49 protein-coding genes, 1 tRNA gene and 1 pseudogene (2 of these 51 cut by a window edge) are annotated in these 56,861 nt (G+C 62.6%); 16 read left to right on the top strand and 35 right to left on the bottom strand.

Annotated features, from left to right (window positions below):
* The 7 genes from pseC to AC1IN8_RS03455 form a co-directional block, all read right to left on the bottom strand.
* A protein-coding gene (gene pseC / locus AC1IN8_RS03485) for a UDP-4-amino-4,6-dideoxy-N-acetyl-beta-L-altrosamine transaminase (protein ID WP_479758076.1) crosses the window boundary here: on the bottom strand, window positions 1-629 show its 5' portion. Its footprint begins 514 nt before the window's first position; only the first 629 of its 1,143 coding nucleotides appear in the window; its start codon is at window positions 627-629; its stop codon lies beyond the left edge, outside the window.
* Window positions 626-1,630 (bottom strand): UDP-N-acetylglucosamine 4,6-dehydratase (inverting), encoded by a 1,005-nt coding sequence (pseB, locus tag AC1IN8_RS03480; protein WP_479758075.1) that lies wholly within the window; start codon window positions 1,628-1,630, stop codon window positions 626-628. The genes pseC and pseB overlap by 4 nt, the downstream gene beginning before the upstream one ends.
* A 105-nt stretch (window positions 1,631-1,735) precedes the next feature.
* Window positions 1,736-2,575, bottom strand: coding sequence for a cobalamin-binding protein (locus tag AC1IN8_RS03475; RefSeq protein ID WP_479758074.1), 840 nt, complete (start codon window positions 2,573-2,575; stop codon window positions 1,736-1,738).
* Window positions 2,568-3,500, bottom strand: coding sequence for a cobalamin biosynthesis protein CobD/CbiB (locus AC1IN8_RS03470; RefSeq protein ID WP_479758073.1), 933 nt, complete (start codon window positions 3,498-3,500; stop codon window positions 2,568-2,570). The genes AC1IN8_RS03475 and AC1IN8_RS03470 overlap by 8 nt, the downstream gene beginning before the upstream one ends.
* Window positions 3,501-3,526: 26 nt before the next feature.
* The gene (gene mtnN, locus AC1IN8_RS03465; protein WP_043129316.1) at window positions 3,527-4,219 is read right to left on the bottom strand and encodes a 5'-methylthioadenosine/S-adenosylhomocysteine nucleosidase; all 693 of its coding nucleotides are present in this window, start codon (window positions 4,217-4,219) and stop codon (window positions 3,527-3,529) included.
* 109 nt (window positions 4,220-4,328) lie between these two features.
* Complete coding sequence (locus tag AC1IN8_RS03460; protein WP_479758072.1) at window positions 4,329-5,087, bottom strand: substrate-binding periplasmic protein; 759 nt, start codon at window positions 5,085-5,087, stop codon at window positions 4,329-4,331.
* 367 nt (window positions 5,088-5,454) lie between these two features.
* Complete coding sequence (locus tag AC1IN8_RS03455; RefSeq protein ID WP_265435951.1) at window positions 5,455-6,384, bottom strand: ZIP family metal transporter; 930 nt, start codon at window positions 6,382-6,384, stop codon at window positions 5,455-5,457.
* 336 nt (window positions 6,385-6,720) lie between these two features.
* On the opposite strand from AC1IN8_RS03455, the gene AC1IN8_RS03450 reads away from it, so the two are divergent.
* Window positions 6,721-8,352: a methyl-accepting chemotaxis protein gene (locus AC1IN8_RS03450; RefSeq protein WP_247626744.1), complete on the top strand. Its 1,632-nt coding sequence runs from the start codon at window positions 6,721-6,723 to the stop codon at window positions 8,350-8,352.
* An 81-nt stretch (window positions 8,353-8,433) separates the two neighbouring features.
* Here the strand turns inward: AC1IN8_RS03450 and gloA are convergent, their stop codons facing one another.
* The 8 genes from gloA to rsxA form a co-directional block, all read right to left on the bottom strand.
* The gene (gene gloA, locus AC1IN8_RS03445) at window positions 8,434-8,841 is read right to left on the bottom strand and encodes a lactoylglutathione lyase (RefSeq protein ID WP_025326535.1); all 408 of its coding nucleotides are present in this window, start codon (window positions 8,839-8,841) and stop codon (window positions 8,434-8,436) included.
* A gap of 193 nt (window positions 8,842-9,034) precedes the next feature.
* Window positions 9,035-9,676: an endonuclease III gene (nth, locus tag AC1IN8_RS03440; protein ID WP_139434134.1), complete on the bottom strand. Its 642-nt coding sequence runs from the start codon at window positions 9,674-9,676 to the stop codon at window positions 9,035-9,037.
* 30 nt (window positions 9,677-9,706) lie between these two features.
* Window positions 9,707-10,465 (bottom strand): electron transport complex subunit E, encoded by a 759-nt coding sequence (locus AC1IN8_RS03435; RefSeq protein WP_162519109.1) that lies wholly within the window; start codon window positions 10,463-10,465, stop codon window positions 9,707-9,709.
* Window positions 10,466-10,503: 38 nt separating this feature from the next.
* A complete protein-coding gene (rsxG, locus tag AC1IN8_RS03430; RefSeq protein ID WP_041205416.1) occupies window positions 10,504-11,136 on the bottom strand; it encodes an electron transport complex subunit RsxG in 633 nt (210 codons plus the stop codon).
* 43 nt (window positions 11,137-11,179) lie between these two features.
* Entirely contained in the window at window positions 11,180-12,232 is a 1,053-nt protein-coding gene (rsxD, locus tag AC1IN8_RS03425; protein ID WP_042648615.1) for an electron transport complex subunit RsxD, read from the bottom strand.
* A gap of 3 nt (window positions 12,233-12,235) precedes the next feature.
* Complete coding sequence (gene rsxC, locus AC1IN8_RS03420; protein WP_479758071.1) at window positions 12,236-14,743, bottom strand: electron transport complex subunit RsxC; 2,508 nt, start codon at window positions 14,741-14,743, stop codon at window positions 12,236-12,238.
* Window positions 14,744-14,757: 14 nt separating this feature from the next.
* Window positions 14,758-15,324: an electron transport complex subunit RsxB gene (rsxB, locus tag AC1IN8_RS03415; RefSeq protein WP_247626740.1), complete on the bottom strand. Its 567-nt coding sequence runs from the start codon at window positions 15,322-15,324 to the stop codon at window positions 14,758-14,760.
* Between the two features lie 4 nt (window positions 15,325-15,328).
* Complete coding sequence (gene rsxA, locus AC1IN8_RS03410; protein ID WP_005326871.1) at window positions 15,329-15,910, bottom strand: electron transport complex subunit RsxA; 582 nt, start codon at window positions 15,908-15,910, stop codon at window positions 15,329-15,331.
* A 111-nt stretch (window positions 15,911-16,021) separates the two neighbouring features.
* On the opposite strand from rsxA, the gene AC1IN8_RS03405 reads away from it, so the two are divergent.
* Both AC1IN8_RS03405 and AC1IN8_RS03400 read left to right on the top strand, forming a co-directional pair.
* Window positions 16,022-16,918: a DMT family transporter gene (locus AC1IN8_RS03405; protein ID WP_479758070.1), complete on the top strand. Its 897-nt coding sequence runs from the start codon at window positions 16,022-16,024 to the stop codon at window positions 16,916-16,918.
* Between the two features lie 61 nt (window positions 16,919-16,979).
* On the top strand, window positions 16,980-17,177 hold the full coding sequence (locus tag AC1IN8_RS03400) for a hypothetical protein (protein ID WP_139434130.1): 198 nt from the start codon (window positions 16,980-16,982) through the stop codon (window positions 17,175-17,177).
* Window positions 17,178-17,257: 80 nt separating this feature from the next.
* Here the strand turns inward: AC1IN8_RS03400 and AC1IN8_RS03395 are convergent, their stop codons facing one another.
* From AC1IN8_RS03395 to AC1IN8_RS03385, 3 genes and pseudogenes are all read right to left on the bottom strand, one after another.
* Window positions 17,258-17,647: a methyl-accepting chemotaxis protein gene (locus tag AC1IN8_RS03395; RefSeq protein ID WP_479758456.1), complete on the bottom strand. Its 390-nt coding sequence runs from the start codon at window positions 17,645-17,647 to the stop codon at window positions 17,258-17,260.
* A gap of 150 nt (window positions 17,648-17,797) precedes the next feature.
* Window positions 17,798-18,505: pseudogene (locus tag AC1IN8_RS03390) on the bottom strand (PAS domain-containing protein); the annotation flags it as partial.
* 370 nt (window positions 18,506-18,875) lie between these two features.
* Window positions 18,876-19,322, bottom strand: coding sequence for a DUF4124 domain-containing protein (locus AC1IN8_RS03385; protein ID WP_479758069.1), 447 nt, complete (start codon window positions 19,320-19,322; stop codon window positions 18,876-18,878).
* 260 nt (window positions 19,323-19,582) lie between these two features.
* Between AC1IN8_RS03385 and fabV the strand changes: the two genes are divergently transcribed.
* Window positions 19,583-20,776 carry an enoyl-ACP reductase FabV gene (gene fabV / locus AC1IN8_RS03380; RefSeq protein WP_202045139.1) on the top strand — a complete coding sequence of 398 codons (1,194 nt, stop codon included), beginning with the start codon at window positions 19,583-19,585 and terminating at the stop codon, window positions 20,774-20,776.
* Between the two features lie 162 nt (window positions 20,777-20,938).
* A complete protein-coding gene (locus AC1IN8_RS03375; RefSeq protein WP_479758068.1) occupies window positions 20,939-22,414 on the top strand; it encodes a YfcC family protein in 1,476 nt (491 codons plus the stop codon).
* 64 nt (window positions 22,415-22,478) lie between these two features.
* On the opposite strand, the gene AC1IN8_RS03370 is transcribed toward AC1IN8_RS03375, so the two are convergent.
* Complete coding sequence (locus tag AC1IN8_RS03370; protein ID WP_029300366.1) at window positions 22,479-23,693, bottom strand: pyridoxal phosphate-dependent aminotransferase; 1,215 nt, start codon at window positions 23,691-23,693, stop codon at window positions 22,479-22,481.
* Between the two features lie 359 nt (window positions 23,694-24,052).
* Here AC1IN8_RS03370 and AC1IN8_RS03365 point away from each other — a divergent pair, with 359 nt between their 5' ends.
* A complete protein-coding gene (locus AC1IN8_RS03365; protein ID WP_005326862.1) occupies window positions 24,053-24,262 on the top strand; it encodes a DUF1653 domain-containing protein in 210 nt (69 codons plus the stop codon).
* Between the two features lie 59 nt (window positions 24,263-24,321).
* On the opposite strand, the gene AC1IN8_RS03360 is transcribed toward AC1IN8_RS03365, so the two are convergent.
* The 5 genes from AC1IN8_RS03360 to AC1IN8_RS03340 all read right to left on the bottom strand — a co-directional run bounded on the left by AC1IN8_RS03360 (window position 24,322) and on the right by AC1IN8_RS03340 (window position 29,547).
* Complete coding sequence (locus tag AC1IN8_RS03360) at window positions 24,322-24,579, bottom strand: GrxA family glutaredoxin (RefSeq protein WP_010674029.1); 258 nt, start codon at window positions 24,577-24,579, stop codon at window positions 24,322-24,324.
* Between the two features lie 187 nt (window positions 24,580-24,766).
* The gene (gene dacB, locus AC1IN8_RS03355; protein ID WP_479758067.1) at window positions 24,767-26,200 is read right to left on the bottom strand and encodes a D-alanyl-D-alanine carboxypeptidase/D-alanyl-D-alanine endopeptidase; all 1,434 of its coding nucleotides are present in this window, start codon (window positions 26,198-26,200) and stop codon (window positions 24,767-24,769) included.
* A 92-nt stretch (window positions 26,201-26,292) separates the two neighbouring features.
* Window positions 26,293-28,053: a DNA repair helicase RadD gene (gene radD / locus AC1IN8_RS03350; RefSeq protein WP_479758065.1), complete on the bottom strand. Its 1,761-nt coding sequence runs from the start codon at window positions 28,051-28,053 to the stop codon at window positions 26,293-26,295.
* Between the two features lie 113 nt (window positions 28,054-28,166).
* Window positions 28,167-29,204 carry an HlyD family secretion protein gene (locus tag AC1IN8_RS03345; protein ID WP_479758064.1) on the bottom strand — a complete coding sequence of 346 codons (1,038 nt, stop codon included), beginning with the start codon at window positions 29,202-29,204 and terminating at the stop codon, window positions 28,167-28,169.
* Between the two features lie 10 nt (window positions 29,205-29,214).
* The gene (locus AC1IN8_RS03340) at window positions 29,215-29,547 is read right to left on the bottom strand and encodes a DUF3302 domain-containing protein (protein WP_202045145.1); all 333 of its coding nucleotides are present in this window, start codon (window positions 29,545-29,547) and stop codon (window positions 29,215-29,217) included.
* A gap of 224 nt (window positions 29,548-29,771) precedes the next feature.
* On the opposite strand from AC1IN8_RS03340, the gene AC1IN8_RS03335 reads away from it, so the two are divergent.
* A complete protein-coding gene (locus AC1IN8_RS03335; protein WP_479758063.1) occupies window positions 29,772-31,400 on the top strand; it encodes a mechanosensitive ion channel family protein in 1,629 nt (542 codons plus the stop codon).
* Window positions 31,401-31,471: 71 nt separating this feature from the next.
* Here the strand turns inward: AC1IN8_RS03335 and AC1IN8_RS03330 are convergent, their stop codons facing one another.
* The 5 genes from AC1IN8_RS03330 to adhE form a co-directional block, all read right to left on the bottom strand.
* Complete coding sequence (locus AC1IN8_RS03330; RefSeq protein ID WP_139434120.1) at window positions 31,472-32,893, bottom strand: carbon starvation CstA family protein; 1,422 nt, start codon at window positions 32,891-32,893, stop codon at window positions 31,472-31,474.
* Between the two features lie 142 nt (window positions 32,894-33,035).
* Window positions 33,036-33,740 (bottom strand): two-component system response regulator BtsR, encoded by a 705-nt coding sequence (gene btsR, locus AC1IN8_RS03325; protein WP_265435931.1) that lies wholly within the window; start codon window positions 33,738-33,740, stop codon window positions 33,036-33,038.
* The gene (locus AC1IN8_RS03320; RefSeq protein WP_479758062.1) at window positions 33,737-35,428 is read right to left on the bottom strand and encodes a LytS/YhcK type 5TM receptor domain-containing protein; all 1,692 of its coding nucleotides are present in this window, start codon (window positions 35,426-35,428) and stop codon (window positions 33,737-33,739) included. Before AC1IN8_RS03320 ends, btsR begins: the two co-directional genes overlap by 4 nt.
* A 352-nt stretch (window positions 35,429-35,780) precedes the next feature.
* Window positions 35,781-37,016, bottom strand: a complete 1,236-nt coding sequence (locus AC1IN8_RS03315; protein ID WP_479758061.1) for an HD-GYP domain-containing protein — start codon at window positions 37,014-37,016, stop codon at window positions 35,781-35,783.
* 110 nt (window positions 37,017-37,126) lie between these two features.
* Complete coding sequence (adhE, locus tag AC1IN8_RS03310; protein WP_307764914.1) at window positions 37,127-39,802, bottom strand: bifunctional acetaldehyde-CoA/alcohol dehydrogenase; 2,676 nt, start codon at window positions 39,800-39,802, stop codon at window positions 37,127-37,129.
* A gap of 895 nt (window positions 39,803-40,697) precedes the next feature.
* Between adhE and AC1IN8_RS03305 the strand changes: the two genes are divergently transcribed.
* The 7 genes from AC1IN8_RS03305 (at window position 40,698) to AC1IN8_RS03275 (ending at window position 48,467) form a co-directional block, all read left to right on the top strand.
* Complete coding sequence (locus AC1IN8_RS03305; protein ID WP_162519108.1) at window positions 40,698-41,333, top strand: YchE family NAAT transporter; 636 nt, start codon at window positions 40,698-40,700, stop codon at window positions 41,331-41,333.
* A gap of 280 nt (window positions 41,334-41,613) precedes the next feature.
* On the top strand, window positions 41,614-43,233 hold the full coding sequence (locus AC1IN8_RS03300) for an ABC transporter substrate-binding protein (protein ID WP_139434114.1): 1,620 nt from the start codon (window positions 41,614-41,616) through the stop codon (window positions 43,231-43,233).
* Between the two features lie 96 nt (window positions 43,234-43,329).
* Entirely contained in the window at window positions 43,330-44,250 is a 921-nt protein-coding gene (gene oppB, locus AC1IN8_RS03295) for an oligopeptide ABC transporter permease OppB (protein WP_041205427.1), read from the top strand.
* A 14-nt stretch (window positions 44,251-44,264) separates the two neighbouring features.
* Window positions 44,265-45,176, top strand: coding sequence for an oligopeptide ABC transporter permease OppC (oppC, locus tag AC1IN8_RS03290; RefSeq protein WP_139434113.1), 912 nt, complete (start codon window positions 44,265-44,267; stop codon window positions 45,174-45,176).
* A 54-nt stretch (window positions 45,177-45,230) separates the two neighbouring features.
* Window positions 45,231-46,226 (top strand): oligopeptide ABC transporter ATP-binding protein OppD, encoded by a 996-nt coding sequence (gene oppD / locus AC1IN8_RS03285; RefSeq protein ID WP_479758060.1) that lies wholly within the window; start codon window positions 45,231-45,233, stop codon window positions 46,224-46,226.
* On the top strand, window positions 46,227-47,222 hold the full coding sequence (gene oppF / locus AC1IN8_RS03280; protein WP_479758059.1) for a murein tripeptide/oligopeptide ABC transporter ATP binding protein OppF: 996 nt from the start codon (window positions 46,227-46,229) through the stop codon (window positions 47,220-47,222). It abuts the gene before it with no gap.
* A 288-nt stretch (window positions 47,223-47,510) separates the two neighbouring features.
* Window positions 47,511-48,467 (top strand): TerC family protein, encoded by a 957-nt coding sequence (locus AC1IN8_RS03275; RefSeq protein WP_479758058.1) that lies wholly within the window; start codon window positions 47,511-47,513, stop codon window positions 48,465-48,467.
* 57 nt (window positions 48,468-48,524) lie between these two features.
* Here the strand turns inward: AC1IN8_RS03275 and alr are convergent, their stop codons facing one another.
* Window positions 48,525-49,751: an alanine racemase gene (alr, locus tag AC1IN8_RS03270; protein WP_479758056.1), complete on the bottom strand. Its 1,227-nt coding sequence runs from the start codon at window positions 49,749-49,751 to the stop codon at window positions 48,525-48,527.
* A gap of 174 nt (window positions 49,752-49,925) precedes the next feature.
* Here alr and AC1IN8_RS03265 point away from each other — a divergent pair, with 174 nt between their 5' ends.
* Complete coding sequence (locus tag AC1IN8_RS03265) at window positions 49,926-50,372, top strand: methyltransferase family protein (protein WP_479758055.1); 447 nt, start codon at window positions 49,926-49,928, stop codon at window positions 50,370-50,372.
* 54 nt (window positions 50,373-50,426) lie between these two features.
* On the opposite strand, the gene AC1IN8_RS03260 is transcribed toward AC1IN8_RS03265, so the two are convergent.
* From AC1IN8_RS03260 to AC1IN8_RS03245, 4 genes are all read right to left on the bottom strand, one after another.
* The gene (locus AC1IN8_RS03260; RefSeq protein ID WP_162519107.1) at window positions 50,427-51,680 is read right to left on the bottom strand and encodes a dicarboxylate/amino acid:cation symporter; all 1,254 of its coding nucleotides are present in this window, start codon (window positions 51,678-51,680) and stop codon (window positions 50,427-50,429) included.
* A gap of 202 nt (window positions 51,681-51,882) precedes the next feature.
* Complete coding sequence (locus tag AC1IN8_RS03255) at window positions 51,883-52,353, bottom strand: CC0125/CC1285 family lipoprotein (RefSeq protein ID WP_404838195.1); 471 nt, start codon at window positions 52,351-52,353, stop codon at window positions 51,883-51,885.
* Between the two features lie 133 nt (window positions 52,354-52,486).
* A tRNA-Pro gene (locus AC1IN8_RS03250) sits at window positions 52,487-52,563 on the bottom strand.
* 211 nt (window positions 52,564-52,774) lie between these two features.
* Complete coding sequence (locus tag AC1IN8_RS03245) at window positions 52,775-54,118, bottom strand: dihydroorotase (RefSeq protein WP_042649277.1); 1,344 nt, start codon at window positions 54,116-54,118, stop codon at window positions 52,775-52,777.
* A gap of 79 nt (window positions 54,119-54,197) precedes the next feature.
* Between AC1IN8_RS03245 and AC1IN8_RS03240 the strand changes: the two genes are divergently transcribed.
* The gene (locus AC1IN8_RS03240) at window positions 54,198-55,073 is read left to right on the top strand and encodes a 6-carboxytetrahydropterin synthase (RefSeq protein ID WP_479758053.1); all 876 of its coding nucleotides are present in this window, start codon (window positions 54,198-54,200) and stop codon (window positions 55,071-55,073) included.
* Between the two features lie 72 nt (window positions 55,074-55,145).
* On the opposite strand, the gene AC1IN8_RS03235 is transcribed toward AC1IN8_RS03240, so the two are convergent.
* Window positions 55,146-56,861, bottom strand: partial view of a methyl-accepting chemotaxis protein gene (locus tag AC1IN8_RS03235; protein WP_479758052.1) — the 3' portion only. 297 nt of this gene lie beyond the right edge of the window; only the last 1,716 of its 2,013 coding nucleotides appear in the window; its start codon lies beyond the right edge, outside the window — the gene reads right to left on this strand; the stop codon is at window positions 55,146-55,148.

The following is a 56,861-nucleotide window of genomic DNA, read 5'->3' as shown; positions in this document are numbered from 1 at the left end:
CGAAGCCTGGCGGCCAGCTCGGCACTGCGGGTGGTTACCGCGCCCCCTTCCCCCGTGGTGATGGGTTTCACGGGGTGGAAGCTGAAGACGGTCATGTCGCTGTGGGCACAGCTTCCGATGGGGTCCCCCTGATAGCTGGCCCCCAGGGCATGGCAGGCATCCTCGATGAGGTGAACGCCATATTGCCGGCACAGGGCGCCAATCTCGGCAAGATCGCAGGGCTGGCCTGCCAGGTGCACGGCGACCAGGACCCTGGGCTGACGAGCGCTGCCCTGAACGCCTTGCAGCTTCTCGCGCAGCGCCGCCACGCAGAGGTTGCCGGTATCGGGTTCCACATCGACGAAGTCCACCTGGGCGCCGCAATAGCGGGCACAGTTGGCGGAGGCGACGAAACTGATGGCCGAGACCCAGACCCAGTCATCCGCTCCCAGTTCCAGCGCGGCGCAGGCGAGATGCAGGGCCGTGGTGCCGTTGCTGCAGGCGATCACATGGGGGGCATGGCAGTAGTCGGCCAGCCCCTGTTCAAAGGCGGGGACCGCCTCGCCCTGTGTCAGATAGTCCGACTTCAGGACGGCAACGACGGCGTCGATATCTTCATCTGTGATGGATTGGCGTCCATAGGGGATCATTCGGCTAGCACCTGCTGGTTCATCGTTTTCAATTCCTCTATCGACAGGAAATGGCGATTATTGAGGGAATTGTATTCGAAGCCGGGCTCGACCAGGGTCGCCTGCTCCTTCAGGGCATTGATCGCGAAGTCATTGTTGCGACTCGTGAAGGTGATGCTGGGGGCGATGACGTAGTAGTCCTTGAACTCATAGGTATGGTAGGAGTCATCGGCCGGGCACATCACCTCGTGCAGCTTCTCGCCCGGGCGTATGCCGATGATCTCCTGGGGCAGCTCGGGGGCCATGGCGCTGGCGAGATCCGTGATGCGCACGGACGGGATCTTGGGAACGAACACTTCCCCCCCCTTCATGCGGACAAAGTTGGTCAGCACGAACTCCACTCCCTGTTGCAGGGTGAGCCAGAAGCGGGTCATCTCGGCATGGGTGATGGGCAGGCGGCTGGCGCCTTCCTTGATCAACCGGTCGAAGAAGGGCACCACAGAGCCGCGGGATCCCACCACGTTGCCGTAGCGCACTACGGAGAAGATGGTCGGGTGCCTGCCCGCCATATTATTGGCGGCGACGAACAGCTTGTCGGAGCAGAGCTTGGTGGCGCCATAGAGGTTGACCGGGTTGGCAGCCTTGTCGGTGGAGAGGGCGATTACCTTCTCGACCCCGTTGTTGAGGGCCGCCTTGATGACATTTTCCGCCCCATAGATATTGGTCTTGATGCACTCCATGGGGTTGTACTCGGCGGCCGGCACCTGCTTGAGGGCGGCGGCATGAACCACGAAGTCCACGCCGTGCATGGCCATGTTGAGTCGCTCGGCATCGCGCACATCGCCGATGAAGTAACGCATGCAGGGGTTGTTGAAGCGCTGCTGCATCTCGAATTGCTTGAGTTCATCACGGGAATAGACGATCAAACGGCTCGGCGTGTACAGGGAGAGGACCGTCTCGATGAATTTCTTGCCAAAGGAGCCGGTACCCCCGGTGATCAGGATCGTTTTGCCGTTGAACATGTCATAGTCCCGTTATGGAGTGAGTATCTGTCAGAGTGGAAAGCATATTCTATGCCATATCTTGTCGCGAGCCATCGGAGGGCCAACCCGCTGCGACGCCCGGGATCAGGCCGATGGCGGGCTACTGCCGGCGATCGCCTCGCATACCTGCTCCACCGCGTTGAGGGCCCGCGGGGTGAAGCGGTGCAGTTCATCCGGGTTGATGAGAACGAGCCGCTGCTGCTTGACGGCATCCAGCATGGACCACTGGCGCCAGTGGGCCAGCACGGCGGGATCCCGGCTGCCGGCCAGGATGAGCCCGGGGTTGGCCTTGATCACCTGCTCCAGCCCGACCTGGGGGTAGGGGGAGCTGGCATCCGCCATGATATTGCGGCCACCGCAGAGCCTGATGGCGTGGCCCGGCCAGGTCGAGTCGTTGACGCTGGTGAGCGGCGGATACCAGAGCTGATAGAAGACCGAGACTGGCTTGGGCTTGCCGTAGCGCTGTTTCAGGGCATCGAGTCTGGCCAGATAGGCGTCGGCCTGCTGGTCGGCCTTCTGCCGGGTGCCGAGCAGGCGCCCCAGGCTGCGCATCTCGTCGGCCAGGGAGGCAAAGTCGGTGGGCTCCGAGTAGAAGACGGGGATGCCGAGCTTCTCGACGGGGGCCAGCATGCGGGACTGGGCCGAGCGCCAGGCCACCACCAGATCCGGCTTCTGGGCCAGCAGGGCCTCCAGGTTGATGCTGCGGTAGTTGGCGACCCGTGGCAGGGGCGCCACCTCGGGGGGGAAATCGGAGGCATCGTCGGTGGCCACTATGCGATCCCCGGCCCCTATGTCGTACAACAGCTCGGTCAGGTGGGGGGTGAGGCTGATGATGCGCTGCGGGGGGGCCGCCGCGCCTGACAGGGGCAAGCCGAGCAGGCACAGCAGCAGGCAGAGGGTGCGAAGGGGGAAGCGGTCAGCCATGAGTCAGTGCCATCAGGGTCAGGATCAGCGAGAGCCCGAGCCAGCCCCAGCCGATCAGCAGCAGGCGATGGAGCAGGCGCCGGGGCAGGGTGGCGTCGGGCTCGCTCCCATCGCCCAACACCGGGAGGCGCACCAGCTGGCCCTGATAGTAGCGGGGGCCCCCGAGGCGGCTGCCCGTGCTCTGTGCCAGCAGGCCGAGCAGGGCGCCCATGGCCGGATAGGGCCAGCGCAGGGCAAGGCGCAGCTTGCCCCCAAGCTGGCGTAATCGGGTCAGCGCGAGGGGGAGCGCCAGCAGCAATATGGCGGGGGCGCAGAGCCCCTGATAGAGCGCACTGGCGGCGCGGCCGAAGTGGACGAACTCCGCCTGTTTCGGGCTCCAGGCCTGATTCATCAGCTGGGCGAGGCGCCAGAGCAGGGCTCCCTGCACCCCGGCCAGGGCAAAGCCCAGCAGGGGGCCGGCCCACTGCCCAACGAGGCGCAGCACGCAGGTCTCGCTCACCGCCTTGTTCAATCCCATCACCGACAGGGCGCCCGTCTCTCGTCTGAGCCAGCTTGCTGCCTGCAACCTCGCCACCACCAGCGTCTCCTGGGCCGCCAGGGCGCGACTCCCCTGGGCGAGCTCCCGCAGGGGGCGCGACTCCAGCATCAGCAGCAGGAACAGCAGGTCGAACAAAGGCTCGGAGAGGGAGAGGTTGCGTACCGCCCAGAGGCCGGCGGCGCAGGGCACCCAGACCACCAGCAGGGCCAGCAGCCCCGCCTGGCGTTGCTGACCGGGCGAACCGTCCGGGCGATACACCTTGTGGCCGAGGCGGGCCAGCAGCGGCACAGTGGCGCCGGGCCTGAAACGCGCGGGCCAGGGCAGCAGGGCCTCCAGCAGGGCGGCACCCACCATGATGGCCGCCGTCGTCGAGGCGAGGGCAGTCATCAGGTCGTCCCAGGGAAGGGTGTCGATCACAGCTTGCCGAGCAGCGCCATGATCACCTCGGCGGAGTGTTGACCCGCCACCTCGATGAAGGCATCGAAGGATTCCACCTGCTCCTTGCCGGCGATGTCGGACATGGCGCGCACCACCAGATAGGGCACCTTGAACATGTGGCATACCTGGCCGATGGCGGCCCCTTCCATCTCGACTGCCAGCATCTGCGGGAAGTCGGCGCGGGCCTTGGCGATGGCGTCCGGCTTGCACATGAATTGATCACCGGTGCAGATGAGGCCGACCTTGGTCTGGTGCTTGCCTTGCTCGGCGATGCAGGCCTGGGCCAGGGCGATGAGCTTGTCATCGCAGGGGAAGGCGGCGGGCTGCTGGGCCATCTGACCCATCTCGTAGCCGAAGGCGGTCACGTCCACGTCGTGGAAACGCATCTCGCTGGCGATGACCACGTCCCCGATGTGCAGGTCCTGTGCGAAGCCGCCGGCGGAGCCGGTGTTGATGACGCAGTCGGGGGCAAATTTTTCCAGCAGGAGGCTGGTGGCGACGCTGGCGGCAACCTTGCCGATGCCGGAGCGGGTCAGGATCACCTCTTTACCGGCCAGACGGCCCTGATAGAACTCGCAGCCGCCCAGTTGCAGGGTGGTGGGTTCACTGAGCTGGCTGCGCAGCAGGGCCACTTCCTGCTCCATGGCGCCGATAATACCTACTTTCATCATCTACCTCGTCTCTGTGGCCGCTGGGCCGGAAAAGTTGGCGGGGATGATAACAAAACTTGGCGGTGACGCCGAGCATTCCTGTGGGGCTGCCGGGGCATCTCCTGCGTCAGCGGTAGCGCTCGACCAGGGCGGCCAGTTCGCCACTTGTCGCGAGCCGTTGCAGGGTGTTGGCAAACAGGGTCAGTCGCTCGGGGGCACTGTGGCGGTGGAACAGTATGTAGAAGGGGGTCTCTTCCATCACTGTGGGGAGAATGCGGATCCGCTCCCCCAGCCCATGCTCGCGCAGATCGGATTCAAACCCCGGGGAGCGGTAGTAGACGAAGCGCGCCCGCTTCATCAACAGCTTGTCGTAGTTGGCCTTGCTGCCTATTCCGCCGCTGTCGATGAGGAGGCCGCCGATGGCCTGGAGCCGCGCGATGGCGCCGCTGCCGTGATTGATGAGGATGATCCCCTGCTGACCGAGTGCCCTGACGTCCTCCCAGCCCCGGATCTCGACCGGATCGTCGCTGCGCACCGCCAGGTGGTAGCGCACCGTGAAGATGGCGGGTTGCAGGTAGACGAACTGGCTGCGGCGCTCCGGGCTGTCTCCCACGCCGCAGATGAAATCCAGCTGGCCGTGCCGCACCTTCTTCTCCAGGCGCTTGAGGGGCAGGGAGGCCTGATCTCCCGCGATGCGCAGGGTCGGCTCCCGTGCCTCCATGCGCCGAAACAGATCGACGCAGATCCCGCCGATCTTCCCTCCCGCCAGGGTCAGGTATTTGGGGGCCGAATCGGCTTGTGCCGCCGTGTGGTAAACCTCGGTGGCACCGACGGCCCCACTGGCTGGGGCAAGCAGGCAAAGCAGCAGAGCCATCCGGAAGATCATCTCATGCAGGGTCTCGATAGGGGCGACGCTAACCCATCATCAGCCGGATCAGGAACGCAAGGAACTAGACATTAGGCTATTTATCAGCGTGTTATCAACCCAAGGCCGTATCTTGCGTCATCATCAAAGCAAAGCCGGCCATCGGCCCCGGGAGGTGATGGGTCTGGTGACCGTGGTGATGGGATTGGAGTCCACTGCGTGGAAGCCCCGAGGTTGCATCCTCCATATCAACCCAAGGCCGTATCTTGCGTCATCATCAGGGCAAGCCGGCCATCAGCCCCGGGTGGAGATGGGTCTGATGGCCGTTGCGGTGGGTCTCGGGGGTCACCAGAAGGCTTGCATCCTGCCCCGGCCTCTTGCACCCATATCAACCCAAGGCCGTATCCAGCGTCATCATCAGGGCAAAGCCGGCCATCAGGCCAAGGGTGGCGTGGGTCTGGTGGCCGTTGCGGTGGGTCTCGGGGATCACCTCGTGGGAGACCACGAACAACATGGCGCCTGCCGCGAGCCCGAGACCTATGGGGTAGGCGATGGCCATGCCGCTGGCGAGCCCGACCCCGAGCAGGGCGCCGAGCGGTTCCAGCAGGCCGCTGCCGATGGCCACCATGACGGCGACCGAGGGGCGAAAGCCGGCGGCGCACATGGCGAGCGCCACCGCCAGCCCCTCGGGGATGTCCTGCAGGGCGATGGCGGTAGTGAGCGGCAGCCCCACCGCCATGTCCCCCTGGGAGAAGCTGACCCCGATGGCCATGCCTTCCGGCAGGTTGTGCAGGGCGATGGCAAACACGAACAGCCAGACCCGGGAGCAGCTCTCGTGGCCGGGGCCGCAGGGGCCTGTCTTGTCGTGCTCGTGGGGGGTGAACTGATCCAGCCCCAGCATCAGCAAGACCCCGAGGGTCATGCCGGCCACCACCACGGCGGCGGCGAGAAAACCGTCACCTGTGATCCCCTCGGCCGCCTCCAGCCCCGGCAGCAGCAGGGAGAAGGCGCTGGCTGCCAGCATCATGCCGGCGGCAAAGCCTAGCATGGCGTCTTCCACCCGCTGGGGAACAGATCGCAGGAACAGGGCGGGCAGGGCGCCCAGCGCCGTGGCGGCAAACCCGGCGACGCCGCCGATGAGGCCATAACGCACCCCGGGGCTGATGTCACCGGCCGCCAGCAGGATGAGGCTCTGCAACAGGAGCAGCAGCACGGCGGCCAGGGCGAGCAGCAGTCCCAGGGCGATGAGGGGGCGATCCGCTATCTGCTCGCGCAGTTGGACTGACCAGGAGGGGCTGAGGGTCGACGCGTTATCCATGGGGCCTCGGGGGATTGTGGTTGGGAGAGACGAGAGGGCCATTACATAACCTGGCCTCCCGTTTGTCCATGATGGCGGGACGATTGGGGCAATCGGCTCAAGTTTGTGGTCATCCGGTCGCTCTTGTATCCCGGGCACATGCCAAACGACATGGCCCTGTACAACACGAGAGGGATGAGCGAGGGCGGCAGCTGTGATAGGGTGCGCGCCTGCGAACGCTCTTCCCCGCTTGTTCGTGTTGTTTCATTTTCCCGTCAGGAGTCTCGGGTCACCGTTTACACGGATGTGATCGCCACAGTGCACCTGCTTATCAGCAGTCGAGGATCACCAGTCAACATGTCTTACAAGAACCTCTCCATCGGCAAGAAGATTGCCGTGGTCTTTGCGGTTATCGCCGCCATCAACGTCATATTCGGTCTTTTCCTCGCCAGCGAACTGCGCGGAGTACGGGATCGGGTACTCAATTTTACCGATTCCACCCTGCCGAGCGTGATCTCGGTAGAGAACTTGCTCTACGACGTCTCCTATGTGCGCCGCGCCCAGTTTGCCCTGCTGATGGTCGAGGACGCCGCCGATGTGCAGGCCCGTCGCGGCCGCATCCAGGAGAGCGTGGCCAAGGTGGAGCGCGCCCTTAGCGCCTATGAGGCCACCGTCGGGGCCGAGCATGAGCGCCAGGTGTTCAACCGGGCCAAGCAGCAGTGGCTGCACTACCTGAGCGCGGTCAACCGGGTCGACAGCCTGCTGGTGCAGGGGCTCAAGGAGCAGGCCAGGGACGCGCTGTTCCAGTCCAACGGGAGCTACACCGAGCTGGAGCAGGGGGTCAACGCCCTGGTGGACGTGAACCTCGGCTTCGTCAAGGAGAACCGCGGCAGCCTGCTTGGCAGCGTCAACATGGTGACGACCTTCGCCACTGTGAGCATCGGCGCCCTGCTGCTGTTCATGGGGGTGATGACCTGGTTCCTCACGCGCCAGATCTGCCTGCCGCTGCAGGCCGTGGTCGCCCAGGCCAATGCCATCGCGCAGGGGAACTTGACCCACAGGCTGGATCGCCAGCACATAGGGCAGGATGAGCTGGGCATGCTGGCCAGTGCCTCCCTCAAGATGCAGGACAACCTGCGCGGTCTCATCGAGGAGGTGGTCGCCGCCGTGACCCAGCTGGGGGCCGCCATCGAGGAGGTGAGCGCCGTCTCCGAGCAGTCGGCCCAGGGGATCCAGAGCCAGCAGCAGGAGATCTCCCTGGTGGCGACCGCCATGGCCCAGATGAAGGCGACGGTGGCCGATGTGGCGGGCAACACCGAGGTCGCCTCGGAATCTGCCAGCTCGGCCAATGCCCTGGCCCGTCGCGGCAATCAGGATGTGCAGGGCGCCCTGGTGGCCATCACCCGGGTTGCCGAGGAGATGGAGCAGGCGGGCACCCTGGTGGCGGAGCTGGAGCGCGAATCGGCCCAGATCAATCTGGTGGTGGACGTCATTCGCGGCATCGCCGATCAGACCAACCTGCTGGCGCTCAATGCCGCCATAGAGGCGGCCCGCGCCGGCGAGCAGGGGCGCGGCTTCGCGGTGGTGGCCGATGAGGTGCGCACCCTGGCGGGCCGTACCCAGGCCTCGACCGGCGAGATCGTCGCCATCATCGAAACCCTGCAGGCCCGTGCCAACCAGGCGAAGGCGGTGACCAGCCAGAGCTGCGAGATGATCCGCCAGTGCGTGAGCCAGAGCGAGCAGACCAGCTCGGGGATCCAGCAGATCGAGGAGGCGGTCGGCCAGATTGCCGACATGGCGATCCAGATCGCCAGCGCCTGCGGCGAGCAGGATGCGGTCTCCGACGAGCTGGGCCGCAACGTGGAGCGGATCAACGAGTCTTCCAACGAGGTGGCGACCGGTGCCGATCACACCGCCCGCGCCTGCCTGGAGCTGAGCCAGCTGGCGGCGAGCCTGCGCCAGACCATAGGCCGCTTCCGCCTCGCCTGATGGTGGCGGCTGGCAGAGTAGCAACAAAAACGGGGCCCCAGGGCCCCGTTTGCTATGTCACCGCGAGGGTGCCGGTCTGGCTCAGACGCCGAGGCCGGTTCCCGTGTCTTTCTTGGCGATCAGCTCAATCTTGTAACCGTCCGGGTCTTCCACGAAGGCGATGACAGTGGTGCCACCCTTGACCGGGCCCGGCTCGCGGGTGATCTTGGCGCCGGCGGCGCGCAGGGCGTCGCAGGTGCCATAGATGTCGTCCGCTTCCAGGGCGATGTGGCCGTAGGCGGAGCCCAGCTCGTACTCGCTCACGCCCCAGTTGTAGGTGAGTTCGATGACGGCCTCGTCCTTCTCGTCACCGTAGCCGACGAAGGCCAGGGTGTACTTGTATTCGCTGTTCTCGCTCTTGCGCAGCAGTGTCATGCCCAGCACGCGGGTGTAGAAGTCGATGGAGCGTTGCAGGTCGCCGACGCGCAGCATGGTATGCAGAATTCTCATTGCTCAATTCTCCGGGTTGGTGATTGGTACTGCTTTCAATCTAGGTCTTGAGGTCGGGCAGTGAACGGACAGGAGATCGTTCAGCTCTGCCGGTAGACCTTTTCTTTGTATTCGCACAACTCTTCGAGGATACAGGAGCCACGGCCGTAGACGTGTGCGAGCCAGGCGGGTGGCTGTGGCGGCGCCCCATTGCTCAGCTCTCCGGGTAGACCTTTTCTTTGTACTCGCACAGGTCTTCGATGATACAGGAGCCGCAGCGTGGCTTGCGCGCCAGACAGGTGTAGCGCCCGTGCAGGATGAGCCAGTGGTGCACATCCAGCTTGAACTCGGCGGGCACCACCTTCAGCAGCTTCTCTTCGACCTGATCCACGTTCTTGCCCACCGCGAAGCCGGTGCGATTCGACACCCGGAAGATATGGGTATCGACCGCTATGGTGGGCCAGCCGAAGGCGGTGTTGAGCACCACGTTGGCGGTCTTGCGGCCCACCCCCGGCAGGGCTTCCAGTGCCTCGCGATTTTCTGGCACCTCGCCACCGTGGCGCTCCAGCAGGATGGCGCAGGTCTTGATGACGTTCTCGGCCTTGGTGTTGAACAGGCCTATGGTCTTGATGTACTCCTTCACGCCGTCCACCCCGAGAGCCAGCATGGCGGCCGGGGTATTGGCCACCGGATAGAGCTTGTCGGTGGCCTTGTTGACGCTGACATCGGTCGCCTGAGCCGACAGCAGCACGGCGATCAGCAGCTCGAACGGCGAGCTGAAGTTGAGTTCGGTGGTGGGGTGCGGGTTGTTCTCCCGCAGCCGCTCCAGTATCTCTCTGCGTTTTTGGTTATTCATCGCGTCTCATGTCTGTCTTGGTGCCAGCCCTCAGAGCTGGGTGGTGCGGGCACCGGCTGCGGGCAGGCTGCAGTGCGCCTTGTCGGCACGCTGCTTGCGGCCCATCCAGTCGTTGATGGCGTTCTTGCCGGCGATGAGCAGCCCCAGGCCGATGAAGCCCCCCGGCGGCAAAATGGCCAGCAGCAGGCTGGCATCGGCGTGGAACAGCTCGATGCGCAGGGACCTGGCCCACTCCCCCAGCAGCAGATCGGCGCCGTCGAACAGGGTGCCCATGCCGATGATCTCACGCAGGCCCCCCAGCAACAGCAGCACCAGGGTGAAGCCCAGCCCCATCATGAAGCCGTCGATGGCCGCCAGCAGGGGCGGGTTCTTGGAGGCATAGGCCTCGGCCCGGCCTATGATGACGCAGTTGGTGACGATGAGGGCGATGAAGATGCCGAGCGCCTGATAGAGGCCATAGGTGTAGGCGTTCATCAACAGCTGCACGCTGGTCACCAGGGCCGCGATGATCATCACGTAGACCGGGATGCGAATGTCCTTGGGCACCCAGTTGCGCACCAGGGAGACGGCCAGGTTGGAGCAGACCAGCACCACCATGGTCGCAAGACCCAGCCCCAGGGCATTGGTAAAGGTGGAGGAGACCGCCAGGGTCGGGCAGAGCCCCAGCACCTGCACCAGGGAGGGGTTGTTCTTCCACAGCCCCTGCAGCATCAGCTCCTTGAGCTCCTCGCGGCGGCTGTTGCCCTCATCGGCCGGGCTCTGGCCGTCAATCACATCAACTTGTTCCATTGCTTGTTCCGTTGTATGCGCCATACGGGGCTCCGGTGTCAGGGGGTGGCGTCACAGGAGGGGGCCTCTTGCAGCAGCTCAGGGTGCTCCTGTTGCAGCAGCAGCAGATTCTTCACCGCCTTGACCACGGCGCGGGGGGTGATGGTGGCGCCGGTGAAGGCGTCAAATTCGCCACCATCCTTCTTCACCGCCCAGCTTGCCGCGTTCTCCTTGGTGAGGAACTTGCCGACGAAGCTCTCTATCCAGCTCGATTTTTTCAGCTCTATCTTGTCGCCAAGACCCGGGGTCTCCTTGTGAGCCAGCACCCGCACCGCGCTGATGGCGCCGCTGGCATCTGTGCCGACCACCATGCGAATGGCACCACTGTAGCCGTCGGGGGCCACGGTTTCCAGCGCATAGCCGGTGTGCTCCCCCTTGAGGGTCGCGGTGTAGAGCGGCATGGGCTGATCGCTGCCCAGGTACTCGCGGCTGGTGACCAGCCTGCAGCTGGCCACCAGATCGTTGTCATAGCTCCCCGCCGGCAGCAGGGCCTCCAGGGTGCGCAGCTTCTCCAGCTGTTGCTGGTGGGCGATGCGATCCCGGGTCAGCTCGTTGGTCAGCACCACCATGGCGGTGCAGCCGAGGGCGAACAGGGCCAGGGTGACGCCGTTTTTACGCATGCTCTTTAACATGTTGTGGCTCCGGTTCCGCTGGTATGAGAAGTCAAAGATGAAGTCATTTGCGGCGATCCCCATAGACCTTGGGGCGAGTCAGGCTGTCGATGAGCGGCACGCAGAGGTTGGCGAGCAACACGGCGAAGGCGAAGGCGTCCGGGTAGCCGCCGAAGCGGCGGATCAGGTAGACCAGCACGCCGATCAGCACGCCGTAGATGAGGCGACCCCTGGCCGTGGTGCTGGCGCTCACCGGATCGGTGGCGATGAAGAAGGCCCCCAGCATGGTGGCGCCGCTGAACAGGTGCAGCATGGGGGTGGCGGTAGCGTCCGGCGTGGCCAGATAACCCAGGGTGGCAGACAGCAGCAGGGCCCCCAGCACGGCGGTGGGAATGCGCCAGTTGATCACCTTCTGCTGCAGCAGGAAGAGGCCACCCAGCAGGTAGCCGAGGTTGACCCAGCTCCAGCCAATCCCGCCCCAACCCTCAAACACGGCGTGAGTCATCACTTCGCTGGCGGTGAGCCCCTGGGTCAGGCCCGTCTTCAGGGTGTCGAGGGGAGTGGCCATGGTCAGGCCATCCACCCCCTGCTTGAGCTGCGCCAGGCTGTAGCCGTCCAGGCTGAAGCCGGTGAAGATCACCGAGACGGCGTCCCCAAAGTCGACCCCGTAGGCGGCGATGCTGGAGGGGGGCAGCCAGCTGGTCATCTGGACCGGGAAGGAGACCAGCAGCAGCACATAGGCCACCATGGCCGGGTTGAACAGGTTCTGACCGAGCCCGCCATAGAGATGCTTGGCGATGATGATGGCAAAGGCGGTGCCCAGCACCAGCATCCACCAGGGCAGCAGGGGGGGCAGGGAGAGGCCGATCAGCACGGCGGTGAGGGCCGCGCTGCCGTCCAGCAGGGCCGGTTTGACAGGGCGGCCGCGCAGGCGCAGGACCAGGGCCTCGCAGCCCAGGGCCGTCACCAGGGCCAGCAGGATCTGGATCAGGGTCCCCCAGCCGAAGAACCAGGTCTGGGCCAGGAAGCCGGGCAGACAGGCCAGGATCACCAGCAGCATCAGGGTCTGGGTCTGTCTGCGGTTATGGGCGAAGGGCGCACTCGCGAGATTGAACATGGATCAGTGGCTCTTGTCGGTCGAAGGGGAAGGGGTGTGCGCCGCGGCGTCGGCCGCCAGCTTCTTGGCCTTGGCGCGGGCGATGGCAGCGGCGATGGCCGCCTTCTTGGGGTCGACCTCGGGGGCGGGCTCAGCCACCGGCTCGCTCGGGGCGGCCTGCATGTCGCTCACGGCGTCACTTGAGGGGACGGGTGCCTCGGGCGCGACCTCGGTGGCGGCCGCCAGCTTCTTGGCCTTGGCGCGGGCGATGGCAGCAGCGATGGCGGCCTTCTTGGGGTCGACCTCGGGGGCGGGCTCGGCCACCGGCTCGCCCGGGGCGGCCTGCGTGTCGCTCACGGCGTCACTTGAGGGGACGGGTGCGTCGGGCGCGACCTCGGCGGCGGCCGCCAGCTTCTTGGCCTTGGCGCGGGCGATGGCAGCCGCGATGGCCGCCTTCTTGGGATCGGCCTCGGCAGCGGGCTCGGCCACCGGCTCGCTCGGGGCGGCCTGCATGTCGCTCACGGCGTCCCTTGAGGGGACTGGCGCATCGGGCGCGACCTCGGCGGCGGCCGCCTTCTTGGGGTCGACCTCGGCAGCGGGCTCGGCCACCGGCTCGCCCGGAGCGGCAGCCGTGTTGCTGGCCTCGTCACCGGCAGCCTGGGCAGCCTTCTTGGCCTTGGCGCGGGCCAGGGCGGCGGCGATGGCGGCCTTCTTGGGGTCGGCCTCGGGGGCGGGCTCAGCCACCGGCTCGCCCGGGGCAGCAGCCGTGTTGCTGGCCTCGTCACCGGCAGCCTGGGCAGCCTTCTTGGCCTTGGCGCGAGCCAGGGCGGCGGCAATGGCGGCCTTCTTGGGATCGGCTTCGGCAACGACAGCCGTGCCGGCATCATCCGGCTGTGCGGTCTCGACCGCCTTGGCGGCGCGGCGCGCCAGCGCCTCCTGCTTGCGCGCCTCGCGGGCGGCCATCATGGCGGCGTTGTCCGGCGGAGTCTCTGCGCTGGCGGCATCCTGCTTGGCCTTGAGGCGGGCCAGGGCGGCGGCGACGGGATCATCCCCCCCGGCCGCGGCCATGGCCTGGCGACGCTGGGCGGCGGCCTCGGCGTGGCGAGCCTCCCGCGCGGCCTTGTCCCGCTCGAAGCGGGCCTGCTTGGCCTCGAAGCGCTGCTTGGCGCGCTCCGCCTTCTCGTGCTCGGCACGGACCTCGCGGATGTCATCCTTGGCAATCTTGTAGTACTGCACCAGGGGGATCTCGCTCGGGCAGACCCAGGCACAGGCCCCGCACTCTATGCAGTCGAACAGGTTGAGCTTCTCGGCCTTGTCATACTCCTTGACCCGGCTGTACCAGTAGAGCTCCTGGGGCAGCAGGTTGGCGGGGCAGGCGTCGGCACAGGCGCTGCAACGGATGCAGGCCTGTTCCGGGCCGGGGGGCGGCAGCTCGGCGCGGGTGGGGGAGAGCAGGCAGTTGGTGGCCTTGACCACGGGCACCATGGCATGGGGCAGGGTGAAGCCCATCATGGGGCCCCCCATGATGACCCGCTGATCCGCCTCCGGTTGCAGCTCGAAGCGTTGCAGCAGCCAGCGCACCGGGGTGCCGAGGCGTACCCAGGCATTGCCGGGCTTTTTGAAGGCGTCGCCGGTGAGGGTGACGATGCGCGAGATGAGCGGCTCGCCGTCGATGATGGCGCGCTTGATGGCGAACACGGTGGCGACGTTGAGCACCATGATGCCCATGTCGACCGCCCGGCCTCCCTTGGGCACCTGGCGTCCGGTGAGCAGCTCTATGGTCTGCTTGGCACCGCCGGAGGGGTACTTGGTCGGCACCGACTTGACCAGCACATCCTCGTCTGTGGCATGGCGGGTCAGGGCGTCGATGGCCGCCGGCTTGTTGTCTTCCACCCCGATCAGGGTGAGCTTGGGCTTGAGCAGGTGCTTGAGCACCCGGATGCCGTCCATGATCTCGTCGGCATACTCCTGCATCAGGCGATCGTCTGTGGTGATGTAGGGTTCGCACTCCAGGCCGTTGACGATCAGGATCTCGGTGAGCTGGCCGCGGCCATCGAGCTTGCTGTGGGTCGGGAAGACGGCGCCACCGAGCCCAGCGACGCCCGCCTGCTGGATGCGCTCGAGCAGTTCGCCCCGCTCCAGATTCCAGTAGTCGGGTTGGGGGTTGCGCTCACCCCAGGCATCTTCCCCGTCCGGGGTCAGGATGACGCAGAGATCGTCCAGGCCCGAGGGGTGCGCCACCGTGTGTTGTTCGATGGCGGTGATGGTGCCCGAGGTGGAGGCGTGCACCGGCACTATGCGACCCTTGTCATGACGGGTCAGCGGTTGGCCCTTCTTGACCCTGTCACCCACCCGTACCAGCAGTTCGCCGGCCGGGCCCGCGTGCTGGCGCACCGGTATGATGAGCTGGGGGGGGAGACCCGCGTCCACGACGGGGGTCAGGCTGGACTGGTGCTTGTTCTCGGGAGGATGAATGCCACCGTGAAAATCCCAGAGGGTGCCGGCTTTGATGCGTTCTAGCAGATGCTGCATGGTTACTCCGCTGTTTATTCCACTATCTTGACCGGAATGGCGACCTTGGCCAGATCCCATTTCCAGTTGTCGACCGTGGTCGGCACCGGGATCATCTCGATACAGTCGGTCGGGCAGGGGTCGACGCAGAGATCGCACCCGGTGCACTCGGCCGCGATGACGGTGTGCATCGCCTTGGTGGCGCCGAGGATGGCATCGACCGGGCAGGCCTGGATGCACTTGGTGCAACCTATGCACATGTCCTCGTGAATGAAGGCGACCTTCTTGACGGGGACGGCCGCTTCGTCGCCACCGTCCAGCGGCTGGGGCTCGACCCCCATCAGATCCGCTATCTTGCGCATGGTGGTATCGCCACCGGGCACGCACTTGTTGATCTTGTCGCCGTTGGCCAGGGCCTCGGCGTAGGGCTTGCAGCCCGGGTAGCCGCACTGGCCGCACTGGGTCTGGGGCAGCAGGGCATCTAGCTGGTCGACGATGGGGTCGGCCTGCACATGAAACTTGACGGCGGCATAGCCCAGAATGATGCCGAAGGCCAGGGCCAGCAGGGCCAGCACCAGGATGGCAAAGAGTATGTGAGTCATAGCGCTATATCTTGATGAGGCCGGTAAAGCCCATGAAGGCCAGGGACATCAGGCCGGCGGTGACCATGGCGATGGAGACGCCGCGAAAGGGGGCAGGCACGTCGGCGGCCACCAGACGCTCACGCATGGCGGCAAACAGGATCAGCACCAGCGAGAAACCGCAGGCAGCCCCGAAGCCGTAGATGATGCTCTGGATGAAGTTGTGACGCTCGTTGATGCTCAGCAGCGCGACGCCCAGCACGGCGCAGTTGGTGGTGATGAGGGGCAGGAAGATGCCGAGCAGGCGATAGAGGGTCGGGCTGCTCTTGCGGATCACCATCTCGGTGAACTGCACCACCACGGCGATCACCAGGATGAAGCCCAGGGTGCGCAGATAGGCGATGTCCAGCGGGATCAGGATATAGTGCTCCATCAGATAGGAGCAGGCGCTGGCGAGCGTCATCACGAAGGTGGTGGCCAGTCCCATGCCGATGGCGGTTTCCAGCTTGCCGGAGACGCCCATGAAGGGGCAGAGGCCGAGAAACTTCACCAGCACGAAGTTGTTGATCAGCACGGTACTGACCAGTAAAAGCAGGTACTCAGTCATTGACGATGGGTTTTCCGGTGTGAAGGCGGCAGTATTATCTGATGTTAGGTGCCTTTAGACAACCGCAAGGCCGTATGGTTATTATTCGGGGGCCCAATTCATGGAGGCATTGTGCGCCCGTTACCCATACTGACCCTCACCCTGGCCATGCTGCTCTGGTCCAGCTCCTTTATCGCCCTTAAACATGTGCTGGAGGTCTGGTCCTTCGGTCAGGTGCTGTTTATGCGCATGGCGGTGGCATCGGGCTGCTGGCTGCTCTGTTACCGTCACCTCGGCAACTTCCACTATCAAAAAGGGGATTGGCGCTGGCTGGCCCTGATGGGCGCCCTGGAGCCCTGCCTCTATTTCCTGCTGGAGGTCAATGCCCTGCGCTACACCAGTGCCGGGCAGGCGGGCATGGTCTGTGCGCTGCTGCCCCTGATGGTGGCCCTGGTGGCCTTCGTGCTGCTGAGGGAGCGGGTGAGCCGCCGCCAGCTGCTGGGTTTTGCCATCGCCATCTGTGGCATCGCCCTGCTGGGGCTGGCCGAGGGGGCGGATGAGTTCGCTCCCAACGCCCTGCTCGGCAACAGTCTGGAGATGGGGGCCATGCTTTGCGCCGCCACCTACTCGGTGGTGTTCAAGAAGCTCTCCAGCCGCTACGGCGTGCTGACCCTGACCGCTCTGCAGGCCTTCGTCGGCACCCTCTTCTTCGCCCCCTTCGCCTTCAGTGCCCCCTGGCCTGCAGCCTGGGCCTGGCAGGACATGGGGGTCATCCTCTTCCTCGGCGCCTTCGTGACCCTTGGCGCCTACCTGCTCTACAACTGGTCGGTGACCCAGGTGAAGGTGACCCTGGCGGCCGCCTATGTGAACCTCATCCCGGTCTTCACCCTGCTGCTCGCCTATCTGCTGCTGGGGGAGACGCTGGGTGCCCTGCAATGGGTTGCCTGCGCCGCCGTGCTGGCCGGCATCGGGGTCGGTCAGTTGCCAGCGGGCAAAAACCGGGTACGCAGCGCCGCCGCCCAGAGTTGACTTTCCCCCGATCGGCTACAGTCTGGACAGGGACCTATGCTGGCCATGAAGGAGCCACACCATGAGCGACATGAAGTTGCTGGCCGAGGCCAAGACCTTGTTGAGCCACCACCCTTTTACCCTGGCCGATGCCAGAGCCCTGGAGGCCCTGGAGGAGGCGGCGGTGGGGGAGGAGGGGCTCTGCATCGCCGAGTTGTGGGAGCTGGCCCTGGGTCAGGCCGACGAGGAGGCGAGGCACTATCTGCAGGGAGGGGATTGACGCCTCTTGGCGTGTCTTGGATGAGCAAAAAACAACGCGGGGCCTGGCCCCGCGTTGTTTTTGGATGGTGCGCACCGAGCTCAGATGGAGAGGCTCTTGACGGTGTCCGAGACCGAGTTGGCGTCCTCGATGATCTCCTTGATGACGTCGGCGATGATGTTGGCCTGATCCTGCCCCGCCACCGCCTTGCCTGAGACGACGGAGACGGTCTGGGTGATCTTGGAGGTGATGTCGGAGTTGTGCTTGATGACGGAGACGATCTCGTTGGTGGAGGTCGAGGTTCTGGCCGCCAGCTGCCTCACCTCGTCGGCGACCACCGCAAAGCCCCGGCCCTGCTCGCCGGCCCTGGCCGCTTCGATGGCGGCATTGAGTGCCAGCAGGTTGGTCTGATCCGCGATGCCGCTGATGGTGGAGATGATGGACTCTATGCTCTTGGATTGCTGATTGAGCAGATCTATCTGATTGCTCACCTCGTTGACCGAGGTGTTGATGTGGGAGGAGGTCTCCAGCACCTTGTCGATCACCTCGCGCCCCTTGGCGGCACTGGCGACGGTTTCGCTGGCGATGGCGCAGGCCTTCTGGGCCGCCTCCCGGGTGGAGATGGATTTTTCCACCCGCTCCGTGATGTCGCTCGCCAGCTTGATGATTTTGACCACCTTGCCCTCGTGGTTGAAGATGGGATTGTAGGTCGCCTCCAGCCAGATCTTCTCCCCGCGGTGACCAAGGCGCATGAAGAGTCCGGACTTGATGTCCCCCGAGCCGAGATCGCGCCAGAAGTTGGGGTTTTTCTGGTAGAACTCGGGGTCGCAGAACTGGCGGTGGTGTTTGCCGACCACCTCCTCCAGCCGGTAGCCGAAGCAGTGGAGGAAGTTCTGGTTGGCGGTGATGACGGTGCCATCCGGCTGGAAGTCGATCACTGCCAGGGATTTGTCGAGCGCCGCCAGCAGGGCCTGGGTACGCTCGAGGGAAGACTGCTGCTGGGTCACGTCCGAGGCGACCTTGGCGACGCGTGCCACCTTGCCATCGATCATGATGGGGAAATAGGTGGCCTCCAGCCAGACAGCCTTGCCCGATTTCGACTGGCGGATGAAGCGGCCGTTGCGGGAGATGCCGCCGCGCAGATCCTGCCACAGGCTCTCGTAATCACGGGTCTTGACGTCCTCCGGGAAGCAGAGCGCACTGTGGTGCTTGCCAATCACCTCCTCCCGTTGAAAGCCCACGATCTTCAGAAAGAGGTCGTTGACGAAGGTGACCGTGCCGGCCGGAGTGAACTGGATGAAAGGCACCTGGGACTGGATGGCCTGCTCGAAAGCCCCCAGCTCCGCCATCTTCACCACCTGTTCACTCGCTTCCTTGCTTGCTTTGTGATTCCAGAACATACGGAGCTCCTCCATGAGACCCTTGAATGACAGACCGACAGTAATCTGAGTGAATTAACAATAACATTGCTGCTTGATGAACCTTAATCGACTCCGCATCGACTTTTTGAATATTTATTTTCAATCCCGATTTATGTTCCCTCGGCACAGGGCGTCGGATGGCATCGTCCACATGCCGGCCACGGGGCACTGCCAGCCGAGCCGAGAGTGGCATGAAGGCGGCGCCATTGGCACTGTCGGTGGTGTGACCCTTTGGTGTCGGTGTGCGGGCAGTGGTCATCCCGTGGAAAACGGGCCTGTGCACCGGGCAGGGGGGGGATTATTTTGACTGCTGGAGGGTGTTTATCTTCTTGTTCAGCGCCTCCATCTCGTTCTGGTATTGGCGCGCCACGCCCTGCATCCCGGGAGAGCGTACTCTGTCCTCAAGATCGCTTGTCTCGGTCGTCGCCCTCTGGTCATTGCGCTCACCGGCTATCTCAGGGGGTATCTTCTGATCCCTGGCGCCCATCCCGGTGCGCAGGGCCTCAAGCTGGCGTTGCTTCCGACCGCTGGCCAGGTTCTCCTCTATATCCCGGGTTCGCTTGTTCGCCCGCTCGACCTCCTCGGGCGAGGGGGTGAAGATGTTCATCCGCACCGGCTCGCTGTCACCGGTGCAGGGAATGTCGCTGAAGGTGATGTTGCCGTTGACGGTGCATTTGTAGACCTCGGCAGAGAGCGGGGTGGCCGCCATCAGCAGGGCGAGGCAGATGACCAGGGTGCGTGACATAGACTCCTCCTTGAATCCTCCCCTTGCACACTAGTACATGGTGCCGGGTCAGACAATCGCCCCCGACACCCGCAATGAAAGTGAGGGGGTGCCCGTGTCGCCCTGTCCTCTTCTCCTGCACGCAGGGTGTCCGGTTGCCGTGCCAAACGGCGGGATGTTGGCCGGTTTTCCCGGCAGTTCAACACATCAGAGCACCATAGCGGGCCACAATGAGGTATCTTATGCCCCGATTTCATCCATTTAACGGATCCGAGACCCCTATGATTATCAAACCCAAGGTTCGCGGCTTTATCTGCACCACCACTCACCCGGTCGGTTGTGAAGCCAATGTTCGTCGCCAGATCGCTTACACCCAGGCCAAGGGCACCATCGAGAATGGTCCCAAGAAGGTACTGGTGATCGGCGCCTCCACCGGTTATGGTCTGGCCTCCCGGATTGCCACTGCCTTCGGTAGCGGCGCCGCCACCATTGGCGTCTTCTTCGAAAAGCCGAGCTCCGAGACCAAGACGGGCTCCGCCGGCTGGTACAACTCCGCCGCCTTCGACAAGGCCGCCAAAGAGGCGGGCCTCTACGCCAAGAGCGTCAACGGCGATGCCTTCTCCCACGAGTGCCGTGCCAAGGTGATCGAGCTCATCAAGCAGGATCTGGGTCAAATCGATCTGGTGGTCTACTCCCTGGCCTCCCCGGTGCGCAAGATGCCGGACACCGGCGAAGTGGTGCGCTCCGCCCTCAAGCCCATCGGCGAGGTCTACACCTCCACCGCCATCGACACCAACAAGGATCAGATCATCACCGCCACCGTCGAGCCGGCGAACGAGGAAGAGATCCAGAGCACCATCACCGTCATGGGCGGTCAGGACTGGGAGCTGTGGATGGCTGCCCTGCGTGATGCGGGCGTGCTGGCCGACGGCGCCAAGTCCGTGGCCTACTCCTACATCGGCACCGATCTGACCTGGCCCATCTACTGGCACGGTACCCTGGGCCGCGCCAAGGAAGATCTGGACCGCGCCGCCGCCGCCATCCGTGGCGATCTGGCCGCCAAGGGCGGCACCGCCCACGTGGCCGTGCTCAAATCCGTGGTGACCCAAGCCTCTTCCGCCATTCCGGTGATGCCGCTCTATATCTCCATGGCCTTCAAGATCATGAAGGAGAAGGGCATTCACGAGGGCTGCATGGAGCAGGTGGATCGCATGCTGCGCACCCGTCTCTATGGCGAGGAGCTGGCACTGGACGAGCAGGCCCGCATCCGCATGGATGACTGGGAGCTGCGTGAAGACGTGCAGCAGACCTGCCGCGATCTCTGGCCCTCCATCACCACCGAGAACCTCTGTGAGCTCACCGACTACGCCGGCTACAAGCAGGAGTTCCTGCGCCTGTTCGGTTTCGGTCTGGACGAGGTGGATTACGATGCGGATGTGAATCCGGACGTGACGTTCGACGTGGTCGAGCTCTGAGCCTGACCATGTGACGACAGGGCCCTGCGGGGCCCTGTTTTTTTGCCGCTCATTCAAGCTGTTGCCGCAGGTTTATTATCCGCGATCACCTTTTTCCCCGACCAAACCCGCTAGTCTTGCGCTGTTTGGATCACATGACGGCATTGCCGAGGAAGGGAAGCCATGACCACATCAACCGAGGCGCCCAAGAAGCGCCAACTCCCCACCGTTTATACCCTGCTTTTCATCATCATCGCCCTGATGGCGGCCCTCACCTGGGTGCTGCCGGCGGGCAAGTACAACTACCTGACGGCCAAGACCCAGCAGCCGGTGGCGGCGGCCGCCGTGGCCGACTACAGCGGCGACGAGCGGTTGTTGCCGGTGCCCGGCAGCTACACAGAGCTGCCCGCTCAGCCGCAAGGGGTGTTCGAGGTGCTAAAAGCCCCCATTCAGGGCTTTCACAAGGCGGCCGACGTGGCGCTCTTCGTGCTCATCATCGGCGGCTTTCTGGCGGTGACCATGCAGAGCGGGGCGCTCGATGCCGGGGTGGGGGCCATAGTGCGCGCCTTCGCCGGCCGTGAGCGGCTGCTAATCCCCGTGCTGATCGCGCTGTTTGCTCTTGGCGGCTCCACCTTCGGCATGGCGGAGGAGACGGTGGCCTTCTGGGCGCTGATCGTTCCTGTGATGATGGCCGCTGGCTTCGATCGCATGGTGGCGGCGGGGATCATCCTGCTCGGCTCCGGGGTCGGGGTGCTGGCCTCTACCGTCAACCCCTTTGCCACCGGTATCGCCTCCGGTTTTGCCGGCATTCCCATCGGGGAGGGGATTGGTTTGCGGGTCATTCAGTGGCTGCTGCTGGTGATCTTCGCCTCCTGGTTCGTGATGCGCTACGCCAAGCAGGTGCAGCAGGACAAGTCCCGCTCCGTGCTGGCCGACATCGTCTATGACGACGAGTTCTCCCAGATGAAGAGCGGCAACCTCGCCTTCAGCGGCAAGCAGAAGCTCACCATGCTGGTCTTCTTCGGCACCTTCCTGCTGATGATCTATGCGGTGGTGCCCTGGTCGGATCTGGGGATCGATCTGTTGCCCACCCTTGGCTGGTGGTTTGACGAGCTCTCCACCCTGTTCTTCAGCGCCTCCATCCTGATTGCGCTGATCAACCGGATGCCCGAATCCAATTACGTGGCGACCTTCCTCAACGGGGCGCGAGATCTCATCGGGGTGGCCCTGGTAGTCGCGGTGGCGCGGGGCATCTATGTGGTGATGGAGCAGGGCGTCATCATAGACACCATTCTGCACTGGGCCGAAGGGCTGGTGAGCGGGCTGTCGTCGTCGGTCTTCATCCTGATGGCCTATCTGGTGCACATCATCCTGAGCTTCTTCATCCCCTCCACCTCGGGGTTGGCGACCGTCTCCATGCCGCTGATGGGGCCGCTCGCGGACTTCTCCGGCATCTCCCGGGATCTGGTGATCACCGCCTATCAGTCCGCCTCCGGCTGGATCAACCTGTTCGCCCCCACCGCCGCCCACCTGGTGGCCGGTCTGGCGCTCGCCAGGATCCCCTACGATCGCTTCGTGCGCTGGGTGCTGCCTTTTATCATCGGCGTCGCCCTCATCACCATGGGGGTGCTGGTGGCCGGGGCCCTGCTCCACGGCTGATGAGTCGGGCGCAAACGCCAGACAGCAAAAAGGCTCCCGAGGGAGCCTTTATCATGGGCGGAGCTTACTGCTTGTAGCCCTTGAGGAAGCGGGCGAGGCGGCCGATGGCCTCTTCCAGCTCCTCTTCCCGGGGCAGGAACACCAGGCGGAAGTGATCCGGTGCGGGCCAGTTGAAGCCGGTGCCCTGCACCAGCAGCAATTTTTCCTGCTGCAGCAGATCGAACACCATCTTCTGGTCGTCGCGGATGTCGTACACCTTGGGATCCAGGCGCGGGAACATGTAGAGCGCCCCCTTGGGCTTGACGCAGGAGACCCCGGGGATCTCGTTCAAGAGCTCCCATGCCTTGTCGCGCTGGCGGCGCAGGCGGCCGCCCGGCAGGATCAGCTCGTTGATGCTCTGATAGCCACCAAGCGCGGTCTGGATGGCGTGCTGCATGGGCACGTTGGCGCACAGCCGCATGGAGGCCAGCATCTCCAGCCCCTCGATATACCCCTTGGCGCGGCCCTTGGGCCCTGTGATGACCATCCAGCCCTGGCGGAAGCCGCAGGCGCGGTAGGCCTTGGAGAGGCCGTTGAAGGTCACCACCATGACGTCGTCGCACAGGGTGCAGACGCTGGTGTGGGAGATGTCGTCGTAGAGGATCTTGTCGTAGATCTCGTCGGCGAAGATGATGAGGTTGTGCTGGCGGGCGATCTCGATCACCTCTAGCAGGAACTCGCTGCCGTAGACGGCGCCGGTCGGGTTGTTGGGGTTGATCAGCACCAGGCCGCGGGTGCGCGGGGTGATGCGGGCGCGGATGTCGTCCAGATCCGGATACCAGTCGGCCCCTTCATCGCAGCGGTAGTGCACCGCATGACCACCGGAGAGGGTGACGGCGGCGGTCCAGAGCGGGTAGTCGGGGGAGGGCACCAGCATCTCGTCGCCGTTGTTGAGCAGCGCCTGCATCGCCATCACGATGAGCTCGCTCGCGCCGTTGCCGATGTAGATGTCGTCGATGTCGACCTTGCGCATCCCCTTTTGCTGGTAGTACTGCATCACCGCCTTGCGGGCCGAGAAGAGCCCCTTGGAGTCGCAGTAGCCCTGGCTCAGGGGCATGTTGAGGATCACATCCTTGATGATCTCCTCCGGCGCATCGAAGCCGAACGGGGCCGGGTTGCCGATGTTGAGCTTGATGATGCGGTGGCCTTCGTCCTCGAGACGGCGGGCCTCTTTATGCACCGGGCCGCGAATGTCATAGCAGACATCGTCGAGCTTGTGCGACTTGTCGATAGTGAACATGGTGAGCGTGATTCCTTCCCCTGGGGGCGCGTTGGCAGAAAAGCTGTTTTTAGTATCAAATTTCTCTACCCCTATTCTTCACAGAATTGAATGCTAGAACAATCTAATTTATGGAATAAATCCCTGATATTTACCCCTGAAACAGGGTTGCCAGTCTGTTAAATTCAGCAGGATCGTTTGCCTCTCTCGCGAGAGACTAGTGAAAGATGAGGGGGAGGTTCATAAAGCAGCAAGAGTGTATTGAATTATCCACCCCATCTGGCACGATTGGCTGGGGTAAAAATCTGCTCCAACCCCTGCTGCCGGCCAAGGGCGCGCGCAGCCCAGGGCGTCCTTTCATCCTGTCGTCGAGGATCTTCATGCACGCACCCGCCACCGGTCGCTACCGCCACTTCAAGGGGGGTTACTATCAAGTGCTCGCCCTGGCCCTGCACACCGAAACCCAGGAACAGCTGGTTGTCTACCAATCCGAGCAGGATGGACAGGTCTATGCCCGCCCGGTCGCCATGTTCATGGAGTGGATTGAGCATCAGGGGCAGGTGGTGAGCCGCTTCACGCCTGTGGCATGAGCCTGGTAAAGCGACATGAAAAAAGGCGCCTGAGGCGCCTTTTGCATTGGTATTCTGTCTTACAGGCCCAGATTGGCTCTGGCATAGGCCTCGAAATCGGTGCAGCCACCGATGTGCTGCTCGTCCAGGAAGATCTGCGGCACCGTGGTGACGGGCTTGCCCGCCTTGGCGGCGAGATCGTCCTTGGTGAGCCCGGCGACGTTGATGTCCACATAGCGGAACTCGAAGTCATCGCGCTCCTCGGTCAGCTGCTCGGCAATCTGCTTGGCACGAACGCAATAGGGGCAACCCGGGCGACCAAAAATTTCTACAAACATCTTTTCTCTCCGTTAGATAAGGCCGTTGAGACGAGGCTGGCGACAGCATAGCCTCGGCTCCTGGCCAGTCAAAGCTGAAAATACCGATACGCCCATTCGCCGTGCTCGATTGCACCCCGGAAAGGGGTCGGCACCTGGCGCGGCAATCTGGATTGGCGGCGAGGGGAGTTCCCTCCTCGAGCCAGCCTTACTGCTCGGCAATCTGGATGGGCTGCTGCTGATAGATGCTCTCCAGCACACCCTTTTCGAAGACGGTCCAGGGCCAGGGGGCCTTGCTGGCGCGGTAGCGCTCGTGGGTGGCCGGATCCTGGGAGAGGCCGCGCTGGAACATCACGAAGGCCTTGCGCTGACCACCGGCGGTGTCGATGAAGCCAGCCAGGTTCGAGGTACCAGTAATGGTGCCCGTCTTGGCGTGCACCTTGTTCTTCATCATGGGGGCGGTGACACTGCGTCGCCAGGCCAGGGTGCCGTCCACCTGGGAGCTCGGCAGCAGCTTGATGAAGTCGAGCTGGGCGTCGTTCTTCTGGATGAAGTTCAGCACCGACAGCATCTGGCGAGCGCTGATGAGATTGTGGGCGGAGAGACCGGAGCCGTCGGCCAGGGTGGCGTTGCCCAGATCGATGCCGTTCTTGGTCAGGATGGCGCGCACCGCCATGGTGCCGCTGCGATAGCTGCCCGGCTTGTTGTAGTAGTGACGACCCACGGTTTTGAGGAAGGTGTCGGCGTAGAGGTTGTCGGATTTTTTCAGCATCTTGGAGAGCATCACCGGCAGGGAGACCGAGTAGTGGGTCGCCAGCGTCTCGGCGCCAACCGGTGTCTTGTGGGTGACACGCAGCAGGCCGTCGTGGCTGATCCCGGCACGGTTCATGGCCCAGCGGATGTTGTCCCAGCCCCAGGCTTCCACGTCGTGGATGGCAAAGCGCAAGCCTTGCGGCTCCTTGTTCGGGGTGATGCAGCCCTTGAGCTCATAGAAGTTGCCCTTGGCCATGTCCACTTCCAGGGCGCAGAACTGGCGCGCCATGTCCCCATAGCTCATCACCTCCACGTTGTCGGCACCGATACCGATGGGGACGCCGGTGGCGACGTTGCCCACCGCGGGTTTGCCAATCTGGGTGGCGGTGACGGTGCCGTAGGCGCAGTTCTTGTCGATGATGACAGAGGAGACCGGGGCCGCGAAGCAGAGGGTCTGATCCCCCCAGGACCAGCCGTTGCCGCGCTCATAGCCGTTGTAGGCGCCGGTGTTGACATAGACATTGCCCTGAATGCGGGTGACCCCGAGCTGCTTGAACAGGGCCACCAGATCCATCCGCGACAATGTGGGGTCGCCGACGAAGTTGATCCAGATGTCGCCGTTGATGGTGTTGCCCTGCCTGGCGCCAGCCTGGGCCTGGATATCGGTGGCGAAACGGAAGTCGGCGCCGAGCTCGAGGCGGGCGGCCAGGGCGGTCAGCACCTTCATGGTGGAGGCGGGGGCTATCATGTCGTCGGCGTGACGGGCAAACTCCACCCCGTTGTTGCCCTGGACTATGATGGCGTACTGGCCCCCCTTGGGCGGGGTCAGCGGGGTGGCCTGGGCCACCAGGGAAAAGAGAGCACAAAAACCAATCAACAACCGCTGCATAAGATCCTCTAACTGAACGAAGGGCGCCGGCAGTGCGATGCGCCCCTGATAATCAAACCTGGTGACTGTCATTTGCCTGCCAGATGGCGTGGCTAGGCAAAGGCGTTGGCAGTCCGGTACCGCCCTTCATAATCAAAAATTTTCTCCTTCACCTGCCAGAAACGCCCCGACTTGCGGGCGATGACGAAATCCGGGTGACGGAACTGGCTTTGCGCAGCCAGCACGCTTGCCATGGCGGTGAATTCGGGCTCCAGGCCCGGGGCGGGCCAATGATGACGCACAAAGCGTTGTTGAAACAAGCGCCGTGCACCGCTGGTGTGAAAGGCGAAGTACTCCGTCAGGGTGAGACCGTCCTCATCGTGATAGGTCACCTCCAGCCGCTCCCCCTGTTTGCCGCGCCCGGCACTCAGGGTCAGCCCCGCGCAGCGGATCACCATGCAGTCCTTGAGATTGAGCGCCTCCTTGAGCTTGTCGTCAGGATCTACCAGCAGCTGATCGCAGCTCTGGCAGCGGCGGGCGGCGATGTCGTTTTCGGCGCCGCAACCGGGACAGATCTTGGCGCGAAAGCGATAGTCGCACTCCTCGCGGTGGCCCTCGTCATCTTCAAACAGCCCCTGACAGCGGCGGCCGTAGTGCTCGACCACCTTGCCCTCCTCGTCGGTCTTGCCCCAGAAGGTGTTGGCAAAGCCGCAGGCGGGGCAGGGTACCTGCACCGGCTCTGTGCCGGCGTGGGGTCTGGGCTCCCCTACCTCGGGGGCGAACAGGTTGAAGTTGTTGCCCGCGTAGTCGAGCACCAGACAATCGCTCTTGCCCGGCGAGAGGCGCAGGCCCCTGCCCACAATCTGCTGATAGAGCGACACCGACTCCGTGGGTCTGAGCATCACGATGAGATCCACATGGGGGGCATCGAAGCCGGTGGTGAGCACCGCCACGTTGACCAGAAACTTGATCTCCCGAGCCTTGAAGGCGCTGATGAGGGCATCGCGCTCCGGCCCCGGCGTCTCGCCGGTGACGAGGGCCGCGATCTGGGATTTGGCCTGCAGCAGTCCCTGAATTTCCCGGGCGTGCTCGACGGTGGCGGCGAAGATCATCACCCCCTGGCGCTCGGCCGCATACTCCAGCACCTGGTTCAGGATATGGGGGGTGACCCGCTGCTGGCGCTTGAGCTCGCCGTTGAGATCCGCCTCGCTGAACAGGCCGTTCTCCCGCGCTACCAGCTTGCTGAAGTCGTAATGGACTATGGGGGCATCGATCATGCGCGGCGGCGTCAGGTAGCCGTTTTTCACCATGAAGCGCAGGGGCAGCTCGAACACGCAGTCACCGAACAGCCGCTCCCCGTGGCTCTTCACCATGCCGTGGTAGTGGCGTCGATAGATCCAGCCCAGCCCCAGCCGATAAGGCGTGGCGGTGAGGCCGAGGATCTTGAGGGCGGGATTGGCGGCCTTGAGGTGGTCCAATACCTGATGGTACTGGCTGTCGTCATCTAGCGAGACCCGGTGGCACTCATCGATGATGAGCAGCGAGAAGGCGCCGTCGAAGGCATCCAGATTGCGCGCCACCGACTGCACCGAGCCGAACACCACCTGGGCGCTCGCCTCCTTGCGTGCGAGCCCGGCGGCAAAGATGTCGGCCTTGAGCCCCCAGGCCTCGTACTTGGCGTGGTTCTGCTCCACCAGCTCCTTGACATGGGCCAGCACCAGCACCCGGCCGCGGGCCTTGCGGGCCAGCTCGGCGATCACCAGACTCTTGCCCGCCCCTGTGGGCAGCACCACCACGGCGGGATCCGGGTGCTTGCGAAAGTGGCTGATCACGGCGTTGACGGCGTCGGTTTGATAGGGTCTGAGAACGAACATGAGGGTGTGGCGTGTGGACATGGTGCGGCGCAGGATGGCGCCATTATAGGGATCTTGGGGCCACAAAAACAGCGGGCCGGCATGATGCCGGCCCGCAGGTACCACCAAGGTGCTTAGTGGAAGGGGAACAGGTAGTTGAGCCAGCTGCCCATGCGCAGCAGGATCTTGCGCATGATGGCCACGTGGTGCATGTGTTCGGTATAGATGGCGGCCTGGCCGCTGGAGCCGGCGATCACCTGATACTGGGACCAGTCTGGATCCGTGATGCGGATGAGCACCGGCAGGCGACCCGGTTGCTGCGCCGAGTTCTGGTCCAGCAAGGGGGCGTTGGCCTGTATGTTGCCGGGTGCCATGGCCGGGATGATGGCCTCGACCTTGCCCTTGAAGATGCGGCCCGGGGCTCCATCGATGACCACTTCAGCTTCGTCACCCGCCTTGAGGCGTTGCATGCTGTTCTGCCAGAACCAGCCCACATAGAAGTTCTCGTCCTTGTGAACGAAGGTCATCACGGGGCGATAGAGGTAGGGGGTGGCCACCATGCCGGGGCGCAGGGCCATTTGCAGCACATAGCCATCCGAGGGGGCATAGACCACTGTCTGCTCCAGGTTGTACTGCGCTTCGCCCAGTTGGGCCTGCAGATCGTCGATGGTCGCCTTCTGCTGATCTATCTGCGCCGTGATGTCATCGACGTTGGCCTGTGTCACATCCAGATCGCGCTGCTTGCCGATACCACGGCGCATCAGCTCTTTCGCCCGATCCCGGTCAAGCACCGCAGAGCGCAGCCTGGCGCTGATGGAGTTGAGGCTCTCCTTGCTGGCGGTGAGACGGGCGGCCAGACTGTTGACCTTCTGCTCGAAGCGCACCGGATCTATCTTGAACAGCACGTCGCCTTGCTTCACAGCCTGGTTGGGCTGGACGGGGACCTCGGTCACTCGTCCCTTCACCAGAGGCACGACGGGGGTGGAAACGTAGTAATTCCGGGCCGTCTGGGCATAGGGGTGGTTGTAGTTCATCAGGGTGATCAGGGCCCCGATGATGATGACGCCACCCAGCACGGCGGTCGGTACGGTCCACTTGTTGAGCGGGATCTTGAAGATCTTGAAAATCCCTACACAGATGGCCGTATAGGTGAGAATAAGTAGCAAATCCATGGAGGGTTACCTATTTTTCAGTCTGTTCGAGCGTGGTCATACGGGCCTGCAGAGCGGCAAGTTCCTGCTTGAGAGCGTTGATTTCGTCTTCGTCTTTTTCAAGACGCTGACTGAACCCCCAGCCGCGATCGGGGCGATAGAGCGTGGCCCAGATCCAGAGGAAAGGCCAGAGTACGTGCAGGGTGAACAGGCTGACCCAGCCGGCCACATGAATGGCATCCTGGTGGGGGTGATTGCGATGCTTGGCGATTTCATACGGAATGTCGTGGATGACGATGACTCCATAGAACATGATCAAGACGACGAACACCAATATTCCCAGGGCAATGTAGTCAAGTACCATCGATTTCTCCCATCTAAGTCGCGAGGCCATACCCGGAGCCTGGCATTCACAATAATCGGCTCATGATGACAGCATATTAGCAGATCGCAAGAGTGCAATCGGGGAGTTAGCTTGCCAGTACAGGCTAGGTTAACCGGTTGGTTATTTAACATGCACCGTCTAAATATTTCTATAAAATCAAGCAGGAAAGAGATTCGTATGTCTCGTAACAGAAAGGATGCGCGATGGAAAGGCGATACAGGATGAACCTCTGGCTGGGGCTGCTGCTCATGCTTGCCCAGACCACGACGGCATGGGCCGCCGAACCCAGGCTGGAGCCAACCGAGCAGGAGAAGGCACAGACCCTGGTGCTGCTCCATGAACCCATCGTCATGCTCCAGGCCAAGTTTGGCAGTCTGGACGGGGCGGGCAGGGTTCGGCTGGTGCAGGAGCGGATCAAGCAGATGCAGGCCTCCGATCTTGAACAGCCGGTGACCCTGGTGAGCGCCAGGCGCTTCGGGCAGGACAGCCGGGAGTTTCTGGTCAATGGCAAGCGGATCCTGGTGCTGGTGGAGGGGGATCTGGAAGCCCTCGACGAGCTGAGCCTGGATCAGGCGAGCGAGCGGGTCCGCCAGCGGCTCGACAAGGTACGGCTCAAGTACCTTGAGCTGCACTCTACCCCCTATCTGGTCAAGGCCAGCGGCATGGCGATCCTGGCCAGCCTGATCTTCTTCGGCCTCATCTGGGCGCTGCAATGGGGACATAGACGGCTCAGGAAGTGGCTCGCCAATCGCCTCCTGCTGCAGAAGGGATTGATCCCCCACCAGTGGCGTCAGGTGGCGGGCAACGTGGAGGTCCGCTTGCTCGGCCTGCTGACCCTGTTGCTGGTCTTCATGCTCACTTATGGCTGGCTCACCTATGTGCTTGGCCTCTTCCCCCAGACCCGGGCCTGGAGCGAGCGGCTGGGAGACTCCCTGTTTGCCCTGTGCGGCGACATGCTGGAGGGCATGATTGCGGCCATGCCGGGCCTGGTGACAGTGCTGCTGATCGCCATCATCACCCGCTTCTTCATCCGGATGCTGGCCATCCTCTTCGATCGCATCGAGCGGGGGCAGTTTCGCGTGCAGGGGCTGCATGCCGAGACCATAGGGGCCACCCGGCGGCTGCTCTCCGTGGTGATCTGGCTGTTTGCCCTGACCGTGGCCTACCCCTATCTGCCCGGTGCCGACTCCGACGCCTTCAAGGGGATCAGCGTCTTCTTCGGTCTCATGGTGACCCTGGGGTCGGCGGGCATCATGAACCATGCCATGAGCGGCCTGGTGCTCATCTACTCCCGCGCCCTGCGGCCCGGCGATCTGGTGCAGATTGGTGAAGTTGAGGGGATGGTGAGCGAGCTCAATGCCCTCTCCACCAAGCTGGTGACCCGCCAGGATCACGAGGTGACCCTGCCCAATGCCGTGGTGGTGGGGGGCAAGGTGGTGAACCTGACGCGGCTGGCGGGGGAGAAGGGGGTCGCACTGCTGACCAAGGTGACTATCGGCTACGATGCGCCCTGGCGTCAGGTGCACGCCATGCTGGAGCTGGCGGCCCGCCGCTGCACCCTGCTCAACCAGTCCGAGCCGCCCCTGGTGCGCCAGCTGAATCTGCAGGACTGGTATGTGGAATACGAGCTGCAGGTAAGGATGAAGGCGGACCTGCTCCCCGCCGTGGTCAAGACCGAGCTTCACGGCCATATCCAGGACGTGTTCAACGAGTTCGGGGTGCAGATCATGTCCCCCAACTTCATCGCCCAGCCGGAGCAGGCGGTACTGGTGGCGAGGGAACATTGGTACCAGGCGCCCGCCGAGGCGCCCGGGACGACCAGCAAAGGGTAGCTCCCCGGAAAATGAAGAGGCCCGGCAGCAATGCCGGGCCTCTTGTCATGGGGAAAATGCAGTCTCGGGACTCAGCTCTCCTTGGCTTCCCTCAGCTGGGAGGGTCTGAACTTCACCAGGAAGGCCAGGGTGATGAGGGCGGTGCTCACCAGGCCTATGATGGTGGAGACGTTCATCGCCAGCCCGAAGCCGATGGGGGCGTTGGCCAGGTAGGTGATCACCACGGCGGTCATGAAGATGGCGGGTATGGTGCAGATCCAGTGCAGCTTGCCCTCCTTGATGAGGTAGGCGGCGGCGGCCCACAGCATGATGACGGCTGTGGTCTGGTTGGCCCAGCCGAAGTAGCGCCAGATCACCCCGAACTCGGCCTTGGAGATGATGAAACCGAGGATGAACATGGGGATGGCGATCAGCAGTCGCTTGGCCAGCGGCTTCTGGGTCATCTTCAGGAAGTCCGCCACTATGAGGCGAGCGCTGCGAAACGCGGTGTCACCTGAGGTGATGGGCAGGATCACCACGCCGAGGATGGCCAGGATGCCGCCCACTGTGCCGAGCAGGCTGGTGGAGACCTCGTGTACCACGGCCGCCGGGCCGCCGTTCGCCATGGTGGCGTTGAGCGCCTCCGTGCTGTCGTAGAAGGAGAGACCCAGGGTGCACCAGATGAGGGCGATGATCCCTTCACCTATCATGGCGCCGTAGAAGATGAAACGGCCGGACTTCTCGTTCTGCATGCAGCGCGCCATCAGCGGTGACTGGGTGGCGTGGAAGCCCGATACCGCGCCGCAGGCGATGGTGATGAACAGCAGCGGCCAGAGCGGCAGCTCGGTCGGGTGCAGGTTGGAAAAATCCATCCCGGTGTTGTAGAAGCCTTTGCCGGAGACGATGAGGCCTATGATGAGGCCGACCGACATGAACACCAGCAGGGCGCCGAAGATGGGGTAGAAGCGGCCGATGATCTTGTCGATGGGGACTATGGTGGCGAGGATGTAGTAGGCGAAGATCGCCACTATCCAGTAGACCAGATCGGTGGAGGTGAGGTTGGCCAGGAGACCCGCCGGGCTCAGCACGAACACCACACCCACCAGCATCAGCAGCACCACGGCAAAGAGGTTCATGAAGTGCTTGGCGGCGGTGCCGAGGTGCTCGCCGACCACGGTCGGTACCGAGGCGCCCCGGGCGCGTACCGACAGCATGCCGGAGAAGTAGTCGTGGACCGCGCCGGCGAAGATGCAGCCGAACACTATCCAGAGCATGGCGACCGGGCCGTAGAGGGCGCCCAGGATGGGGCCGAAGATGGGGCCGACGCCGGCGATGTTGAGCAGTTGCACCAGGTAGACCTTCTTGTCCGACATGGGGACATAGTCCACTCCGTCCGCCATGGTGATGGCGGGGGTCTTCAGTTCGGGCTTGGGCCCGAATATGCGCTCGACGAATTTGCCGTAGATGAAGTAGCCGGCGACAAGTAAGCCGACACAGAGGAAGAACCAGATCATTGCTACGCTCCTGCTTTGTTATTGTTTGGTGTGCGCAGCCAGTCTAGGTGGGGGCTTCTGTTAACGGCAGGTAAATGATGGTGAGCGGCGACATGGCGACCCGAGCGGTCGCCCGCTGTGATCCGGCGCACAGCGGGCGACCTTATTCCAGCCCCAGCTCGTCTCTCAGCTCCTTGAGATAGCGTCGGCTGACCGGCACCCGGGCGCCGCTCGGGGTGACTATCTGGGCCAGCTGGTTTTCCAGCAACTGGATCTCGAAGATGGCGCCCGGGGCCACCAGGTACTGGCGGTGGCAGCGCAGCAGCGGGGTCTTCTCCTCCAGGGATTTCAAGGTGAGCTGGGTGTGAAACAGCTCCCCCTGGCAGGCGACGTGCACCCCGCCGAGATCCGAGAAGGCGTACTCCACCTGCTCTATGGGCAGCAGCCGCACCCGGTTGTGCAGATAGCCGGGAATGTGGCGAATGGCCGGAGTCAGCGCCGCCACCGGCTGGGGGCTGAGATCCTGCTTGAGGCGCGCCAGCGTCTTGGCGAGGCGGGCAGGTTCCACCGGTTTGAGCAGGTAGTCGAAAGCGTTCTCCTCGAAGGCCTGGATGGCATAGTCATCAAACGCCGTGACAAAGACGATGCGGGGCAGAGGGTCCAGCATGGCCACCAGCTCCATGCCGCTGAGCTTGGGCATCTGGATGTCGAGAAACACCACCTCCGGCTTGAGCCGCGCAATGAGGGAGAGCGCCTCTATGGCATTGGCGGCCGAGCCGAGGATCTCGATGTCGGGGTCGCTGCCGAGCAGCTCGGCTAGCTCCTCGCGGGCATAGGGTTCGTCGTCGACGATCAGGGTGCGGATCATGTCATCTCCTTGGAAGGGGAATCCGGCTGTCTGGGCAGGGTGAAAGAGACCCGGGTCCACTGCTCCGGCTCACACTGCACCTGGATGCCAAAGCGCTCGCCGAAGGCACTCTTGAGCCGCCTGTCCACAATGCTCATGCCAAGGCCGTCCCCCTGGGGGCCCGGCTGCCAGGCTCCGGCATTGTCCTCCACGCAGAGGGTAACACTCTCTTGCCCCTCCTCGGCGAAGAGCCGGATCCGCCCCTGCTCCAGCAGGGAGCAGATCCCGTGCTTGATGGCATTCTCGATGAGGGGCTGCAGGGTGAAGCTTGGCAGTTGCATGTCGGCCAGGTGTGGCGGTATCTCGTTGATGACGGTCAGGCGCTCGCCAAAGCGGGCCTGCTCTATCTCCAGATAGGACTGGCAGTGCTCCTGCTCCTCCCGCAACGTGGTCAAGCCGCTCTGACGCTTGAGGTTGTTGCGAAAGAAGCGGGAGAGGTGCAGCAGCAGCTCCCGCGCCCGGCCCGGATCACGGCGGGTGATGGCACTGATGGTATTGAGGGTGTTGAACAGAAAATGGGGATTGATCTGCGCCTGGACCAGCTTGAGCTCGGATTGCACCAGCAGGCGCTGCTGCTGCTCCAGCCGGCCGGCCAGCAGCTGTTGCGACAACAGGTTGGCTATCCCTTCCCCCAGGGTGTGATTGATCTTGAGGAAGAGCCGCTTCTTGGGCTCGTAGAGCTTGATGGTGCCTATTACTCCTCTGTCTCCCTGCAGCGGGATCACCAGCACGGAGCCGAGCTGGCACTGGGGGGAGAGGCTGCAGCGATAGGGCTGACTATTGCCGTCGGCAAACAGCACCTTGTTCTGGGCTATGGCCTGTAGTGTGATGGCGGAGGTGATGGGGGTGCCCGGCTTGTGGTGATCCTCCCCGGTGCCGATGAAGGCGAGGATCTTGTCGGTGTCCGTGATGGCGACGGCGCCGACCCCGGTCTCCTCCTGCACTATGTGGGCTATCTTGCGGCTCGCCTCCGGAGTGAAGCCCTGGGCCATGATCCCCAGGGTGCGGTTGGCTATGGTGAGCGCCTTGGCGGAGAAGACCCGGGAGAATTTCTCGTACATCCGCTGCTGGTCGCGGATCATGCTGATGAAGAGCGCAGCCCCGCAGGAGTTGGCGAGGATCATCGGGGTGGCTATGGTGCGCACCAGCTGCAGGGCCTGCTCGGACGGGGTGGCGACCAGCAGGATGATGACCATCTGCAGGATCTCGGCGTAGAGGGTGGTGAAGAAGGCAATCCGGGGAGTGAACAGGGCATCCACCCGGTTCGTTCGCATCAGCCGCCAGTGCACCAGGCCCCCCAGCAGCCCCTCGCAGGTGGTGGAGATGGCGCAGGCGAGATCGGTAAAGCCCCCCAGGGTATAGCGATGCAACCCCCCGGTCAGCCCTACCAGAAAGCCCACCAGGGGGCCCCCCAGCAGCCCCCCCAGCACGGCGCCGACGGCGCGGGTATTGGCGATGGCGTCGTCTATGTCCAGCCCCACATAGGTGCCCAGTATGCAGAAGCAGGAGAAGATGACGTATATCAGTATCTTGTGCGGAAGTCTGACCGAGTAGTTGGCCAGGGGGCGCAGCAAGGGACTCTTGGAGAAGAGGTAGGCAATGACCAGGCTGACGCTCATCTGCTGGAGCAGGGAGAGGACTAATTGCATAAAAAACCTTCCTCAAGAGTGATCCCGGGTCAGAGCGCCACCAGGGCGTACTGTGAGCAAGATCCCGTCCTGATGCAGGACGCGGCCCCATGGCGGGGGCAGTTTGCCAGAATGAAAAAATAAAACCATATCAAATCAGCACGTTAAATTGATATTTGTGTAACCGGGCGGAGCTTGATATTGCTGGAGTGAGCATGAATGTGCCCACTGGGTGCGCCACACGGAGGTGGCATGCTCCGCCCGGCCTTCGGCTGGGCGTTTTTTATCCAGCTCCAATGGCGGACGATTTTGAGGGGGCTCGAGCAATTATTCAGGTTTGTCCAATGAGTTATCCCCAGCTTCTGGGGATAACTCAGAAGGCGAAATAGTAGCAGACGCGTCGGCCCAGGTTGAAAAATGGCCGCTGCCCCTCATCCAGCTCCTCCTGCCTGAGGGTGGCTATGATGCTTCTCCCATCTTCCCGCAGATCCATCATGGCCACGGCTTCCGGGCGCTGTCCCCTGATATAGGGCTGCACCTTGGGTTTGAGGGGCATGCTGGGTTCGGTCGAGAGCACCAGCGCCACCGTATCATCCTCCAGGCGTACCAGGGATCCGGGCGGATAGACCCCCAGCACCTTTATCAACAATCTGACCAGATCTTGATCGAATTTCTTCTGGGACAACTTGTAGAGCTGGCCGATGGCCTGACTCGGCCCTGCCGGGTGGAGGCCGCTGCGCGGGTGCAGCAGCTCGTCGTAATAGTCCACCAGGCCGATGAGGCGGGCGAGGGGAGGGATCCTGTCTCCCTGGATGCCGAGGGGAAAGCCGCTGCCGTCCAGCCGCTCGTGATGGAGGTGGGCAACCTCGCGGATCCTGGGTTCGAAGGCCTGCCACTGGTTGAGCATCTCCAGCCCGTACTGGGGATGCATGTTGAGAAAATTCTGCTCGGCGCGGCTGAGCTCTCCCCGCTTCTGGGTGATCTGGCTCGGGATCCTGAGCTCGCCGATATCGTGCAGCAGGCCGGCCAGCCCCGCCTCCTCGATCTCGATATGGCTCATGCCGAGCTCCCTTGCCATCAGCATGGCGATGAAGGCCACGCTCAGGCTGTGTTGCAGCAGGATGTCCGTGTGCTGGCTGCGGATGAGGTGCAGGCCCAGGGGCCCCTGGTGGTCGGCAAGGCGGGCTGCGACGGTGCGCACCATCTGGGCGGTATTGGCCAGTCCCTCGTCAGGCTTGAGATTGAGGGCGCCGAGGGCATCGCGAAGATCTGACAGGGATTGGCCGAATGCCTTGTCGGCGGTGCGCAGGGAGCGACGAAAGGCCTTTTCGTCGAACGCGGGTTCGGTCGGTGGGGCGGAGGCATCTTGCGCTGCCCCGAGATCGGGCGAAGGGGTCGGCTCGGCCCGCAGCAGGGGCTCGACGGGGAGATCGCTCTTGTCGGGATCCACCATCAGCAGGGTGAGGTCGAGGTGGCGGATGATCTCTAGCTGCTGCTGGTCCTTGATCTTGAAGGCGTTGAACATGAAAGGGTGGCTGGTCCATCCCGTGGGGAGATGGATGTAGTGGCCGACTCTCAACTGCTCGATGGAGGCCTGGATCAGCGCCATAGACTCACTCTTCTGTCGAATTTGCCTATCAACAAGCTAGCAAAATTAAACAGATAGACAAACAAAAAAGCCCGCGCATGTGCGCGGGCTCTTGTCATCCTTGCCGGTTATCAGGCCTTGGATTTTTTCTTGCTGTCTACCTTGGTGTCGACTTTGGCCTCAACCTTGGTCGCTACCTGAGCTTCCTCGGTGAAGGGACGGCCGTAGTAGGTGTCCATCAGTATGGCTTTGAGCTCGGTGATCAGCGGGTAGCGCGGGTTGGCGCCGGTGCACTGGTCATCGAAGGCTTCCAGGGCCAGCTGGTCAACCTTGGCCAGGAAGTCGGTCTCGTTCACGCCGGCTTCACGGATGGAGGCCGGGATCCCCAGGGTCGCTTTCAGCTCGTCCAGCCAGGTCAGCAGCTTCTCGATCTTGGCAGCGGTGCGGTCACCGGCGGCAGTCAGACCCAGATGGTCGGCCACTTCGGCGTAGCGACGACGAGCCTGCGGACGGTCGTACTGGGAGAACGCGGTCTGCTTGGTCGGGTTGTCGTTCGCGTTGTAGCGGATGACGTTGCTGATCAGCAGGGCGTTGGCCAGGCCGTGGGGGATGTGGAACTCGGCACCCAGCTTGTGGGCCATGGAGTGACACACACCCAGGAAGGCGTTGGCGAACGCGATACCGGCGATGGTCGCGGCGTTGTGCACCTTCTCGCGGGCAACCGGGTCGTTGGCACCGTTCTGGTAGCTGGAGGGCAGATACTCTTTCAGCAGTTTCAGGGCTTGCAGCGCCTGACCGTCGGAGTATTCGTTGGCCAGCACGGAGACATAGGCTTCCATGGCGTGGGTCACGGCATCGATACCGCCGAAGGCACACAGGGATTTGGGCATGCCCATCACCAGGTTGGCATCGACGATGGCCATGTTCGGGGTCAGCTCGTAGTCGGCCAGCGGGTACTTCATGCCGGTGGCGTCGTCGGTCACGACCGCAAACGGGGTGACTTCAGAACCGGTACCTGAGGTGGTGGTGATGCAGACCAGTTCGGCCTTCACGCCCATTTTCGGGAACTTGTAGATACGCTTGCGGATGTCCATGAAGCGCATGGCCAGGTCTTCGAACGCGGTGTCCGGGTGCTCGTACATGACCCACATGATCTTGGCGGCATCCATCGGTGAACCACCACCCAGGGCGACGATCACGTCCGGCTTGAAGGAGTTCGCCATCTCGGCGCCCTTGCGAACCACGGACAGGGTGGGGTCGGCTTCCACTTCGTAGAAGATTTCCACTTCCATATTCAGCTTCTTGAGCAGACGAACCACTTCATCGGCATAGCCGTTGTTGAACAGGAAACGGTCGGTGACCACCATGGCGCGCTTCTTGCCTTCCAGGTCGCCCAGGGCGATCGGCAGGGAACCACGACGGAAGTAGATGGATTTCGGAAGTTTGTGCCACAGCATATTTTCTGCCCGTTTTGCGACTGTCTTCTTGTTGATCAGGTGCTTGGGACCGACGTTCTCGGAGATGGAGTTACCACTCCAGGAGCCGCAACCCAGGGTCAGGGACGGGGCGAGAGCGAAGTTGTACAGGTCACCGATACCGCCCTGGGTGGAGGGGGTGTTGATCAGGATACGGGCAGTCTTCATCTTGTCGCCGAAGTACTTGATGCGGTCGGCGTTGCGATCCTGGTCGGTGTAGAGGCCGGAGGTGTGGCCGATACCACCGATGTTGACCATGTCGCAGGCCATTTCGACGGCTTCTTCGAAGTTCTTGGCGCGGAACATACCCAGGGTCGGGGAGAGCTTCTCGTGAGCGAACTCGTCCTCTGCGCAGAGCTCCAGACCTTCACCGATGAGGATCTTGGTGGTGGCAGGCACTGTCACACCGGCCATGGCGGCGATCTTGGTGGCGGGCTGGCCCACGATGTCGGCGTTCAGGGCGCCGTTGATCAGCAGCACCTTACGCACCTTGTCGGCTTCGTCCTTGGAGAGGATGTAGCCGGCGTGAGTCGCGAAACGCTCCTTGACCTGGTTGTAGATGGAGTCGACCACGATGACGGCCTGCTCGGACGCACAGACCACGCCGTTGTCGAAGGTCTTGGACATCAGGATGGAGGCGACGGCACGCTTGATGTCGGCGGTTTCGTCGATAACGATGGGTACGTTACCGGCGCCCACACCGATGGCGGGCTTGCCTGAGGAGTAGGCGGCCTTCACCATGCCCGGGCCACCGGTGGCCAGGATCAGGTTGATGTCGTTGTGCTTCATCAGCGCGTTGGAGAGCTCGACGGACGGTTGGTCGATCCAGCCGATGATGTTCTTCGGGGCACCGGCGGCGATGGCTGCATCCAGTACCAGCTTGGCAGCGGTATTGGTGGAGTTCTTGGCGCGGGGGTGCGGGGAGAAGATGATGGCGTTGCGGGTCTTCAGGGAGATGAGGGCCTTGAAGATAGCAGTGGAAGTCGGGTTGGTGGTCGGTACTATACCGCAGATGATGCCTACCGGCTCGGCGATGGTGATGGTGCCCATCTCGTCGTCCTGGCTCAGGATGCCGCAGGTCTTCTCGTCTTTGTAAGCGTTATAGATGTATTCGGAGGCGAAGTGGTTTTTGATGACCTTGTCTTCGATGATGCCCATGCCGGACTCAGCCACTGCCATCTGGGCCAGGGGAATACGGGCGTTGCTGGCGGCCAGGGCGGCGGCGCGGAAGACCTTGTCTACCTGCTCTTGCGAGAAGCTGGCGAATTCACGCTGGGCTTCTTTGACGCGGGCAACCAGTGCATCCAGTTCAGCCAAATTGGTTACTGCCATGTTTATCTCCTGATGATTTGAAAACTGTTTAGTAAGACCTTGGCAATGCCCGGCAATTATAGCCGCCCTGTCAAGGAGAGAATCACCATAACGGGGTATTTACATGCCTTACTAAATTGTTTTCTGGCTCGATTATAGAGCCGGGATGTGTCAGAAAAGATTGATCTGGATCATATGTAACAAAAGAACAAAAGAAATTTTGTTTCACCATCCCGGTCGGCCAGATGTTACGCATTTGTAGAGTAGAGCGCCGGGGGGATGAACACTAGGTGAACAGCCATTTTTGCGCCAGGTATCAAACCGTTGCCTCACATCCTCCCGCTGTTTCGCCGCTGGCAAGGAGGGCGGTGAGGCCAGGCCTGGTGGCGACCCTTGCAAGCCTCTCGCCCTGATAGAGAGGCTGGCGTTTCATTTCTGTTGGAAAAAGTGGTGGTTGTTTTCATCCAGTGCGGGCCTTTGTGCCGGGCTCTGGGGGCTGTTCGGAAAATCCCATGGCGACGCCTGTGTGGGGGCACGGCTTGCTGCATGGCCGCCCCGGGCAGATCGGGGTGAAGATAGGGCGCCAGCCTGGGACGCGCTGTGGGGGTGAATAGGGGTTATCCCCTGGGGTCCTCCAGATCAATCCATGAAAATGACGCTTTCCTGAAGGGAAATAGGGTGATGACAGGGAGTTTCGATATAAAACGCCGCCACACTTTGCAAGCGTGTTAAATGGCCTCCATGGCGATTAACAACTCGATATGTTGATTTTTATCGATTCATTAGAGGAACTAACTGAAAAGCCCCGGAAAGGGTGAGATTATTTGATTGGAGAAGGGAAATATCATGGTGTAAATTTACGCGCAGTTTGACGGGGATGGCCCTCGGTGGCCCGAATTGGTTCTGGATGGCGCTTATGGCAGCAATTGACTTCTCTTTATACCTGAAATTTTTCGTTGGCCTGTTTGCGATCATCAACCCGCTGGGTCTGTTGCCGGTCTTTGTGAGCCTGACGGGCCACATGCAACCGGATGAGCGCAGGAAGACCAACACCACGGCCCATATTGCCGTGATGATCATCCTCATGGTCTCCATGTGCATGGGGCAGCTGATCCTCGACGGTTTCGGCATCTCGCTCGCCTCGTTCCGCATTGCAGGCGGCTCGCTCATCACTTTGATCGCCTGGTCCATGTTGCAGGGCAAGCTGGGGGAGGTGAAGCACAACAAGCAGGAGAAGGGTGAACTGGCCGCACGCGAATCCATCGCCGTGGTGCCGCTGGCGCTGCCGCTGATGGCCGGCCCCGGGGCCATCTCATCCTCCATCGTCTATGCCAGCCAGAAGACCCTGCCCGAGCTGATGGGCATGTTCGTGGTGGTGATGGCCTTTGCCTACTGCTCCTGGCTCATCTTCCGTGCCGCCCCTCTGCTGTTCAAGCTGATGGGCAACACCGGCATCAACGTGGTGACCCGGATCATGGGTCTCATCATGATGTCCCTCGGTATCGAGATCATGGTGGCGGGGATCAAGGGAGTCTTTCCCGGATTGATGTGATTCAGGTCTGTTTTGTCGGAGCCGGTCCTCGTGACCGGCTTTTTATTGTTTCTTTTTTGTTAGTCATTTCCTAGAATCGAGCGGCTTTGTATAAAAAACGCCCATTGCACGATATTTAAATGCTGAATAAATGGTTTAAAGCTGTTTTTTTGACCGCCAAAGCCGCCCCCACCTGATGATATCTATTGCATTATCAGAATTGTCAGGGAATTATGCGGGCAGCGGGATTTTTATCTCGTGAATGGACAAATGCATGGAATGTTCTTGTTGGAGTATGGAAATGACTCATAGAAAAACAATTATTAATACCCTTTTATTGACCGCACTCTTTGGTGGCGCCACCCTGGCCCAGGCCGCCGACGTCCCCGCCGGCACCAAGCTCGCTCCCGAGCAGACTCTGGTGAAAGGCAATGGCTCCGAGCCAGCCACCCTGGATCCGCACAAGACCGAAGGAACGGTTGAATCCAATATTCTGCGCGATCTGTTCGAGGGTCTCGTCACCTCAGGCCCCAAGGGTGAAACCCTGCCCGGCGTCGCCGAGTCCTGGGAAACCAAGGACAACAAACACTTCGTGTTCCACCTGCGCAAAGATGCCAAGTGGTCCAACGGGGATCCGGTCACCGCCCATGATTTCGTCTTCGCCTTCCAGCGCGCGGTGGATCCCAAGACGGCTTCTCCTTACTCCTGGTACATGGAGATCCCGACCATAGTCAACGCTACCGACATCATTGGTGGCAAGAAACCGGCCGACACCCTAGGGGTGAAAGCCAGCGACGACTACACCTTCGAAGTCCAGCTGGAGAAGGCGGTGCCTTACTTCGTCAGCATGCTCTCCCACACCACCACCTACCCGGTGCCGAAGAAAGTGGTCGAGAAGTTTGGTGACAAGTGGACCCAGCCCGGCAACATGGTTTCCAACGGCGCCTATGTGCTGAAGGATTGGGTGGTCAACGAGCGCGTCGACGTCGAGCGCAACCCCAGCTACTGGAACAACGCCAAGACAGTGATCGAGAAGGTCACCTACCTGCCCATCCAGTCCACCAACGCCGAGCTGAACCGCTACCTGGCCGGTGAAGTCGATCTCACCTACAACATGCCCATCGAGCGCTTCAAGCAGATGAAGAAGGAGCACCCGAACGAGGTGCAGGTGAGCGGCTATGTGGGTACCTACTACTACCAGTACAACTTCAAGCACAAGCCGTTTGACGACGTGCGGGTGCGTACCGCGCTCTCCTACGCCATCGATCGCAACGTGATCGCCGACAAGGTGATGGGCAAGGGCGAGACCCCGGGTTACACCCTGGTGCCTGACTTTGTGGATGGCTTCAAGCCGGTGGCCCCGGCCTGGTCCAAGCTGACCCAGGCCGAGCGTGACGCCAAGGCGAAAGAGCTGTTGACCGAGGCCGGTTACGGCCCGGGCAAGCCGCTCAAGTTCGAGCTGCTCTACAACACGGACGACAACCACAAGAAGGTGGCCGTGGCCGTCGCCTCCATGTGGAAGAAGCTGGGCGTGCAGGTGAGCCTGGTGAACCAGGAGTGGAAGACCTACCTGGAAACCAAGAAGCAGGGTAACTTCGACGTGGGTCGCGCCGGCTGGATTGCGGACTACAACGAAGCCTCTTCCATGCTGGATCTGATGCAGACCACCCACGGCAACAACGACGGCAAGTATTCCAACACCGCCTTTGACAAGCTGATGAGCGAGTCTCGCAACCAGGTGGATGCGGATGCGCGCAACAAGCTCTATGTCCAGGCCGAAGATATCCTGGCCAAGGACATGCCGATCGCCCCCATCTATCAGTACGTGACCTCCCGCATGGTCAAGCCCTATGTGGGCGGCTACCCGGCCAACCCGCTGGACAACCTCTACAGCAAAGACATGTACATCATTGCTCACTGAGTAAAGAAACAAGTCGCATAACAAGCAGGCCCGCCGGACGGCGGGCCTTTATTACAACCGCGACCCTTTGGAAGCAGTACAGGACAGGAAATGTCTATGTTGAAATTCATCCTTAAACGTCTACTGGAAGCGATCCCGACTCTGCTGGTCTTGATCACCGTCTCCTTCTTCATGATGCGTTTCGCGCCGGGTAACCCCTTTACCAGCGAACGCGCCCTGCCGCCGGAAGTGCTTGCCAACATCGAGGCCAAATATGGCCTGGACAAGCCCATCGGTGTGCAATACCTCACCTATCTGGGCAACCTGGTCCAGGGGGATCTGGGGCCCTCCTTCAAATACAAGGATTTCACCGTCAACGATCTGGTGAGCCAGGCGCTGCCGGTCTCCGCCAAGATTGGCTCGGTCGCCTTCCTGCTGGCGGTGACGCTGGGAGTCACGTTCGGCACCATAGCGGCCTTGAAACAGAACACCCTCATCGACTATCTGCTGATGTCGTCGGCCATGGCCGGGGTGGTGATACCCGGCTTCGTGCTGGCACCCTTGCTGGTGCTCTTCTTCAGTATCTACCTGGGCTGGTTCCCGGCAGGAGGCTGGCAGGGGGGCGGGGTGCAGTTCATGGTGCTGCCGGTGTTCGGCATGATGATGTACTACATCTCCGCCATCTCCCGCATCATGCGTGGCAGCATGATCGAGACCATGAACTCCAACTTCATCCGTACCGCCCGCGCCAAGGGGCTGCCGCTGCGCCATATCATCCTGAGACACGCGCTGCGTCCGGCCATGCTGCCGGTGGTCTCCTACCTGGGCCCGGCGTTCGTGGGCATCATCACCGGCTCCGTGGTCATCGAGACCATCTTCGGCCTGCCGGGGATTGGCCAGCTGTTCGTCAACGGTGCCCTCAACCGTGATTACTCCATGGTGCTCGGCCTGACCATACTGGTCGGCGCCCTCACCATCACCTTTAACGCCGTGGTCGATATTCTCTATGCCGTCATCGATCCCAAGATCCGTTACTAAGCCGGGAGTACATCATGGTAGTCACAACTGAAAAGCGCGAAGCCGTCGAGGCGTTCGCCCAGAAAGTGGAAGTGGTGGAAGGACGCTCCCTGTGGAAGGATGCCCGTCGCCGTTTCCTGCGCAACAAGGCGGCCCTGACCAGCCTCATCATCCTGACCATCATTGGTCTGGCGGTGATTGTCGGGCCACACCTGTCCCAATACACCTTCGACGATCCGGACTGGGGAGCCATGCAGGCCGCCCCTGACATGGAGACGGGGCACTGGTTCGGCACCGACAGCCTGGGGCGCGACTTGTTCGTGCGCACCCTGCTGGGGGGTCGCATCTCCCTCATGGTCGGCATCATGGGGGCCCTGGTGGCCGTCATCATAGGCACCCTGTACGGCGCCGCCTCCGGCTTCATCGGCGGGCGGGTCGACAGCCTGATGATGCGGGTGCTCGAGATCCTCAACGCCTTCCCCTTCATGTTCTTCGTGATCATGCTGGTGACCTTCTTCGGCCGCAACCTGGCGCTCATCTTCCTCGCCATAGGCGCGGTGAGCTGGCTCGACATGGCGCGAATCGTGCGAGGCCAGACCCTGAGCCTCAAGAGCAAGGAGTTCATCGAGGCGGCCCACGTCTGCGGCGTCTCCAAGTGGAAGATCATCACCCGTCACATCGTCCCCAACGTGCTCGGGATAGTGGCGGTCTACGCCACCCTGCTGGTGCCGGGCATGATCATGTTCGAATCCTTCCTGAGCTTCCTGGGGCTGGGTGTGCAAGAGCCCATGACCAGCTGGGGTGCCCTGCTGGATGAAGGCTCCAAGTCGATGGAAGTGGCCATCTGGCAACTCCTGTTCCCCGCCGGTTTCATGGTGGTGACCCTGTTTTGCTTCAACTTCCTCGGGGACGGTCTGCGTGACGCCCTCGATCCCAAAGACCGCTGATCGCGTGCCCGGGATCGACAGTAAAGCGCCACCCAAGATCGATAAGGAGTTTTTATGAAGTTACTGGATGTGAAGGATCTGCGGGTCGAGTTCAAGACCCCGGACGGCAACGTGGTGGCCGTAAACGACCTCAACTTTTCCCTGGCGGCCGGCGAGACCCTCGGCATCGTCGGTGAGTCCGGCTCGGGCAAGTCCCAGACCGCGTTCGCCATCATGGGGCTGCTCGCCAAGAACGGCGTGATCACCGGCTCGGCCAAGTTCCAGGGTAACGAGATCCTGAACCTGCCGGAGTCCAAGCTCAACCGCATTCGCTCCGAGAAGATCGCCATGATCTTCCAGGACCCCATGACCTCGCTGAACCCCTACATGAAGGTGAAGGATCAGCTGATGGAAGTGCTGATGCTGCACAAGGGGATGAGCAAGGCGGCGGCGTTCGAGGAGTCGGTGCGCATGCTGGACGCGGTCAAGATCCCTGAGTCCCGCAAGCGGATGAACATGTATCCGCACGAGTTCTCCGGCGGCATGCGCCAGCGGGTGATGATCGCCATGGCGCTGCTGTGCCGCCCGCAACTGCTCATCGCCGACGAGCCGACCACGGCGCTCGACGTGACGGTGCAGGCCCAGATCATGACCCTGATGAACGAGCTCAAGCGCGAGTTCAACACCTCCATCATCATGATCACCCACGATCTCGGCGTCGTGGCCGGCATCTGTGACAAGGTGCTGGTGATGTACGCCGGCCGCACCATGGAGTACGGCAAGGTCAACGACATCTTCTACCGCCCGAGCCACCCCTATACCGAGGGCCTGCTGAGCGCCATTCCCCGCCTCGATACCGAGGGAGAGGTGCTGCCCACCATCCCGGGCAACCCGCCCAACCTGCTGCGTCTGCCCACCGGCTGCCCCTTCCAGGAGCGCTGCCACCGGGCACACGAGATCTGCGGCAAGCAGTCCCCGATCCTCACGCCGTTTGGCGACGGGCGGGCACGGGCCTGCCACTGGGAATCGGATGTCATGAATGCGGGTGTCATCGCCAAGGGGGCCAACTAAATGGGTACCGACAAGAAACTGCTGCTGGAAGTGTCCGACCTCAAGGTCCACTTCAGCATCAAGAGTGACAAGGCCTGGCCCTGGGCCAAACCCTCCGCCCTGAAGGCGGTGGACGGGGTGACCCTGCGCCTGTACGAGGGGGAGACCCTGGGGGTGGTCGGCGAGTCCGGCTGTGGCAAGTCCACCTTCGCCCGCGCGCTGATCGGCCTGGTGCCGGCCACCGACGGCAAGGTGGTGTGGCTGGGTCAGGATCTGACCAAGCTGGAGCAGAACGCCCTGCGGGAGAAGCGCAAGGAGATCCAGATGATCTTCCAGGATCCGCTGGCCTCCCTGAACCCGCGCATGACCATCGGCGACATCATCGCCGAGCCGCTCATCACCTTCTACCCGAAACTGCCGAGGGAGGAGGTGAAGGAGAAGGTGCGCGCCATGATGACCAAGGTGGGGCTGCTGCCGAACCTGGTGAACCGCTACCCCCACGAGTTCTCCGGCGGCCAGTGCCAGCGCATCGGCATCGCCCGCGCGCTGATCCTCGAGCCCAAGATGATCATCTGCGACGAGCCGGTCTCGGCGCTGGACGTATCCATCCAGGCACAGGTAGTCAACCTGCTGAAATCCCTGCAAAAGGAGATGGGGCTGTCACTCATCTTCATCGCCCACGATCTGTCGGTGGTCAAACACATCTCGGATCGGGTGCTGGTGATGTATCTGGGCAACGCGGTGGAGCTCGGCACCGGCAAGGAGATCTTCGCGAACCCCCTGCACCCCTACACCAAGGCGCTGATGTCGGCGGTGCCCATTCCGGACCCGGATCTGGAGCGCAGCAAGGTTATCCAGATCCTGGAAGGGGATCTGCCCTCGCCGATGAACCCGCCGTCCGGCTGCGTGTTCCGCACCCGCTGCCCGGTGGCCGGTCCCGAGTGTGCCAAGACCCGGCCCCAGCTTGAGGGGAACTTCGACCACGCGGTCTCCTGTCTCAAGGTGGATCCGCTCTGAGACAGCGACAACAGGAGGGGCGCCCAGGTGGCGCCCCTTTTTTATGGGGCTGTTAAGATGCCTCTTGGCGTTATCTTTCGAGGCTGTTACTATCCGCGCAACAAGGGGAGTAACTTCTCGCCGGTTTGTCGTCATTACGGTGCACCCATATCCTGCAGTGCACCCGGCAGCCGGGCAGCAAATTGAACTTGCTGTAAGTGAGACCTTGCCGAGAGGCAAGGTGTATCTGCTCCAAAAGCGAACCCACGCCTCCCGGCCGTGGGTTTTGTCATTTTGGGAGAAGTGAAAATGGGTGAATGGTGGATGTGGACCGGTTTCTTCAGCATAGTGCTGGTCTTGTTATGGATTGATATCCGCTTCGTCGGTGGCGGCAAGGCGCACAAGGTGTCGCTGAAAGAGGCGGGGGTCTGGTCCCTCATCTGGGTGAGCGTGGCGCTCTTGTTCAACCTGGCCATCTGGCTCTGGCTGGATCACAGCGTGGGCCGCGAGATCGCGAACCAGAAGGGGCTGGAGTTCCTCACCGGCTACCTCATCGAGAAGGCGCTGGCGGTGGACAACGTCTTCGTCTGGCTGATGCTGTTCGGCTACTTCGCCATCCCGGCCGAGCTGCAGCGCCGCGTGCTGCTGTACGGGGTGCTGGGTGCCATCGTGATGCGGGCCGGCATGGTATTCGCCGGCAGCTGGCTCATCGAGCAGTTCCACTGGATCCTCTACCTGTTCGGTGCCTTCCTGCTGCTGACCGGGGTCAAGATGCTGTGGGCCGCCGACAAGGAGCCTGACTTGGCCAACAACCCGCTGCTGGGCTGGATGCGCCGCCGCTTCAAGGTGACCGAAAACTTGGAAGGGGAGAACTTCTTCGTCTGGCGCGACGGGGTGCGCTATGCCACGCCGCTCTTGCTGATCCTGGTGCTGGTGGAGGTGAGCGACCTCATCTTCGCGGTGGACAGCATCCCGGCCATCTTCGCGGTGACCACGGATCCCTTCATCGTGCTGACCTCCAACATCTTCGCCATCATGGGCCTGCGCGCCATGTACTTCCTGCTGGCGGGTGTGGCGGAGCGCTTCGCCCTGCTGAAATACGGCCTGGCGCTGATCCTGATGTTCATCGGGGTCAAGATGCTGCTGCTGGATATCTTCAAGATCCCCACCGGCATCGCTCTGGGTATCGTGGCGCTCATCCTGATAGCTTCCATGGGGCTGAGCCTCTGGGTGACCCGCAAGAAAGAGGGTGTCAAAACGGCTTGATTGCCAAACTATTGAAAAGGGCTCCCGCGGGAGCCCTTTCTTATTTCCGACCCGCGATCAGCGCTTGATCTTCTTGGGGTTGGTGTAGCCCCAGATGGTGTACATGTCCGCCAGCAGGGCGCCGTTGTACTCCTCCAGATCCGCCTGCTTCACCTCGGCGTCGCCCTGGCGGCCGAACAGCACCACCTCGTCACCGGGTTTCACCCCCTTCAGATCGGTCACGTCCACCATGATGGTGTTCATGGAGGTCTTGCCCACCACAGGCACCTTCTGACCCTGGATCAGCACATAGGCCTTGTTGCTGAGCGCGCGGCGATAGCCGTCGGAGTAGCCAAGCGGCAGGTTCGCCAGCAGGGAGTCGCGCTTGAGGGTGAAGGTGCGGTCATAGCCGACGCTGTTGCCGGCCGGGTAGCGGTTGACCGAGGCGACCTGGGTCTTGAACGCCATGACGCGCTTGTACTCGGTGTAGGAGGGGATGGAGTCACCGTACAGCAGGCCGCCCGGGCGCACCATGTCGAAGTAGGCGTCCGGCACCTCCAGGGTGGCGAAGGAGTTGGCGGCGTGGATGGTGATCTTGCTGCGATCCAGCTTGCCCGCCTCCAGCAGCCACTGGCTGTCCAGTTTGAACTGGGCCAGACCCAGCTTGACGTCCTCTTTCTCCTCCACCGGGAAGTGGGTCATGATGCCGACCGGGGTGATGCCCGGCAGCTTGAGCATGGCCAGGGCATCGTCCTTGGCACCGGCCTGGCGCAGATCGATGCCGTTGCGGCTCATGCCGGCGGAGTTCAGACCGACGTGGACCGCCACCTTGGTGTTGTGGCGCAGGGCGATGTCGGAGATGCCCTTGGCACTCTCCAGGCTGCCGATGAGCTCCTCCAGCTTGTAGGGCAGGGCCTGCTCCACCTCGGTCGGGGTGGCGGCACGGACCCGCATCAGCCGGCCTTCGAAGCCCTTCTCGCGGGCCACGCGGGCTTCCTCGTTGCTGGCGATGCCGATGCAGGGGATGCCTGCCTTGACCACGGAGGGCACCAGCAGATCGATGCCGTGGCCGTAGGCGTCCGCCTTCATGATGGCGCAGATCTGCGGGCCCTTGTCGCCGAGGCGATCCTTGAGAGTCTGGATGTTGTGCTCGAAGGCACCGAGATCCACCTCCAGCCAGGCGTTGGCGGCGGTCTGCTCCTGGCCGTTGCGGGTGTCGCTGGCCAGCGGCAGGTAGGGGGCGGCGACGGCTTGGCCGGCGAGCAGGCCGAAGACCAGGGTCGCGAGCAGGGTTTTCTTGTGCATGGGGTGGTTCCTTCTTATTGTTCCTGTTGAGGTGTGTCCGGTTCAGGCGCGAGAGGCGGCAGGGTCGGGCAAAAAGTTGCTATGCTGATGATATTTTTAATTTTTTGCCCAGCAACCGGCGCAGCGAGTGTATCGCAATGGCGCCATTTGTGGCACATGTTGCAGGAAGAAAATATGCGTTTCGAGCTGCGTATCCCACCCTTGTTGCTGTTTGTCGTCATCGCGCTCGCCATGTGGCTGGGGCGGGGGGAGGAGAGGGGGGCGGGCGTCCTGCCGCTGCTGGCCGTGGGCCTGCTGGTGGTGGGGGCCCTGCTCGGGGGCGGCGCCTTGCTGCACTTTCGGCACCAGCGCACCACGGTCAACCCGATCCGGCTGCAGCAGAGCCGGGTGCTGGTGACCCAGGGGGTCTATCGCCTCAGCCGCAATCCCATGTATCTGGGGCTCTTGTGCTGGCTGATGGCGCTGGCCTGCTACCTCGGTGGCGCCGCTGTCTGGCTCGGCCCCTTGCTGTTGCTGGCCTGGCTCACCCGCTTCCAGATCCTGCCGGAGGAGCGCGCCCTGCGCGCCCGTTTCGGCATCGCCTACGTGCAGTACTGCCGCAGGGTGCGGCGCTGGTGCTGAGCACCAAACGAAAAAAGGCCCGCAGTTGCGGGCCTTTTGCCGGGATCCGTTGACTCAAGCCTTGGCGAGTTCGCCCTCGGTCTGGGTCTCTCCCAGGCTGTCTTCCGTCTTGGCCACCACGCTGGCGGCGATGGCGTTGCCCAGCACGTTGGTGGCGGAGCGCCCCATGTCCAGGAAGTGGTCTATGCCGAGCAGCAGCAGTATGCCGGCCTCCGGGATCTGGAACTGGTTCAGGGTGGCGGCGATCACCACCAAGGAGGCGCGCGGCACCCCGGCCATCCCCTTGGAAGTGACCATCAGCAGCAGCAGCATGGTGATCTGCTGGGCCATGCTGAGCTCGATGCCATAGGCCTGGGCGATGAACATCACCGCGAAGGTGCAGTACATCATGGAGCCGTCCAGGTTGAAGGAGTAGCCCATGGGCAGCACGAAGCTGGCGATGCGCTTGTCGCAGCCGAACTTCTCCAGCCTGTCCAGGGTCTTGGGATAGGCGGCCTCGGAGCTGGCGGTGGAGAAGGCGAGCAGGATGGGCTCGCGGATCATGGCCAGCAGGGTCAGGATGCGGCGGCGGATGAAGAGGCTGCCCATGGCGATGAGCAGCAGCCAGAGGCAGGCCAGGGCCAGGTAGAACTGGGCCATGAAGGTGCCATAGGTGGCGAGGATGCCGAGCCCCTCCTTGGCGACCATGGCGGCGATGGCGCCGAACACGGCGAAGGGGGCGAAGTTCATCACGTAGCCGGTCACCTTCAGCATGATCTCGGCGCTGCTTGCCATCAGCTTGACCACGGGTTTGGCGGCATCCCCCAGGGCGGCGGCGGCCAGCCCGAAGAAGAGGGAGAAGACCACGATCTGCAGGATCTCGTTGGTGGCCATGGCCTCGATCACGCTTTTCGGGATGGCGTGGGTCACGAAGTCCTTGAGGGAGATGGCGGTGGCGGCCACCCCTGAGCTGGCGCCGTCATCGGGCAGGGAGAGAGAGAGGCCGACCCCGGGCTGCATCAGGTGGACCATCACCAGCCCCAGGGTCAGTGACATCAGGGAGGCCAGCATGAACCAGCCCAGGGTCTTGGCGCCGATGCGGCCCACGGTGCGGGTGTCGCCCATCTTGGCGATGCCGACCACCAGGGTAGTGAACACCAGAGGGGCGATGATCATCTTGATGAGGCGCAGGAAGATGTCGGTCAGCAGGGTGATGTCACTGGCAAAGGTGGCGGCCTGGGCCGGGGCAAACAGGCGATAGCCTTGCCCGGTAAAAATGCCAAGCAACATCGCAATGAGGATGGCAACGGTCAATTTGTTCATTTTCATGGGGGGACAGTCTCGATATGTGCAGTGCCTGTGCAGGTGGGGAGGGTACCACCTAAGTCCGTTTTTGTGATCCGGGCCATGGAATCCTGACAGCCGGTATGCTGGCAGCATGCCTAATCACGAAGGGGAAATCCAGCGACTTATATCAGAACTTTATGTTGCAATTAGTTGTATGTGATGTGGATCTTGTAAATTAATTATATTAATCACTGTTTGTTTTCAGCTTTGCCAGATAAATGGCTTCCAGGCTCTGATCGTCCAATGGGGCTCTCCCCAGGGAGAAGATCAGCAGTGCCGAGGTGCGGTGCTCTACCTGCATCTCGTCCATGAAGGTGTCGGGTTCGTACTCATCGAAGCCGAACCGGGGGCGGGTCGGGGTGACCCTGACTGCATCCCGCGACAGGGTCAGCGACTGCACCTGCACCCAGGCGTACCCCTGCGCCAGCGCCATCTCCCCCGCTCGCTTGAGCACATACTTGCGTGCCGTCTCCCTGTCCACCAGATCGTTGCCCACAAACTCCAGCTGCCAGCGGGTCGCCCCGAGCCGGGTCTGGGAGAAGCCTGTCTGGCCGTTCCAGAAGGACTTCTCGCTGTCGTAGGAAGTGGCGCAGCCGCCGAGCAGCAGGGAGCCGCACAGGACGAGGACGAACAAGAGGGGGGAGCTTGGTGACATGGTGTTGGCCCTTGGCTGAGAAGGAGTCACTACAGCACAACGCCCCCCAAGAGACAATCGCCAGCCCGGGCGCCGCCGCGGGGAGGCAAAAAGAAAAGGCCTTGTCGTCTGACAAGGCCTTTCTCGGGGAATTTGGTCGGTGTGAGAGGATTCGAACCTCCGACCCTCTACACCCCATGCAGATGCGCTACCTGGCTGCGCTACACACCGACGGAGTCAGCTCGGCTGACGGGGAGGGAGTTTATGGAGATGCCACTACCCTGTCAACAGGGGAAATCCCGCGCCGAGATCGTTTGCCTGCTTTGCGAGCAACTTCGGATCAAAGTGCGACCAGCCGCGCATTTTGTCAGCACTTAGCCGACGCCTTGCATGAAAAACGGCCGCCCTGAGGGGCGGCCGTCTGGTATCAGCGATGACGGGATCAGCGGTTGAAGGTCAGTCGCTTGCCCAGTACCTGATCGGTGACCTGACCGTTTTGCCAGGCGATCTGGCCGTTCACCAGGGTCATTTCGATGGTGCTCTGGAAGCGGTAGCCGTTGAAGGGGGACCAGCCGCACAGGTAGAGCAGGTTGCTGTCGTTGACCACATAGGGCTTGCCGAGATCCAGCAGCACCAGATCCGCGAAGTAGCCCTCGCGGATGTAGCCGCGATCCTGCACCTGGAAGCGCTCGGCCACCGCGTGGGAGGTCTTCTTGACGATGGTTTCCAGCGAGAAGACGCCGTTGTGATAGAGCTCCAGCAGCGCCTGCAGGGAGTGTTGCACCAGGGGCACGCCGGACGGCGCCTTGAAGTAGCTGTTCTGCTTCTCTTCCCAGGTGTGGGGGGCGTGGTCGGTGGCGATGATGTCGAGCACGTCGTTGCGCACCGCATCCAGCAGGGCGTGCTGGTCGGCGGCGCTCTTCACCGCCGGGTTGCACTTGATCTGGCTGCCCAGGGTGTCGTAGTCCGCCTCGTTGAAGAACAGATGATGGACGCACACCTCGGCGGTGATGTTCTTGTCCTTGAGATCCTTCAGATCCGGGGTGGCGGTGAAGAGCGACAGCTCCTTGGCCGTGGTCAGGTGCAGCACGTGCAGCTTGGCGCCGTACTGCTTGGCCAGGGAGACCGCCATGCTGGAGGATTTGTAGCAGGCGTCGGCGCTGCGGATGCGGCCGTGCTCGCGCATCGGCACATCCTCGCCCCACTTGGCGCGGGCCTCGTCTTCCAGCACCTTGATGCTGGGGGTGTCCTCGCAGTGGGTGACTATCATCACCGGGCTCTCGCGGAAGATGGCCGCCAGGGTCTCCTGGTTGTCTACCAGCATGTTGCCGGTGGAGGCCCCCATGAAGATCTTGATGCCGCAGGACTGCTTGGGATCGAGCTTCTTGATCTCTTCCAGGTTGTCGTTGGTGGCACCCAGGTAGAAGCTGTAGTTGGCGGCGGCGGAGTTGGCGGCTATCTGGTATTTGGCTTCGAGGGCGTCGATGGTGGTGGTCTGGGGATTGACGTTGGGCATTTCCATGAAACTGGTGGTGCCACCGGCGACGGCGGCCCGGGATTCACTGGCGATGGTCCCCTTGTGGGTCAGGCCAGGCTCCCGGAAATGGACCTGATCATCGATCATCCCGGGGATGAGGTGACGGCCTGCGGCATCGATCACCACGGCATCGGGGGCGCTGATGTCCGGGGCGATGCGGGCGATCCGCTCACCCTCGATCAAGACGTCGGAAGCATAGATGCGGCCTTCGTTGACCAGGGTGGCATTCTTGATAAGCAATTTGTTCATGGGGGGTTCCAGTTCCTTTGCCGATAATCCGGGGTCATAATATCGCAAACTGCACTTTCTCTGTAGCAAGGCCTGAGTAATGAAGTTATTTGTTAGAGATTTGACTGTGATCGATTCTAGCTATCTGTGCGAGCGTCGCGGCATGGTAGGGGAGAGCTGGCTGGTGGACATCGAGATGAGCGGCGAGCTCAACGAGATGAGCATGCTGCTGGATTTCGGCCGGGTGAAGAAGCTCGTCAAGTCGATCATCGATGAAGAGGTGGATCACAAGCTGCTGGTGCCGGCCGAGAGTCCCCTGGTCCATGTCCACGCTCTGGACGGCGACGAGTGCACGGTGGATCTGCTGCGCCCTGGGCGCTCCATCCACCTGCGCTGCCCGACCCAGGGCTTTGCCTTCATACCCGCCCCCCAGGTGGACAAGGAGTCGGTGACCCGCTATCTGCTGGCGGTGCTGGCCAAGCGCCTGCCCGGCAACATCAAGGATCTCTCCCTGACCCTGCGCCAGGAGAAGATAGAGGGCGCCTTCTACCACTACAGCCATGGCCTCAAGAAGCACGACGGCAACTGCCAGCGGATCGCCCACGGTCATCGCTCTCCGGTGGAGATCGAGGTGGACGGGGCGCGCGACGAGGAGCTGGAGCTGAACTGGGCCGAGCGCTGGGCCGACATCTACCTCGGCACCCAGGAGGACAAGGTGGCCCTCTCCGAGCTGGCGTTGAGCGAGCTGGCCAAGGCCCATCTGGGGGAACACCACCTGGGCTTCAAGTACGTGGCGCCGCAAGGGCTGTTCCAGCTCGCCATGCCGGCCGCCGAGGTGGAGATGATCGACACGGACACCACCATAGAGCTGCTGGCTCACTATATCGCCCGCGAAGTGAAGAAGCAGGTGGGGGAGAAGTTCGTCAAGATTGTCGCCTATGAAGGGGTCGGCAAGGGCGCCATCGCCTACGCCTGATCTTCCTGCAAGCCGCCATAAAAACGAGGCCCCGCATCTGCGGGGCCTCGTCGTTTCACATGGCTCGGGGCGTCATGCACTGAGCCGGAAGCGCTGCACCAGCCCCTCCTGCTGCTCGGCCAGGTTGTCGAGCTGCTGGCTGGTCTCGGCGACCCGCTCTATGCCCTGATAGTTGAGATCCGAGATGTCGGAGATGCGGTTGAGGTTGGTGGCGATGTCGGCGCTGGTGGCCTGCTGCTGCTCGGCGGCGGAGGCTATCTGGCTCGACATGTCGCTGATGAGCACGACGATGCCCTGCACCTCCTCCATGGCGTTGTTGGCCTGGGAGCTCTGATCCACGCAGCTGTCCATCTCGCGAGAGCACTCCTGCATCACGTTGACCGCCCGGGCGACCCCCTGCTGCAGGTTCTCTATCATGGTCTGGATCTCGCTGGTGGACTGGGCGGTACGGCCAGCCAGGTTGCGCACCTCGTCCGCCACCACCGCAAAGCCGCGGCCCTGCTCACCGGCCCGGGCCGCCTCGATGGCGGCGTTGAGGGCCAGCAGGTTGGTCTGTTCGGCGATGCCGCGGATGACGTCGAGGATGTTGCCAATCTGGCCGCTCATGGCGCTCACGTCGCCGATCACCTTGCCGGTCTGCTGCAGCTTGCCCGCCAGCTGGTGGGTGGTGGTGATGTTGCCAGCCATCACCTTGCGCCCCATCTCGGAGGCCTTCTCCACGTCCTGCACCCGCTCCAGGGTCTGGTTGGCGGCCTGGGCCACCTCCCGCACCGAGGCCTCCATCTGGGTCATGGCGGCGGCGACCGAGGCGGTCTCCTGACGCTGTTTCTCCAGATCTGCCCGCACCGATTCTGTGGTGTGGCGGTTGTCGTGGGCGGCGCTGTTGAGCTGGGTCGAGGCCTGGGAGAGCTGCCTGAGCACGTCTCCCATCTGCTGGATCAGCAGGTTGATCTGGCTGGCGAGCTGGCCGAACTCGTTCTGACTCTTGAAGCCGACCCGCTGGGTCATGTCACCCTGGGTCACCTCGGTCAGTACCCGCAGCAGCTCTTTCAGGGGGCGGCGGATGGCCTTGCCGAGGGTGAAGGCCACCAGGATGGCGACGAAGATGGCGATGACTATGCTGATCCCCTGGGTCAGGGTGCTCTGGGTCTGCACCCGATCGGAGGCCCTGATGCTGGCGTTCATCAACTGCTGGCTCTGGGCGGTGATCCCCTCCAGCTTGTTCTGGATGCTGACGATGAGCTGGCTCGCCTGCTTGCTCTGCTCGCGCATGGTCTGTTGCTGCTTCATCAGCGCCAGGTACTGGGCGAGCACCCCCTCATTGGCGGTGGTGTCGCGCACGAAGCCATGGACGTAGTGGCCCATGTTGTTGTCGAAATCCTTGAGCTCCCCCTGGAGATCCTTGATGGTGCTGTTGAAGCCCTCGATCTGCATCTTGTTGCGCTTGAGCGCCGCTTCGATGGGGGCGGGGATGCTCTGGTTGAGGGCATCCATGGTGGAGAGCTCGATGGCGGAGAGCTTGGTGGTCAGGGTCTCGGAGAGCATCTTGATGAAGCTGTCGTCGACGGTGACCATCATGTCGCCGAGGTTCTTCTTGAACTGGGGCAGGCTGACCTGGAACTGGCCCTTGGCCTGGTTGACCTTGTGCAGCCGGGTGAGCAGGGCCTCGTGCTCGGTGGGCAGGGTCTGGGTCAGCTGCAGGTAGTCAGCCACCAGCTTGTCGAGGGCTGTCATCTCCCCCTGCAATTCGGGGTGTGCCGCCACCTGCTGCCTGAGGGTCGTCAGCAT

The sequence above is a fragment of the Aeromonas sp. 130281 genome, assembly GCF_056642115.1.
This window is presented reverse-complemented; position numbering and strand designations above follow the sequence as displayed.

Bases quoted from the DNA above. Each gene is read 5' to 3' on its own strand.
- pseB (WP_479758075.1), bottom strand. From the start codon at position 1,630: ATGTTCAACGGCAAAACGATCCTGATCACCGGGGGTACCGGCTCCTTT.
- AC1IN8_RS03475 (WP_479758074.1), bottom strand. From the start codon at position 2,575: ATGGCTGACCGCTTCCCCCTTCGCACCCTCTGCCTGCTGCTGTGCCTG.
- AC1IN8_RS03470 (WP_479758073.1), bottom strand. From the start codon at position 3,500: ATGACTGCCCTCGCCTCGACGACGGCGGCCATCATGGTGGGTGCCGCC.
- mtnN (WP_043129316.1), bottom strand. From the start codon at position 4,219: ATGAAAGTAGGTATTATCGGCGCCATGGAGCAGGAAGTGGCCCTGCTG.
- AC1IN8_RS03460 (WP_479758072.1), bottom strand. From the start codon at position 5,087: ATGATCTTCCGGATGGCTCTGCTGCTTTGCCTGCTTGCCCCAGCCAGT.
- AC1IN8_RS03455 (WP_265435951.1), bottom strand. From the start codon at position 6,384: ATGGATAACGCGTCGACCCTCAGCCCCTCCTGGTCAGTCCAACTGCGC.
- AC1IN8_RS03450 (WP_247626744.1), top strand. From the start codon at position 6,721: ATGTCTTACAAGAACCTCTCCATCGGCAAGAAGATTGCCGTGGTCTTT.
- gloA (WP_025326535.1), bottom strand. From the start codon at position 8,841: ATGAGAATTCTGCATACCATGCTGCGCGTCGGCGACCTGCAACGCTCC.
- nth (WP_139434134.1), bottom strand. From the start codon at position 9,676: ATGAATAACCAAAAACGCAGAGAGATACTGGAGCGGCTGCGGGAGAAC.
- AC1IN8_RS03435 (WP_162519109.1), bottom strand. From the start codon at position 10,465: ATGGAACAAGTTGATGTGATTGACGGCCAGAGCCCGGCCGATGAGGGC.
- rsxG (WP_041205416.1), bottom strand. From the start codon at position 11,136: ATGTTAAAGAGCATGCGTAAAAACGGCGTCACCCTGGCCCTGTTCGCC.
- rsxD (WP_042648615.1), bottom strand. From the start codon at position 12,232: ATGTTCAATCTCGCGAGTGCGCCCTTCGCCCATAACCGCAGACAGACC.
- rsxC (WP_479758071.1), bottom strand. From the start codon at position 14,743: ATGCAGCATCTGCTAGAACGCATCAAAGCCGGCACCCTCTGGGATTTT.
- rsxB (WP_247626740.1), bottom strand. From the start codon at position 15,324: ATGACTCACATACTCTTTGCCATCCTGGTGCTGGCCCTGCTGGCCCTG.
- rsxA (WP_005326871.1), bottom strand. From the start codon at position 15,910: ATGACTGAGTACCTGCTTTTACTGGTCAGTACCGTGCTGATCAACAAC.
- AC1IN8_RS03400 (WP_139434130.1), top strand. From the start codon at position 16,980: ATGAGCGACATGAAGTTGCTGGCCGAGGCCAAGACCTTGTTGAGCCAC.
- AC1IN8_RS03385 (WP_479758069.1), bottom strand. From the start codon at position 19,322: ATGTCACGCACCCTGGTCATCTGCCTCGCCCTGCTGATGGCGGCCACC.
- fabV (WP_202045139.1), top strand. From the start codon at position 19,583: ATGATTATCAAACCCAAGGTTCGCGGCTTTATCTGCACCACCACTCAC.
- AC1IN8_RS03375 (WP_479758068.1), top strand. From the start codon at position 20,939: ATGACCACATCAACCGAGGCGCCCAAGAAGCGCCAACTCCCCACCGTT.
- AC1IN8_RS03370 (WP_029300366.1), bottom strand. From the start codon at position 23,693: ATGTTCACTATCGACAAGTCGCACAAGCTCGACGATGTCTGCTATGAC.
- AC1IN8_RS03365 (WP_005326862.1), top strand. From the start codon at position 24,053: ATGCACGCACCCGCCACCGGTCGCTACCGCCACTTCAAGGGGGGTTAC.
- AC1IN8_RS03360 (WP_010674029.1), bottom strand. From the start codon at position 24,579: ATGTTTGTAGAAATTTTTGGTCGCCCGGGTTGCCCCTATTGCGTTCGT.
- dacB (WP_479758067.1), bottom strand. From the start codon at position 26,200: ATGCAGCGGTTGTTGATTGGTTTTTGTGCTCTCTTTTCCCTGGTGGCC.
- radD (WP_479758065.1), bottom strand. From the start codon at position 28,053: ATGTTCGTTCTCAGACCCTATCAAACCGACGCCGTCAACGCCGTGATC.
- AC1IN8_RS03345 (WP_479758064.1), bottom strand. From the start codon at position 29,204: ATGGATTTGCTACTTATTCTCACCTATACGGCCATCTGTGTAGGGATT.
- AC1IN8_RS03340 (WP_202045145.1), bottom strand. From the start codon at position 29,547: ATGGTACTTGACTACATTGCCCTGGGAATATTGGTGTTCGTCGTCTTG.
- AC1IN8_RS03335 (WP_479758063.1), top strand. From the start codon at position 29,772: ATGGAAAGGCGATACAGGATGAACCTCTGGCTGGGGCTGCTGCTCATG.
- AC1IN8_RS03330 (WP_139434120.1), bottom strand. From the start codon at position 32,893: ATGATCTGGTTCTTCCTCTGTGTCGGCTTACTTGTCGCCGGCTACTTC.
- btsR (WP_265435931.1), bottom strand. From the start codon at position 33,740: ATGATCCGCACCCTGATCGTCGACGACGAACCCTATGCCCGCGAGGAG.
- AC1IN8_RS03320 (WP_479758062.1), bottom strand. From the start codon at position 35,428: ATGCAATTAGTCCTCTCCCTGCTCCAGCAGATGAGCGTCAGCCTGGTC.
- AC1IN8_RS03315 (WP_479758061.1), bottom strand. From the start codon at position 37,016: ATGGCGCTGATCCAGGCCTCCATCGAGCAGTTGAGAGTCGGCCACTAC.
- adhE (WP_307764914.1), bottom strand. From the start codon at position 39,802: ATGGCAGTAACCAATTTGGCTGAACTGGATGCACTGGTTGCCCGCGTC.
- AC1IN8_RS03305 (WP_162519108.1), top strand. From the start codon at position 40,698: ATGGCAGCAATTGACTTCTCTTTATACCTGAAATTTTTCGTTGGCCTG.
- AC1IN8_RS03300 (WP_139434114.1), top strand. From the start codon at position 41,614: ATGACTCATAGAAAAACAATTATTAATACCCTTTTATTGACCGCACTC.
- oppB (WP_041205427.1), top strand. From the start codon at position 43,330: ATGTTGAAATTCATCCTTAAACGTCTACTGGAAGCGATCCCGACTCTG.
- oppC (WP_139434113.1), top strand. From the start codon at position 44,265: ATGGTAGTCACAACTGAAAAGCGCGAAGCCGTCGAGGCGTTCGCCCAG.
- oppD (WP_479758060.1), top strand. From the start codon at position 45,231: ATGAAGTTACTGGATGTGAAGGATCTGCGGGTCGAGTTCAAGACCCCG.
- oppF (WP_479758059.1), top strand. From the start codon at position 46,227: ATGGGTACCGACAAGAAACTGCTGCTGGAAGTGTCCGACCTCAAGGTC.
- AC1IN8_RS03275 (WP_479758058.1), top strand. From the start codon at position 47,511: ATGGGTGAATGGTGGATGTGGACCGGTTTCTTCAGCATAGTGCTGGTC.
- alr (WP_479758056.1), bottom strand. From the start codon at position 49,751: ATGCACAAGAAAACCCTGCTCGCGACCCTGGTCTTCGGCCTGCTCGCC.
- AC1IN8_RS03265 (WP_479758055.1), top strand. From the start codon at position 49,926: ATGCGTTTCGAGCTGCGTATCCCACCCTTGTTGCTGTTTGTCGTCATC.
- AC1IN8_RS03260 (WP_162519107.1), bottom strand. From the start codon at position 51,680: ATGAAAATGAACAAATTGACCGTTGCCATCCTCATTGCGATGTTGCTT.
- AC1IN8_RS03255 (WP_404838195.1), bottom strand. From the start codon at position 52,353: ATGTCACCAAGCTCCCCCCTCTTGTTCGTCCTCGTCCTGTGCGGCTCC.
- AC1IN8_RS03245 (WP_042649277.1), bottom strand. From the start codon at position 54,118: ATGAACAAATTGCTTATCAAGAATGCCACCCTGGTCAACGAAGGCCGC.
- AC1IN8_RS03240 (WP_479758053.1), top strand. From the start codon at position 54,198: ATGAAGTTATTTGTTAGAGATTTGACTGTGATCGATTCTAGCTATCTG.